Raw genomic sequence first — 57,671 nt, 5'->3', positions numbered from 1 at the left:
CAGGCGATCGAGGAGATCGAGAACGCCCTCAAGGGCATGCTCAAGCCGATCTACGAAGAGGTCGAGCTCGGGCGGGCGGAGATCCGCGCGATCTTCCGGTCCTCGAAGGTCGGCAACATCGCCGGTTGCCTCGTCCAGTCGGGCATCATGCGCCGCAACGCCAAGGCGCGGCTCCTGCGCGACAACGTGGTGGTGGCCGACAACCTCACCATCTCGTCGCTCAAGCGGGAGAAGGACGACGCGACCGAGGTCCGCGAGGGCTACGAATGCGGTCTCACGCTGACGTACGGCGACATCAAGGTCGACGACGTCATCGAGACCTACGAACTGCAGGAGAAGGCCCGCACGTAGCGGACCCACCAGGCAGAGAAGTTCCACCACACCCCGCGCCCGGGCACCCGAGAGATCAGGTGCCCGGGCGTCGGGCCCTCCCGGGCAGGGAGATGAGAGGAGTGCCACCATGGCCGATCCGGCTCGCGCGCAGCGACTCGCCAAGCGCATCTCGTCGATCGTCGCGTCGGCGATCGGCGGGGAGATCAAGGACCCGCGACTGGCGTACGTGACCATCACCGACACGACGGTCACCGCGGACCTGCACGAGGCGACCATCTACTACACCGTGATGGGTGAGTCGATCGACGCCGAACCCGACTACGAGGCCGCCGCGGCAGGTCTCGCCCGTGCCACCGGCATCCTGCGCTCGAAGGTGGGGGCGGGGACCGGGGTGCGGTTCACCCCGACCCTGCGTTTCGTCCTGGACACCGTTCCCGACACGGCCCGCGAGATGGAAGAACTCGTCGCTCGTGCGCGGGCGCAGGACGAGTTGGTCGCCCGGCGTGCCGCCGCGGCCGTCCCGGCCGGCGACGCCGACCCGTATCGCAGCGATGCGGACGAGTCGGACGACGACGGCGGAGATGCCGAAGCGGGGCCACCGCGGGGATACGATGGGCCCGGTTCGTCGGCCCGGTGACCGACATGGACCCCGAGGCGGTCATCCGCCGGGTCGACGGGACACGACGTGAGCGGAGGTGGCGGTGACAGACGGCGCCGCAGCACGGGACCGCATCGTCGACGTCCTGTGTGACGCCCGCGCGGTCACCCTCATCACGCATGTCCGCCCGGACGCCGACACCGTCGGCTCCGCGCTCGCGTTGGCGGTGGCGCTGGACCGGTCCGGTGTCGAGGTCGAGGTCGCCGTACCCGGTGCCCTGCCTCTGCCCGACGTCCTGGGTCGTCTCCCCGGGGCGAAGCTGATCGTCCCCGCTGCGCAGGTCGTCGGCCACCGCGTCGCGGTCGCCCTCGACTGCGCGAGCGCCGGTCGCCTCGACGACCTGCACGACGTCTTCGCGGCGGCCGACACCCGGATCGTCGTCGACCACCACGCGTCGAACCCGGGCTTCGGCGACATCGACCTGGTCGACGCCGAGGCCGACTGCACCGCAGAGCTCGTGCTCGCCGTCCTCGACGGTCTCGGCGCCGAGATCGACGCCGACGTGGCGACCTGCCTCTACGCGGGCCTCGTCACCGACACCGGTTCGTTCCGGTGGGCGCGGCCGGGGTCGCACGCCATCGCCGCCCGACTGCTCGCCGCCGGGGTCGACGGCCCCGCCTGGACCCGCGCGCTGCTCGACACCCATGGGTTCGGGTGGCTCGCGATGGTCGCCGACGCACTGCGGTCGGCGGTCCTCGTACCCGACGCCTTCGGCGGCAACGGTCTGGTCTACGCCCGCGTCGACCACACGTGGCGCGACGCGATCGGCTGGGACGAGGCCGAGAGCGTCATCGACCTGGTCCGCACCGTCGGCGACGCCGACGTGGCCGTCGTGTTCAAGGAGTCGGAGCCCGGACGGTGGACGGTGTCCATGCGGTCGCGGTCGGCGACCGACCTGGTCCCGATCGCCCGTGCACACGGGGGCGGAGGACACCCGCACGCCGCGGGATTCGGGTTCACCGGGTCCGTCGAGGACGTCGTGGCCGACTTCCTCACCGCGTGAGCGAGACCGACACCTCGTACCCCTCGATCGGCCGACTGGCCCTGTCCGCGCTGGTCGTCCTGATCGCCGAGCCGCTGTATCTGATGGAAGACCTCGCCGTCGTCGGCCGGCTCGGCACCGAACCGCTCGCCGCGCTCGGTGTCGGCACGGTGATCCTCGGGGTGGTCAGCACGCAGCTCACCTTCCTGTCGTATGGCACCACCGCCCGATCGGCCCGGTGGTTCGGCCGTGGTGACCGCTCGGCCGCCGTGGGGGAGGGTGTGTCGGCGTCGTGGCTGGCGGTCGGGGTCGGCCTCGTCATCGCGGTGGTCGTCGCGTCGCTCGCCGGGCCGATCGTCGGGCTCATCGCGCCCGACGGCGACGTCTCCGGCGAGGCGGCGGGCTGGCTGCGGATCGCTGTCTGCGGTGTCCCGTTGATCCTGCTGAGCATGGCGGGCAACGGCTGGATGCGTGGTGTCCGTGACACCCGTCGACCGGTGGTCTACGTCGCCACCGGTCTCGGGCTCAGCGCCGTCCTGTGTCCGGTGCTCGTCCACGGTCTGCTCGGCGCACCGCATCTCGGGCTGCACGGCAGCGCGGTGGCGAACGTCGTCGGACAGTCGCTGGCGGGTCTGCTGTTCGCGCTGCGCCTGATCCGCGAGAGCCGTGATCAGGCGGCGGGGATCTCTCCGTGGCCGGTCGGGTCCGTCGTCCGCGCGCAGCTGACCCTGGCCCGCGACCTCGTCGTCCGCAGTCTGTCCTTCCAGGTGTGCTTTCTGTCCGCCGCGGCGGTGGCCGCCCGGTTCGGCGTCGCCGCGCTGGCGGCTCACCAGGTGGTCCTGCAGCTGTGGAACTTCCTGTCGCTGCTGCTCGACGCGCTCGCCATCGCAGCGCAGGCGCTGGTCGGGGCGGCGCTGGGTGCGGGGACCGCGGTGGGCGCACGACTCGTCGCGCGACGGGTGACGATCGTGTCGGTCGGGGTCGCCGCCGTCGCCCTCGCAATCCTCGCGCTCGCGCGGACACCCATCGCGGGCATCTTCACCGACGATCCCGAGGTGCTCGCCGCGTCCGCGACCCCGTGGTGGTTCCTCGTCGGGATGCTGCCGATCGCCGGCGTCGTCTTCGCCCTCGACGGTGTGCTGCTCGGCTCCGGTGACGCCGCCTACCTCCGCACCACGACGGTCGGCAGCGCGCTGGTGGGATTCCTGCCGCTCATCTGGGCGTCTCTCGTCTTCGACTGGGGTCTCGCCGGGATCTGGACCGGATTGGCCGCGTTCATGGTGCTCCGGCTGGTCGCGGTCACCGCGCGGCTCACGTCGGGCCGGTGGACGCGGATCGAGTTGCGCTGAGCGCGGGTCGATAGCATCGACCGAATGGCCACCCTCTGGGCGATCAGTGATCTGCACGTCAGCCACCGCAGCAACGACGAGATCCTCGACCGCATCCGACCGGAGTCGCCGGACGACTGGCTCATCGTCGCCGGTGACGTCGCCGAGCGGACCGACGACATCGCCGACACCCTGCGGCGCCTGCGGACACGTTTCGGCACCGTGGTGTGGGTGCCGGGCAACCACGAGCTCTACACCACGGCGAAGGACCCGCTGCAGATCCACGGGGTGGCCCGCTACGACTACCTCGTCCAGGTGTGTCGCGACATGGGGGTGGTGACCCCCGAGGACATCTACCCGCTGTTCGATCCCGGGGACGGCACGCCGCCGGTCCGGGTCGTGCCGATGTTCCTGCTGTACGACTACACGTTCCGGCCCCCGGGCACACACACCGCGCTCGCCGCCCTCGCGGTCGCGCGGGAGAACAACGTCGTCGCCACCGACGAGTTCCTGTTGTCGCCGGAGCCGTACGGGACACGCGACGCGTGGGGTCGCGCCCGCATGGCATCCACCCGCGAACGGCTCGATGCGCTCGACCCGAGCGAACGCACCATCCTGATCAACCACTGGCCGCTGCGTCGTGAACCGACCGACGCACTGATGTACCCCGAGTTCGCGCTGTGGTGCGGCAGCGAGGTCACCGCGGACTGGCACACCCGCTACAACGCCGCATGCTGCGTCTACGGCCACCTCCACATCCCGCGGACCACGTGGTACGACGACATCCGCTTCGAGGAGGTCTCGGTCGGTTATCCGCGGGAGTGGAAGAGGCGGGGACTGCCGAAGCCGCTGCTGCGTCGGATCACTCCCGACGACGGCACCGGACCCGACGACCTGCCCGAGCACGGGGCCCGGTTCGACCTCCCGCCGGACTACGCCGAGCGGGCCAAGGAGTTCACCGAGCGCGTCGCCCGCCAGCGCGAGTTGCGGGCCCAGGCGCGCGCCGCACGTGAGGAGGGGACCCGATGATCGAGGAGGTGACCGGCCCGGGTGTGGTGTGCGCCGAGGCGTTCGCCGACCCGGCGGACGCGGCCCTGATGCCGGGGGAGGAGTCGCTCGTCGCGCGCGCCGTGGACAAGCGGCGATCGGAGTTCACGACGGTGCGCACGCTCGCGCGGCAGGCCTTGACCCACCTCGGCGAGGAGCCGGTGCCGATCCTGCGCGGCGAGAAGGGGGAACCGTTGTGGCCCCGCGGCATCGTCGGCAGCCTCACCCACTGCGACGGTTACCGGGCCGCGGTGGTCGCCCACAAGCTGCGCATCCGGACCGTGGGGATCGATGCCGAGCCGCACGGCCCTCTGCCCGAGGGTGTCCTGGACCATGTGAGCCTGCCCGAGGAGCGTGAGGTCCTCGCCGGCCGTGACGACACCCTGCACTGGGACCGACTCCTGTTCTGCGCCAAGGAGGCGACGTACAAGGCGTGGTTCCCGCTGACCGGTCGGTGGTTGGGGTTCGAGGACGCCCGCATCGAGTTCGAGCGCACCGACGACCGATCGGGATCGTTCACGTCCCGACTGCTCGTCGACGGATCGGTCACCGACGGGGGGCCACCGCTCGCGGGCTTCGAGGGCTCGTGGCGGGTCGACAACGGACTCATCGTCACCTCGATCACGCTGTGAACGCCGGGAACACGCGCGCCGACGCGGGCGCGGTCACCGCGGCCGGACTCGTCCTCGTCGACAAGCCCGCCGGCATCACCAGCCACGACGTCGTCGCGCGCTGCCGAAAAGCGTTCTCCACCCGCAAGGTCGGCCACGCGGGCACCCTCGACCCGATGGCCACCGGCGTACTCGTCGTCGGCGTGGAACGGGCGACCAAGCTGCTCGGCCTGCTGTCGCTCACGACGAAGTCCTACACAGCGACGATCCGTCTCGGGGCGGGCAGCGACACCGACGACGCCGACGGCACGCTCGGTGACCGCGTCGACGTCACCCACCTCGACCTCGACGTCGTGCGTTCCGCGAGCGAGCAGTTCGTCGGTGACATCGACCAGGTCCCGGCGAGCGTCAGCGCCATCAAGGTCGACGGGAGGCGGGCACACGCGTTGATGCGCGACGGGGTCGAGGTGAGTCTGCCCGCACGACAGGTCACGGTCTCGCGCTTCGACGTCGTCGACGCCCTCGAGCGCGACGGCTGGTTCGACGTCGACGTCGAGGTCGATTGTTCGTCGGGGACCTACATCCGTTCCCTCGCACGCGATCTCGGGGCAGTCCTGGAGGTCGGCGGGCATCTCACCGCGTTGCGGCGGACCGCTGTCGGTCCGTTCACCATCGACGACGCCGCACCGTTGGAGGCACTCGAGGCCGATCCGCGGATGTCGCTGCCCATCGACGCGGCGATCGCGACGGCCTTCCCGCACCGGATCATCGACGACGCGCAGGCGGAGTCGATCAGCCAGGGGCGGTGGCTCGAGCCGGTCGGGATGTCCGGGGTCTACGCCGCGGTCACGCCCGACGGGCGGGTGATCGCCCTGCTGCAGGAGAAGGGCCGTCGTGCCGCCTCGGTGATGGTGGTCCGACCGGCCACACTGCGTTAGTCCGGCTCGGTCTCCAGCCAGATCGCGCGCGTCGCGATGTCACCGAGGTCGATCGGATCGCCCCCGTCGACCCGCACGGCCACCGTGCCGGCGAACGGCCGCTGCTCGACGATCACGATGCTGCAGTCGAGCGCGATCCCGACGGAGTCGAAGTACCGGAGCATCGCAGGATCGGTGTCCGCGATGCGGGCGACCCGCCCACCTGCGTCGGGTCCGAGGTCCGCGAGCCTGTGGGCCGCGGTGTGCGGCAGTTCGCCGTCGGCGCCGGGGATCGGGTCGCCGTGCGGATCTCGGACGGGGTGGCCGAGTTTCACGTCGAGCCGGTCGATCATGCGGTCGGACATGGCGTGTTCGAGGATCTCGGCCTCGTCGTGCACCTCGTCCCAGGCATAACCGAGTTCGTGTACGAGGAAGGTCTCGATGAGTCGGTGCCGGCGGACCATCAGCACCGCCGCCGCGCGGCCGCGTTCGGTGAGTGTCACCGCCCCGTAGCGTTCGTGCGACACCAGGTCCTGGTCGGCGAGCTTCCGCACGGCCTCCGACACCGTCGACGGCGAGACGGCGAGCTTCTCGGCCAGCAGCTTGGTGGTCACCTTCGCCTCGGACCACTCCTGCGCGGTCCAGATGACCTTGAGGTAGTCCTGGGCCACGGTCGAGAGCTCTGCCACGGGGACGTCCGCATGGGTCCCGGGGCTGCCGCCTGTCTCTGCGCGGCCGTCGGTCGAGGGCACGCGACGAGCCTATTGCACTCGCCTTCGTTCCCGATGGCACACGCACCCGGCGCGGGTGTTCGACACACGGCGTCGGGTCGTAGGCTTGGGGCGTGCTGCGATGGCGAGGGTTGGATGACATCCCTGCGGGGTGGGGCCGCTGCGTCGTCACCATCGGGGTGTTCGACGGCGTACACCGTGGCCACGCCCAGCTCATCGCGACCGCGACGGCCGCGGCCCGCAGACGCGGTGTTCCGGCGGTGCTCATGACGTTCGACCCGCACCCCGCCGAGGTGGTCCGTCCCGGTACACACCCCCCGCAGCTGTCGACACTGACCCGACGCGCAGAACTGGCCGAGGAACTCGGCATCGACGTGTTCTGCGTGATGCCGTTCACGCCGGTGCTCGCGGCGCAGTCGCCGAAGGACTTCGCCCACGAGGTCCTGGTGGAGGGGCTGCACGCCGCGGACGTCGTGGTCGGGTCGAACTTCACGTTCGGCCACAAGGCGACCGGCACCGTCGAGGTGCTGGCCGACCTCGGTCGCACGTTCGGGTTCGAGGTCCAGGCCGTCTCGCTGCTCGGTGACGGCGCCGGCGAATCGTCGCGCCCGGCGGTCACGTTCTCCTCGACCTACATCCGGTCCTGCGTCGCCGCCGGCGACGTCGAGGCCGCGGCGGAGGCGCTCGGACGGCCCCACCGCGTCGAGGGTGTCGTCGTCCGCGGTGACGGCCGTGGACGCGAGATGGGTTATCCGACAGCCAATGTCGCCCCGCCGATGTACTCGGCCATCCCGGCCGACGGCGTGTACGCGGCGTGGTTCACGGTGCTCGGGGCCGGACCCGTGGTCGGCCAGGTGGTGCCCGGCGAGAGCTATCAGGCCGCCGTGTCGGTCGGGTCCAACCCGACGTTCTCCGGCCGCACCCGCACCGTGGAGGCGTTCGTCCTCGACACCCATGCCGACCTGTACGGCCAACACGTCGCCGTCGACTTCGTCCGTCGCATCCGCGGAATGGAGAAGTTCGACTCGATGGAGTCGCTCATCGTCCAGATGGACCGGGACGTCGAGGTGGCGCGCGAGGCCCTCGCTCCCTGACGGTTCGTGCCGCCTTCTCGCCACTGAGCAGGGGATTCGGACGTATCGGGCAACCTGGGTAAGGTTTGGCTACCCAATCCGGCGAATCCGCGCCGGTTCGTGCGTCGAGGAGTCGGATGCGACAGCGAGTCGGTCGTGCAGTGAGCGCGGCCCTGGTCCTGATGTGCGTTGCGGCGACCGCCGCATGCGGCGAGTCGGAGGCGATCGACGAGCAACCGGCCGCTCGCGGCGAGTCGTCGACCACGTTCCCGCTGACCATGGACAACTGCGGGCAGCAGATCACGATCGACTCCGTGCCGACGCGTGTGGTGTCCCTCGACCAGGGATCCACGGAGATCCTCCTGTCCCTCGGCCTCGCGGACCGGATGGTCGGGACCGCCTCGTGGACCGATCCGGTGAAGCCCGACCTCGCGGACGAGAACGCACGCGTCCCGCGTCTGGCCGACAACGCCCCGAGTTACGAAGCGGTGATGGCGACCGAACCGACCCTGGTGACGGCGTCCTTCGGTCGCCATCTGCGGGAGAAGGGGGGCGTCGCATCGCGCGAGCGGTTCGCGACCAGCGGCGTGCCCACATACCTCTCACCGACGGACTGCGACGCCGATCGCAGTGTGAACGCCGGCGCGAAGCGCTCCACCCCCCAGTCCCTGGACTCGCTGTATCGCGAGATCACCGAACTCGCCGCCGTGTTCGACGTCCCCGCCCGCGGCGCCGCACTCGTCGACAGCCTCCGCACCCGGGTGGAGCGGGCACGCGCGTCGGTGGCGGCGTCGTCCACCTCGATCGGGTTCTGGTTCGCCGACACACGCACCCCCTACTTCGCGGCAGGGCTGGGTTCGGGGAACATCCTGGCGTCGCAGGTGAAGGCGCGCAACGTGTTCGCCGACGTCCGCGACGACTGGCCCGCCACCAGCTGGGAGAGCGTCGTCGACCGGGATCCGGAGGTGATCGTGCTCGGCGACCTCACCCGCAACCGCTTCCCGGGTGATCGGCTGGAGGACAAGAAGACGTTCCTCGCGAGTGATCCGGTCACGCGGACGATGCCCGCGGTGCGGGAACAGCGGTACATCGCACTGCACGGCGCGGAGATGAACGCGTCCATCCAACTCGTCGACGGCATCGAGAAGCTCGCCGCGGGCATGCGGCGTCTGTCCCGCGGGTGAGCGCCGTCGTCGACTCCCGGGTCGCGACGGTCGTGCGCCGTCGACCCGCGGTGGCCGGTGCGGCCCTGATCGTCCTGGGCCTCGTCGCCTGCGTGGTGTCGGTCATGGTCGCGATCACCCTGGGAACCGCGGACATCTCGCTGGTGAACGTGCGCGACATCGTCCTCAACCACCTCGGTGTCACCGACGTCCCGGTCCGGGCGTCCGAGGACGCGATCGTGTGGCAGGACCGCCTGCCGCGGTCACTCGTCGCGGCATCCTCCGGCGCGGGGCTGGCCATCTGCGGTGTCGTGTTGCAGTCGCTGCTCCGCAACCCGCTCGCGGATCCGTTCCTGCTCGGGATCTCGTCGGGCGCGTCCACCGGCGCCGTGGTCCTCGGGATCCTCGGGCTCGGGGCCGGTGCGGCGGGACTGTCGGGCGGCGCCTTCGTCGGCGCGCTCGTCGCGTTCGCCCTCGTCCTGCTCTTGGCGCGCCTGTCCGGAGGAACCACCGATCGGCTCGTGCTCGCCGGGATCGCGGTGACGCAACTGTTCTCGGCCCTCACCTCGCTGATCATCTTCGCCTTCGCCGACGCCGACGAGACCCGCGGTGTCATGTTCTGGCTGCTCGGTTCCCTCGAGGGGGTCCGATGGGCCGACGTCCGGCTGGCCGCCGGCGTGGCGATCCTCGGCGGCGCGGTGTGCTGGGCGCTCGCCCATGTGCTCGACGCGTTCACCTTCGGCGACGACGTCGCGTCGTCGCTGGGCATCCCGGTCGGGGCGGTGCGGTCGCTGCTCCTGGTGCTGACCGCACTGGTGACGGCGGCGCTCGTCAGCGTCACCGGCGCGATCGGCTTCGTCGGGCTGGTGTTGCCGCACGCCGCGCGCTTCCTCGTCGGGCCCGGGCACGGGCGGCTCGTGCCGGTGAGCGCGGTGGTGGGGGCGCTGTTCATGGTCTGGGTCGACGCGATCTCGCGAGTCGCGTTCTCACCCACCCCGCTGCCGGTCGGCGTGGCGACGGCGCTGATCGGCGTCCCGGCGTTCGTGGCGTTGATGTTCCGGAGCGGGGCGCGGTCATGACGCTGCGCGCCCAGGACGTGTCCTGGCGACGTGGCGGTGCCGTCGTGGTGGACGGCATCACGCTCGAGCCGGCGGAGGGGGAGACCATCGGTCTGCTCGGGCCGAACGGGTCGGGGAAGTCGTCGCTGTTGCGGTTGCTCGCCGGCTTCGACCGACCCACCGCGGGTGTCGTACGCCTCGGCGACACCGATCTGCGATCGGTGCGCCGCCGTGACCTGGCGCGGTCGCTGGCGGTCGTCACCCAGGAGTCGACGACCGAGGTGGCGATCCGTGTACGCGATGTCGTCGCGCTCGGCCGCATCGCGCATCGCGGTGCGTTCGGTCCCGACCATCGCGCAGATCGGATCGCCGTCGACAAGGCCCTCACGCAGACCGGTCTGCAGGACAAGGCCGACCGTCTGTGGCACGAGCTGTCGGGTGGGGAGCGACAACGGGTGCAGATCGCGCGTGCACTCGCGCAGGAGCCCTCGCATCTGCTGCTCGACGAGCCCACGAACCACCTCGACATCCGCCATCAACTCGACCTGCTCGGCCTCGTCGCACGCCTTCCCGTCACCGCGGTCGTCGCGCTGCACGACCTGAACCTCGCGGCGATGTTCTGCGACCGCCTCGTCGTCCTGAGCGCCGGACGCGTGGTCGCAGCGGGCGATCCGGGGACCGTGCTCACACCCGACCTGATCGCCGACGTCTACGAGGTCGACGCCGAGGTCGTCCGTGACCACGACGGCGGGCTCACCATCCGGTACGGGCGTCCCCGGGTCGCCTCGGCGGGATGACGCTCGCGACGTCGTGGGCGCCGCTGGACGGTTTCGTCCGTGCGTCGCCGGCCGTTCGGTTGCTGGTCGCCACGCAGCTGGTGTTCAACACCGGCTTCTTCATGGTCCTGCCCTTCCTCGCGGTCCATCTCACCGAGGGCGTCGGCCAGGGTGCGGCGGTGGTCGGCGCGGTGCTCGGGGTCCGCACGCTGACCCAGCAGGGTCTGTTCGTCGTCGGCGGCGCGATCGCGGACCGACTCGGCGGCCGGCCGGTCGTGGTGGCCGGCTGCCTGTGCCGGGTGGCGGGTCTCCTCACCCTCGGGTGGGCGACCTCCGTCCCGGTGATCGCCATCGGCGTCTGCCTCACCGGAGTGGCCGGCGCGCTCTTCTCACCTGCCGTCGACGCCGCTCTGGCGCGCGCCGCCACCACCGGCGACCGGCCGGCGCACGCCGCCCGACTCGAGGCGTTCGCGATGCTCAACCTGTACGGACAGGTGGGCGCCGTCCTGGGGCCGTTGATCGGCGCCGCACTGCTCACCGTCGACTTCCGCGTCGTGAGTGTCTGCTCCGCGAGCGTGTTCGCCGTCATGGCGCTCGTCCATCTGCGGTCGTTCCCGCGGGAGGTCACGTCGCCTCGCGCCGACGGGGCGGGGGACCGACCGCGACTTCCGCGCGACCCCGTCTTCCTCGCCTTCGCCGTCGTCGTCGGCGTGCAGGTGGTCGTCTACAACCAGCTGTATTTCCTGCTGCCCGACGCCGTCGACCGCGCGTGGGGGTCGCAGACGCCCATGGGGATCCTCTTCGCACTGGCCGCACTCACCGTGGTGGCGAGCCAGATGCCGCTCGCGGCGCGCGTCGCCGACCACCCGCCGGGACGGGTTCTGGCGCTGGGCCTCGGCGTCGTGGCGTCGGGGCCGCTCATCGCGGCGTCGGGGCCGATGTTCGGTCTCCGTGGTCTGCCCGCGCTCGCGGTGTTCACGGTCTTCGTCTTCTCCGTGATCGTGGGACAGATGATCGTCGGACCCGCGATCCGGGCCGTCATCCCGGTGTTCGCCCGCGGCGAGCGCCTCGGTACCCACTACGGCCTCTGCGCGTCGGTGGGAGGGGTGATGGTGCTCCCGGCCTCGGCGGCGATCGGGGCCCTGGTGGATCACCTGCCCGGACAGGGGCCGGCTGCGGGACTGCCATGGGTGCTGCTCGCGGTGTGGGCCGGGACTGCGGCGCTGGTGTGTCGGCGCTGGTCGGTTCTCGCAGGCACACGCGGGTGACCGCCGGTCGCGATTTGGGAGGCGGGTCGGCTCGCGGGTAGCGTGACCCGTCGGTGTTGCTGCAGTCCGCGGTGGCGCACCACCCGAGTTCGCCCCGGTGGGCGAGGCGGGAGCACACGTTCGCGGTACCCGATCCGGAGGAACGACCCCATGGCTCTGACGACCGAGCAGAAGAAGACCATCCTGGCCGAGTACGGCCTGCACGAGACCGACACCGGCTCGCCCGAGGCACAGATCGCGATGCTCACCAAGCGCATCAGCGACCTCACCGAGCACCTCAAGCAGCACAAGCACGACCACCACAGCCGTCGCGGCCTCCTGCTGCTGGTCGGTCGCCGTCGTCGTCTGCTGAAGTACGTCGCCCAGGTCGACGTGCAGCGCTACCGCTCGCTCATCGAGCGCCTCGGCCTGCGCCGCTGACGTCACGCGCCCCGCACCACGCGGGGTGATCGTGCACGAACTCTCGGGTCCCCGGTGGTAGTCTCACCGGGGACCCGATCTCGTGAGGGGTCGTCCACGCGGTACACGTACGGGCGATCGGTCTTCGGTAGTGGCTGCCGGAACATCTCTGCTCCGGCTGCTTCGATCGACGGCCGTCGCCACGTGACCCGCCCCGACAGCCGTCCGGTGCACACGCACCCCGGTCATCGGACCCGTCCACTCGACGGAGTCCGCCAGCAGCGTCGGGGTTCCGCTCGCCGTCTCCTCGCACCCATCGGACCCACGTCGTCTGCCGTCACGGCAACGGCGTCACCGTCGCGCGCCGCGCTCCCGGAGCTGCCGCGCGCACCTCGATCGAGAGGATCTCCACCACCCATGACAGACGTCACCACCGCCCCGGCCGACGACCTCGAGTACGACGACGAGATCACCGAGGCGACCGCCGTCATCGACAACGGCGAGTTCGGCACCCGTACCGTCCGCTTCGAGACCGGGCGCCTCGCCCAGCAGGCCGCCGGCGCCGTCGTCGCCTACCTCGACGACGAGAACATGCTGTTGTCGGCCACCAGCGCGGGCAAGCATCCCAAGGACAACTTCGACTTCTTCCCCCTGACGATCGACGTCGAGGAGCGGATGTACGCCGCCGGCCGCATCCCGGGATCGTTCTTCCGTCGCGAGGGGCGCCCGTCCACCGACGCCATCCTGACCTGCCGTCTCATCGACCGGCCGCTGCGTCCGTCCTTCGTCGACGGCCTGCGCAACGAGATCCAGGTCGTCATCACCGTCCTGAGCCTCGACCCCAACGACCTCTACGACGTCGTCGCCATCAACGCCGCCTCGGCGTCCACCCAGCTCGCGGGCCTGCCGTTCTCCGGCCCCGTCGGTGGCGTGCGCGTCGCGCTCATCCCGACCGAGTCCAACCGCGCCGGCCAGTGGGTCGCGTTCCCGACCGTCGAGCAGCTCGAGGGCGCCGTGTTCGACATGGTGGTCGCGGGCCGCATCGTCGGTGAGGACGTCGCGATCATGATGGTCGAGGCCGAGGCCACCGACAACGTCATCGAGCTCGTCGAGGGCGGCGCCCAGGCACCGACCGAGGCGATCGTCGCCGAGGGCCTCGAGGCCGCGAAGCCGTTCATCCGCTCCCTGTGCGAGGCGCAGCGCCAGCTCGCCGCGCAGGCCGCGAAGGCGACCGGTGAGTTCCCGCTGTTCCCCGCCTACCAGTCCGACGTCTACGACGCCGTCGAGTCGGCGGGCAAGGATCGTCTGTCGGAGATCCTGACCATCGCGGGCAAGACCGAGCGCGACGACAAGACCGACGAGCTCAAGGGCGACATCCTCGCCTCGCTCGGCGAGCAGTTCGCCGGACGCGAGAAGGAGATCGGCGCTGCCTACCGCTCGCTGACCAAGAAGCTCGTGCGCCAGCGCATCCTGACCGACCACTTCCGAATCGACGGTCGCGGCATCACCGACATCCGGTCGCTCTCGGCCGAGGTCGCGCTGATCCCGCGTGCCCACGGCAGCGCCCTGTTCGAGCGTGGCGAGACCCAGATCATGGGTGTCACCACCCTCGACATGGTCAAGATGGCCCAGCAGATCGACTCGCTGGGACCCGAGACCTCCAAGCGCTACATGCACCACTACAACTTCCCGCCGTACTCGACCGGTGAGACCGGTCGCGTCGGGTCGCCGAAGCGTCGCGAGATCGGCCACGGAGCGCTCGCCGAGCGCGCGCTCATGCCGGTGCTCCCGAGCGTCGACGAGTTCCCCTACGCGATCCGCCAGGTGTCCGAGGCGTTGAGCTCCAACGGCTCGACGTCGATGGGATCGGTCTGCGCGTCGACCATGTCGCTGCTCAACGCCGGTGTGCCGCTGAAGGCCCCGGTCGCCGGCATCGCCATGGGCCTCGTCTCCGACGAGGTCGATGGGGAGACCCGCTACGTCGCGCTCACCGACATCCTCGGTGCCGAGGACGCATTCGGCGACATGGACTTCAAGGTCGCAGGCACCAAGGACTTCGTGACCGCGCTGCAGCTCGACACCAAGCTCGACGGCATCCCGTCGGCCGTGCTGGCCGGTGCGCTGAGTCAGGCCAAGGATGCACGGACCACCATCCTCGAGGTGATGGCCGAGGCGATCGACGAGCCCGACGAGATGAGCCCGTACGCCCCGCGCGTCACCACCGTGAAGGTCCCGGTCGACAAGATCGGTGAGCTGATCGGCCCCAAGGGCAAGAACATCAACGCCATCACCGAGGAGACCGGCGCCAACATCTCCATCGAGGACGACGGCACGGTGTTCGTCGGCGCCACCGACGGTCTCAAGGCGCAGGCGGCGATCGACCGCATCAACGCGATCGCCAACCCGCAGCTGCCCAAGGTCGGCGAGCGGTTCCTGGGCACGGTCGTGAAGACGACGGCGTTCGGCGCGTTCGTGTCGCTGCTCCCGGGTCGCGACGGTCTGGTGCACATCTCGAAGCTCGGCCAGGGCAAGCGTGTCAACAAGGTCGAGGACGTGGTGAACGTCGGCAGCAAGATCCGCGTCGAGATCGCCGACATCGACGATCGCGGCAAGATCAGCCTGGTCCCCGTCGCCGACGCCTCCGCCGAGGGTGCCGACGCACCCGCGGACGCCGGCTGACGCTGACCGGAACCCGTACCCCGCAGCCCACCGGGGCCGCTGTCTCGCGCAGCGTGCTCCCCGGTGGGCTGCGGGTCGTCACGGAGCATGTGCCCGGCGTCCGATCGGTGTCGATCGGGGTGTGGGTGGGCGTCGGATCCCGCGACGAGACACCGGGTCTCGCCGGCGCGGCGCACTTCCTCGAACACCTGCTGTTCAAGAAGACCCCGACACGGACCGCCGCTTCGATCGCCCGCGAACTCGATGCGGTCGGGGGAGAGCTCAACGCCTTCACCAGCAAGGAACACACCTGCTTCTACGCGCACGTCCTCGACGACCACGCGCCGCTGGCGGTCGACGTCCTGGCCGACGTCGTCGTGCGTGGTGAGTGCGCTGCCGACGACGTCGAGGTCGAACGCGAGGTGGTCCTCGAGGAGATGGCCATGCGCGACGACGACCACGAGGACCTGCTGGCCGACGCGTTCATGACCGCCGTCTACGGTGACGCACCCATCGGGCGTCCGGTCATCGGCACACCCGAGATCATCGGATCGCTGTCGGCACAACAGATCCGCGGGTTCCACCGGCGGCGCTACACGACCGACCGCATGGTCGTCGCGATCGCCGGGAACATCACCCATCGTGAGGCCGTGGCACTCGTACGACGGTCTTTCGGTGCGCATCTGCGCCCCGGCACACCTGCTGCCCCGCCGCGGCATCGGAATCGCCCACCCCGCGTGTCGGGTGCACCTCAGATCGTCGACCGCGACAGCGAACAGGCCCACCTGATGATCGGCGTGCCGACCCGAGGTGTCGACGACCCGGATCTGCCGGCGCTGTCCGTGCTCAACGCCGCAGTCGGCGGTGGCCTGAGTTCTCGGCTGTTCCAACAGATCCGCGAAGAGCGCGGTCTGGCGTACTCGGTGTACTCGTCGCTGGACACGTTCAGCGACGTCGGCACGTTCTCGGTCTACGCGGGGTGCAATCCCGAAAGGGTCGGTGAGGTCGCCGAGGTCGTCACCGCGATCCTCGACGACGTCGCGGAGAACGGCATCGATCGCGACGAGATCGTCCGGGCCCAGGGGTCACTGCGGGGATCGATGTTGTTGGGGCTCGAGGACACCGGTTCTCGCATGCACCGACTGGGCCTGGCCGAGATCGACCACGGCCGCTACCGGACGGTGGCGTCGTCGTTGCGTCGGATCGAATCCGTCCGCCCGGCCCACGTCTCGCGGGTCGCCCGCGAGGTGCTCGCGGCCCGGCCCTCCGTCGCGGTCGTCGGGCCCTACCGCCGACGCCGCGACCTCCCGACACCGATCCGCACTCTCCTCGGCTGAGTCACGCGTCTCGGAGTCGGCGGGCGAGGTCGCGCCGGGCGAACGTGACGTATTCGCGAGCCGAGAACGCTTCTGTCCGAGCCGCTCCCACGGTGTCGCTGCGGTGCGACCGCGAGACAGCGGCGAATGCCGCACCCACAGCCGGGAAGTGTGTGCCGTTGTCGGCGCCGACGTCGCGTGCCTCGAGCCAGACCCTCTCGCCGGCCACGAGATAGGGGAACCGTCGCACCCAGTGGCGACGTGTCGCGGCGTCGAGCAGTGACTCCACATGATGGAGCATCGAACTGCGGTTGTGGCCGACACCGAGCAACACGATGGTCGCGTCCAGGTCCACGACTCGTGAGAACGGTGACTCGGAGCCGAGCGCGAAGGACAACGGCTGGCCGCCGCAGATGAACTCGGAGTGTCGACCGATCGCCGCCACGGAGTCCTGCGGGTGGGAACTCCGGCGTCGGTCCGGCGCGGAGAGTACCGCGGTCGGTATGGCGCCGGCGTCGGTCGGTGTTGTCACCGGATCGAACAACGGCACGGCGTCACGAGCGGCCCACAGCGTTGGATCTGTCGACCCCGGAGCGGCCTCGCGATGTGTGTCGCGCACGGAGCCGGAGAACGCCGGTGTGACAAGCGTTCCCTCGTCGCCCAGAACCCGGCGGAACGCAGCGATCACGGCGGCGGCCCCGCCGTCGACCCGTCCGATGCTGGACAGCGACGAGTGCAGCAGTACGACGTCTCCGGTTGCAAGGCCGAGCCGTGTCAGATCGTCGGCGAGCGCTTCTGTCGAGACCAGTCCCATGGCTGCAGGTTAGCCACGCTAACCGACAACCCGCCGACACTCAGCCCAGTGTGCGGGCGGCGTGTTCGCGCTCGGCCTCGGCCCACGCAGGACCGATCCGACCCTTCGTGTGGTCGACGACGTTGCCACGGATGCAGAACCACCCCAGCGTCAGTGCGGCCGCGATGAGGGGGATCCCGACGACCACCACCCAGAAGTCGACCCGCCCACCCGATTTGTCGAGCCAGCCGGAGATCCCCAGCGCCACGATGACCGCCACGAGGAACACGAGCCCGAACACCGAGGTGTACGGGTAGCCGGGCGCCTGGAACTTGCCCTTGGGGATGATCCCCTTGTTCACGAGCGACCGCAGTTTGAGCTGACAGGCGAAGATCGTGCCCCAGGTGAACGTGATGCCGATGGACGAGGCCTCCAGCGCGATGTCGAAGGCGCGACCTGGGACGAGGACGTTGAGCACGACGCCCAGGACGTAGACGACGGTCGTCAACGCGATCCCGGCCCACGGCACCCCGCCGGTGCTCATCCTCGTGGTGAAACCGGGGGCCTGCTTGCTCATCCCGAGGCTGCGCAGCACACGCCCGGTGGAGTACAGGCCCGAGTTCAGGCTCGACATCGCCGCCACGATGAGGACCACCTGGATGACGTCGCCCATCCATCCGAAGCCGAGCTTCTGGAAGACGGTCACGAACGGACTGGTGTCCGCCGTGTAGGACGTCGTGGGGAGCATCGCGCACATCAGGAGGATCGACCCGATGTAGAACACCGCGATACGGAAGATGACCGCGTTGACCGCGCGCGGCACCTCGGTCTCGGCGTCCTCCATCTCCCCGGCGGCCACACCCACCATCTCGATCGCGGCGTAGGCGAACACCACCCCGGACATCACGAGGATCGGGCCGTACCAGTTGTAGGCACCGCTGGTCGGCCAGAAACCGCCCGGGTTGTCCCACAGATTCGAGAAGCCGGCCTGATGATCACCGACGTGCACGGCGCCCAGCACCACGACGAGTCCGACGACGAGGAACAGCACGATCGCCCCGACCTTGAGGATCGACGCCCAGAACTCGAACTCGCCGAACGCCTTCGCGCTCAACAGGTTGACCCCGAGGACCACACCGAGGGCGATCAGCGCCGACAACCAGTTCGGCATGGACTCGAACTTGTCGTGGACGTACACCCCGACGGCGGACAGCTCGGCCACGCCGGTCAGGGCCCAGTTCAACCAGTACATCCAGCCGGTGACGTACGCGGCCTTCTCGCCGAAGAACTCGCGCATGTACGAGACGAAAGCGCCACTCGTCGAGCGGTGCAGCACGAGCTCGCCGAGTGCGCGCATGAGGAAGTAGGCGACGAGCCCCGCGAACGCGTAGCTCACCAGCAGCGCCGGCCCGTTGCTGTTGAGGCGCGACGCGGAACCCAGGAACAGGCCGGTGCCGATGGCTCCGCCGATCGCGATCATCTGCACCTGCCGCCGGCCGAGTGACTGCTTGTAGCCGACCGTCTCCGCATCGAGATGCGCTGTCGGTGAGGACGTGTCCGAGGTCATGAGCGGAAACTATGCGCAGCGGAGGTTTCCCGAGTGTTTCCGGAGTGGGCGTGCGATGTTGCCCTGTCGGACAATTCGCCGAAGTCGGACAGGAGGATGCGACGCGGTGGCTGCGGCCGTGTGCCACGATCGGGCGATGACCGATGTCGCGGACTTCCTCCGGCGGCACCCTCCGTTCGACGCGGTCCCCGTCGATCAGCTCGAACGCCTGGCCGCAGCTGTCACGCGGCGTCGGTATGCGGCGGGGGAGGTGATCGTCGACGGCTTCACCGAGCGGATCGAGGTGTTGACGGTCGTCGTCTCCGGCGAGGTGGGACTGTGGAACCGTGAGGTCGACGCGCCGCACGGACTGCCCGACGAGGACCCCGACGAGATCCTGGGCGTCGGAGGGGTGTTCGGATATCTCTCGCTGCTCACCCAGGGGACCTCGGGCCCACGTGCGGTGGCGCTGCGTGACAGCACGGTCGCGACCCTGCCCAGTGAGTCGGTGCAGGCCGTCTTCTCGACGATGGCCGGGGCGCGCTTCCTGGCCGGTCAGTTGCAGACGCCGCGACGGATCGTCAGCACACCGGTCCGTGCGGGCACCGTCGACGAACTGATCCGCACCGCGCCGGTCGTGGGGACCCCCGAGATGACCGTCGCCGAGGCGGCACGCGTGATGACCGACCGACGTCGCGACCACATCGTCGTGCCCGGGACCGACGGCACGTTGGGAATCCTCACCGATGCGACCATCCGGTCCCGGCTGGTGGCGCGGGGCCTGTCGGCGGAGACCCCCGTCGCTGCGGTGATGACGCCGCGGGCGCGCAGCGTCGTGACGGGTACACCGGCGACCGAGGGCCTCCTGCAGATCCTCGAACACGACCTCACCTGCCTGCCCGTCGTCGATCCCTCCGGTCGGTTGCTGGGCGTCGTCGGCCCGGGTGACTTCGTCGCGGCGCCCGGTGGCGCGACGGTCGGGCTGCGCGCGGAGATCTCGCGGGCGACGTCGGTCGCCGAGTTGGCCGACCATGCCCGCCGGACACCGTGGGTCCTGGCCGATCTCGTCCGGCGCGGTCAACCCTCACACGAGGTGACGGCGGTGTTGTCGCTGGTGCACGACGCGATGGTCCGTCGGGCACTGGAGATCGCGCTGGGCGAATGCCCCGCCCTCGACGGCGATCGGCTGACATGGCTGTCGCTGGGCTCGAACGCACGTCGTGAGGCCGTGCTCAGCTCCGACGTGGACAGCGCTGTGGCGTTCGACGACACCGTCACCGAGGCCGAGGAGAACGCCGCCTACCGACGGGTCTTCGCGCGCGTCGACGACATCCTGCGTGAATGCGGTCTCACGATCGACACCAACGGTGCTGTCGCGTCCGCACCGCTGTTCGCTCGGACCCACGCGCAGTGGCGGTCCGCGGCGGGTGAATGGCTGCGGGCGCCCCTGGAGAACAAGGGCATGATCATGACCTCGCTGATGCTCGACGGCCGCCCGATCTGGGGTGACCGTGGCCTGTCGGAGGTGACTCAGGTGTTCTCCGACCTGCGGTCGCATCCGTCGACGCTGCGGCTGCTGTTGGCGGAGTCGTTGTCGCACAAGGCGAGGATCCGCTCCACGCGCGACGTGCTCGCCCGCCGGGCGGGGACGTTCGACATCAAGACCCACGCACTCACACCGTTGGTGAACATCGCGCGGTGGGCGGCCTTGTCGGTGGAGTCCACCGAGCTGGACACCCGATCACGGCTCCGGGCGGCGGCAGGGAGCCAGATGCTCACCGACGACAACTCCCGCACACTCGTCGAGGTGTTCGACGTGCTGCAGAAGGTGCGGATCTCCTACCAGGTCGCTCAGATGGACCGTGCCGAACACGTCGGCGACATCATCACCATGCGACGTCTGTCGCCGCTGGATCGGGGTCTCGTCGGCCAGGCCGTCCGCGAGATCGCGGGCATCCAGCGGCGCATGGCCAACATGGCCCACTACGCACCGCTGGTGCCCGAGGACTGACCTGTCAGACCGGCGACGCGGCCACCGGCAGGTCCAGCGCCTCGCCGACCGAGGCCGAGAACAGCTGTCCCTCATGTGTCGACAGGCCTGCCGCGAGCCCGGGGTTCGTGGCCACGGCTGCTTCCCAACCCTTCTCGGCGAGTGCGATGACGTGGGGGAGCGTCGCGCCGGTGAGCGCCGAGGTGGATGTGCGGGCCACCGATCCGGGCATGTTCGCCACGCAGTAGAAGACCGAGTCGTGGACGGTGAAGATGGGGTCGTCGTGGGTGGTGGGGCGGGAGTCCTCGAAGCACCCGCCCTGATCGATGGCGATGTCGACGAGTACCGAGCCCGGCTTCATCTGTGCGACGAGGGAATTCGGCACCACCACCGGCGCCTTGGCGCCGGGGACGAGGACCGCTCCGATGACGAGGTCGGCTCGGACGACGGCCTCTTGCAGGGCGAGAGCGGTGCTGTAGCGGGTGTGGACGCGACCGCCGAAACGGGCGTCGATCGCGCGGAGCTTGGTGATGTCGAGATCGAAGACGGTCACCTGCGCGCCCATGCCCATCGCGATCGTCGCGGCGTTCACACCGCTGACGCCGCCACCGATGACGACGACGTCGGCGGGCTCGGTGCCGGGGACACCACCCATGAGGACTCCGCGACCGCCTGCGGACCGCATCAGGTGGTAGGCGCCCACCTGCGGGGCGAGCCGGCCGGCGACCTCGCTCATCGGCGCGAGGAGGGGCAGGCTGCCGTCGGGGGCGGTGACCGTCTCGTAGGCGATCGAGGTGATGCCCGACGACAGCAGCGCGTCGGTGCAGGGACGGCTCGCCGCGAGGTGCAGGTAGGTGAACAGCGTCTGCCCGGACCGCATCCGGTGGTACTCCTCGGCGATGGGCTCCTTGACCTTGAGGACGAGGTCGGACTGCTCCCAGACGGCGTCGGCGCCGGCGATGATCTGCGCGCCGGCCTCCTTGAAGTCCACGTCGTGGATCGAGGATCCCTCGCCCGCTCCGGCCTCGACGACGACCTCGTGGCCGCGCCGGGTGAGTTCCGTGACGCCTGCGGGGGTGATCGCCACCCGGTACTCGTTGTTCTTCACCTCACGGGGGATGCCCACGCGCATGGTCCGCCTCCTTCAGCCGGTCGTCGGGTCGCCGCGAGTCAGCGATCCAGTGCACCAAGCGTGAAGGGTCTTCGGCCAGGCGGCAACGCTACTGAAGGTTATTCTTGTGCATCGTGTAATGCGGTACGAAGTTCGGTATCGTCGATCTCCATGAGCACCTCGCCGAACGATCTTCGACCGGCCGGAGCGGTCGACCTCGACGACGTCGACCGCGCCCTGGTGCGGTTGCTCCGCAGCGACGGTCGCATGGCCAACCGGGAGTTGGCCGAACGGGTGGGGATCGCCCCGTCGACCTGTCACGGACGCGTTCGGCGACTCGTCGACCTGGGCGTGATCCGCGGGTTCTTCGCCGACATCGACCCGGCTGCCGTGGGCCGGACGCTGCGCGCGATGGTCGCGGTGAGCCTGCAGTCCGATGCCCGGGGTCAGATCCGCCATTTCGTCGGCCAGATCCGCGGGCGGGACGAGATCATCGACGTCTTCTTCCTCGCGGGCACCGACGACTACCTCCTGCATGTCGCGGTGCCCGACACCCTGGCGCTGCGTGAGTTCGTCGAGACGTTGAACGCGCGGCCCGAGGTCGCGGGCACCACGACGTCACTGGTCTTCGAGCACGTCCGGGCCGACGCACCCGTCTTCTGACACCGGAACCGCCGGGATCGGGTGGGTGGCGGCGTCAGACCCGGGCGACGGCGCGCTGACGGTCCATCGTCTTGCGCAGGCGGGTGAACTGTCGGGGCATGTCCACCGCGATCACCGCGGCCGGTGCCTCCGGGTCGCCGGCGACCGCCACGAACGCGTCCTCGGCGAGTGAACCCTCGACGACCACGGGATCGGCGTCTGCGGGCACCGCCCCGCAGATCTGGATGCGATGCCCGTGTTGATCGCTCCACACGTAGGGCGTCCTGGGCGCCGGCGGCTCGACCCCGGCGACGGAATGTGCGACCACGCGCGCGGATTCGATGGCGGCCGACCAGTGTTGACGGCGCACAGACGCCCCGGACACCGGGTCCACGATCCGGGCGCAGTCGCCTGCCGCCCAGATGCCGGACACAGACGTAGCGCCCGTCTGATCGGTGAGGAAGCCGTCGTCGACCGCCACCGACGACCCGGCCGCCCACGCGGTCTCGGGTACGGCACCCACGCCGACCACGACGACGTCGGCGGGCAGGAGGCGGCCGTCACCCAGGCGGACACCGCAGACGGCACCGTCGTCGCCGACGAAGCCGTCCACCCGGGTGTCGAGGTGCACGCCGATCCCGGCGCGGCGGTGCAGATCCAGTGCCCAGTCGGACAGTTGTCGGCCGAAGATGGCCACGCCCGGTTCGGCCGAGGTCTCGACCATCGACACGGTGCGTCCCTGGGCGCAGACGGTGGACGCGATCTCGGCGCCGATGAACCCCGCGCCGATGACGACCACGTGCTGAGCCGACGCGAGGTCGGTCGCGAGTCGGCGCGCGTCGTCGAGGGTGCGTACCGCGTGCACCCCGGCCAGGTCGTCGCCCGGCAGACGACGCGCCCGTGCGCCGGTCGCGAGGACGACGGCACGCGAGGGAACGTCGCCGGCGCCGGTGTGGATGGTCGCACCGTCCTCCGTCGACGAGACTCCTGTCGCGGAGACGCCGAGGCGCCATCCGAACTCATCGGCCTCACCGGGGGCGAGGAGGCTCACCCACCCGGGATCCGGTGCCGGGGGTGCGCCTGCGCCTGCCGCGAGCATCTCCTTCGACAGCGGTGGGCGGTCGTAGGGGAGCCAGGGCTCGGCGCCGACGAGGGTGATCGGGTCGGTGACACCGAGTGTCCGGAGGGTGCGCGCGACGGTGAGTCCCGCCAGCGATGCGCCGACGATGCCGATCACGCGGCGTCGGTCGCCCTCTGCGCGTCCGCGAGCCACACGCTCACCAGGCCGTCGACGACCTGAACCGGATGCGTCGCGATCGGCCGGGTGGCCGGCGGGCCCATCGCCGCTCCGGTCCGCAGGTCGAAACACGCTTCGTGCAGAGGGCACTCGACAGCGCAGTCCTCGACCCACCCCGCGGAGAGCGACGTGTCCTGGTGTGAGCAGGTGTCGTCGACGGCGAACACGCCGTCGACGGTGCGTACCACCATGATCGGTGCACGGCCGACGATGTCGACGCGCACCGGGGTGTCGAGGCTCAGGTCGTCGAGGGCGGCGACTGCGAGGTGGCCTCCGCCGATCCCCTCGGGCGCGGCGTCAGCAGTTGTCGGGTGTGCGTCGGCGGTTGTCGGGTGTGCGGCGTACTCGCTCAGCGGCATGAGCGTTTCTCCCATCGTGTTGCGTTTCACGCAACGCTGCGCGTATTGCGCAACACTGTGACAGCGGGCGGGTGGCGCGTCAAGTGCGGGCCCGGCGAGTCCCGCGATCTACAGTGACGAGGACATGACGAAACGCGACGTACCGCCCGCATCCGTCCAGTCGGTCGACCGGGCCCTGGAGGTCCTGGAGATCCTCGGCCGCGACGGCGAGGGCGGCGTGTCGGACATCGCCGATGCGCTCGGGGTCCACAAGTCCACGGTGTCGCGGCTGGTCTCGGTGCTGGAATCCCGGGGGTTCGTCGAGCAGGTCAGTGATCGCGGCAAGTACCGACTGGGCTTCACCGTGGTCCGGCTCGCCGGCGCCACCATGTCCCGCCGCGACCTCGGGCGCGAGAGCCGTGACGTCTGCGAACCCCTGGCCGACGAGGTGGGCGAGACCGTCAACCTCGCCGTCCTCGACGACGACCGCGCGGTCAACGTGACCGAGGCGAACGGTGGGGCGGGTATCGCACTGCGCACATTCGTCGGACAGAGCAGTCCGGCGCACGCCACGTCGAGCGGGAAGGTCCTGCTCTCGGGGTTGTCCGAGACCCGCCTCACGCAGGTGCTGCCCGCCGACCTCGAGCGGTTCACCGCGGCGACGATCGTGACCGTCGCGCAGCTCCGGGTCGAGCTCGAGACGATCCGCGAGCAGGGATGGGGCGCGGCGCGTGACGAACTGGAGGAGGGTCTGACCGCGGTGGCGGCTCCGGTCCGAGACCACACCGGCGAGGTCATCGCCGCCCTGAGCATCTCCGGTCCCACCTTCCGGATGGGTGCGGAGCGGATACCGGAACTGTCGCGCGAGGCGGTCGCCGCCGCCGGGGCGGTCAGCGCTCGTCTGGGTCACACCGTCTGATCCGCGCGTCCGATTGACGCGCAGCCCCGTGGACCGCATCCTGTTGCGTGTTGAGCAACCAGTTGCGACATGAGCAACTGGCTCCCGGCGCGATTCGATCAGGTGGTGACCCATGGGTGTCGACGGACAACACGGTCCGCGGGTGGTGGTGATCGGTGCGGGGATCGTCGGCACCTCGCTCGCCGACGAACTCTGCCTGCGTGGAGTGCACGACGTCACCGTCGTCGACCGCGGACCGCTGCCGGCGGCGGGGGGTTCCAGCAGTCACGCACCCGGCCTGGTCTTCTCGACGAACGCATCCCGCGCCCTGTCGGACCTCGCCGCCGCGACGGTCGGCAAGTTCCGCGACCTGTCGACGCCGGATGCGCTGTGCTTCAACCCCGTCGGTGGGCTCGAGATCGCGACCACCCCGGAGCGCCTCGCCGAACTCCATCGCAAGGCAGGGTGGGCGGCGTCCTGGGGGAGGACGGCGCAGGTCGTCGACCCCGACGAGTGCATCCGCCTGCACCCCCTGCTGGATCACGCCGCCGTGCTGGGTGGACTCCACACCCCCGACGACGGACTCGCCGACGCGCTCACCTGCATCGCCGTGCAGCGCGCTCGGGCCGAGGCCGCGGGGGCGCGCTTCCTCGCCGACACCCGCGTCCTGGACGTCCTCACGAAGGGTGATCGTGTGGTGGGGGTACGCACCGATCGTGGCGTGCTGGACGCCGACGTGGTGGTCTCGTGCGGCGGATTCTGGGGTGTCGAACTCGGTGAGATGGTGGGGCTGAGCGTTCCGCTCGTGCCGATGGGACACGAATACGTCACCACCACAGCGGTTCCCGCGGGCCGCCCGTTCGCGGACCCGCGTGCCGCTCACGCGGCCGCGACGCTGCCGATCCTGCGCCACCAGGACGCCGACCTGTACTACCGCCAGCACGGTGAGAGCATCGGCATCGGGTACTACGGCCACGATCCCGTCGTCGTCGACATGGCGTCCCTCTACACCGACACCGCCGACCAGCCGATGCCGTCGATGCTCCCGTTCTCGACAGACGGGTTCCGTACGGCGTGGGACGAGTCGCGGCGCGTGCTCCCCGGTCTCCGCGACGCCGAGATCGCCGACGGGTTCACCGGTGTCTTCTCGTTCACCCCCGACGGCGGACCGATGCTCGGACCACACCCCGGTCTCGACGGGTTCTGGGTGGCCGAGGCGATCTGGGTGACGCAGTCGGCGGGCGCCGCCGCCGCGATCGCCGACTGGATGACGTCGGGTTCGCCCGGCGTCGACGTGTCGGGGTGCGACGTCACACGGTTCGCGCCGGCAGAACTCGATCGCGACGCCGTCGTGGCGCGCTCGTCGCGGGCGTTCGTCGAGGTCTACGACATCATCCATCCGCGGGCGTTGCCGGCCGACGCGCGGGAACTACGCACGTCGGCACTCCACGACGACCACCTCGCCCGAGGTGCGTCGTTCGGCGTCTCGCACGGGTTCGAACGGCCACTGTGGTTCTCTGTCGATTCTCCGCTGACGCAACGGTTCCCGGTCGAGGTCCCCGACCTGCCGGAGTGGTACACCCGCGGATGGTCACCGATCGTCCTCGCGGAAGCCGTCGCCACGCGTGAGGTCGCAGGGCTCTACGACATGAGTTCGCTGACGCGTGTGGAGATCACCGGACCCGACGCCGTCGCGATGCTCGCGCCGCTCGTGACGCGCGACCCCGACAGGCCCGTCGGGTCGGTGGTGTACGCGCTGATGCTCGACGAGACCGGCGGGATACTCAGCGACGTCACGGTCGCTCGGGTCGGGCCCGAGCGCGTGGTCGTCGGCCTGAACGGGCCCCTCGACGTCGCACGCCTGACCACGGCCGCACGTCGGGCGCGAGCGACCGGCGCCCACGTGGACGTTCGCGAGATCACCGACGACACATGCTGTGTCGCCGTGTGGGGGCCACGAGCGCTCGACATCGTCGCGCCGCTCACCGACCTCGGCGTCTCGCCGTCGGGTCTGCGGTACTACCGCTGCGCGGAGACGACCGTCGCCGACGTGCCCGCACTGCTGACCCGGGTGTCGTACGTCGGTGAGTTCGGCTGGGAGATCACCACGAGCGCGGCAGACGGTCGGCGTCTGGCCGCGGCGCTCGGCGAGAACGCCGAAGCCGTCGGAGCGGTGTGGGGCGGTCGTGCGGCGATGGACTGCCTGCGCATCGAGAAGGGGTACCGGTCCTGGGGTGCCGACATGACACGCACCGACTCGCCGCACGAAGCCGGCGTCGCCTTCGCCGTGGCGAAGGACCACGAGTTCGTCGGGCGAGCGGCCGTCGCGGAACGCCCTGTCCTGCGGCGGTTGCACACGCTCGTCGCCGACGATCCGGACACCGTCCTGCTCGGTTCGGAACCTCTGCGACACAACGGTTCCGACAGTGGCTACATCACATCCGCCGCGTGGTCACCCACGGTGGGTGCCACCGTCGCCCATGCGTGGGGGCCCGCCGATCTGCGCCCCGGGGATGCCGTGACGGCCGAGTGGTTCGGTCGACAGCGATCGCTGCGCGTCGTGCCGCCCGTCGTCGTCGACCCCGAGAACCTCCGACTGAAAGGTGACTACCGATGAGCGAGAAGGTCATCGTCATCGGGCTCGGTGGGATGGGGTCGGCTGCGGCCCACCACCTCGCCGAGCGGGGTGCGTCCGTCGTCGGACTGGAACGCTTCCGACCCGCCCACGATCGCGGGTCGTCGCACGGCGGGTCGCGCATCATCCGCCAGGCCTACTTCGAGGACCCGGCCTACGTGCCGCTCCTGCTGCGCTCCTACGAGTTGTGGGAACGACTCGGTGTCGACAGCGGTCGCGAGGTGCACCGCATCACCGGCGGTGTCTTCGCCGGCCCGGCGGAGTCGACCACGGTCGCGGGATCGCTCCGGGCGGCCCGCGACTACGGACTCGGCCACGAGGTGCTCACCGCCGACGAGATCGCCACGCGATTCCCCGGTTTCGCACCGGCTCCCGACCACATCGGCGTGTACGAGCACCTCGCGGGATTCGCCCGACCGGAGGTGACGGTGCGCGCTCACATCGATCTGGCGCAGGCGGCGGGCGCTGATCTGCGCTTCGGGGTGGAGGTGCTCGACTGGGCCGACACCGGCGACGCGGTGCGGGTGACGACCGATCAGGGCGTCCTGCACGCGGACCGACTCGTCGTCTGCCCGGGGGCGTGGGCACCGGAACTCCTCGCCGATCTCGACGCGGGGATCCGGATCGAGCGACAGGTCATGTACTGGTTCGATCTCGCCCCGGGTGCCCCGGCGATGGTCGACGCACCCATCTACATCCACGAGACCGACCGCGGTGAACAGATATACGGGTTCCCGGCGATCGACGGGCCCGACGGCGGCATCAAGACGGCCTTCTTCCGGAAGGGGATCGACTGCTCCCCGGACACCGTCGACCGCGTCGTACACCCCGACGAGGCGCAGGCCATGCTCGACCGTCTCCGACTGCTCATCCCCGGCGCCGGATCCGACGACGACGCGTCGACGAGCATGCTGCACGCCGCGACCTGCATGTACTCGACCACACCCGACCACGATTTCGTCATCGCGCATCATCCGCGTCATCCCCGCGTCGCGGTCGCGTGCGGGTTCTCCGGCCACGGGTTCAAGTTCGTACCGGTGGTCGGGGAGATCCTCGCCGACCTCGTCCTCGACGGCGGGACCAGCCACCCGATCGGCATCTTCGACCCGCACCGGCCCGCCTTGGCCGGCGACACGGCAGGAGTGGGCATCCCGTGAGCGCAGAAGCAGTGACCCCGGGAGCAGCGCCCCCGGAAGACGTCGCGCACGAGGGGGGCGAGACCCTCGTGCCCACCCTGCCCGGGTCTGCCTACACCGATCCGGCCGTGTTCACCCGCGAGACCGAGCGCATCTTCGGGCGGCGGTGGATGTGCGCCGTCCGGGTGGCCGACGTCCCGGCGACCGGTCGCTTCGCGACCGTCGAGATCGGCGGCGAGAGCATCCTGGTCGTCCGTGGGCGGGACCAGGTGCTGCGCGCGTTCCTCAACGCCTGCCGGCACCGTGGTGCCCTGGTGTGCACGGAGGAATCCGGTGCCGTTCGACGAACCCTGCAGTGCCCGTATCACGCATGGACCTATGGGCTGGACGGCGCGCTCGTGGCAGCGCCGAATCTCAGCAGCCTCGGCGACATCGACCGCACGAGGTACGGACTGGTCCCGGTGCAGTCGCGCGAATGGCTGGGATACCTGTGGGTGTGTCTCGCCGACGATCCGCCGTCGTTCGCCGACACGGTGATCGGCGCCGTCACCGATCGGCTCGGGGACCCGGCGATGATCGACCGGTGGGACGTGGGCGGTCTCGCCCTGGCCCACCGCGAGACCTATGAGGTGGGGTCCAACTGGAAGCTCATCGTCGAGAACTTCATGGAGTGCTATCACTGCGCCACCATCCACCCGGAGCTGACCGAGGTGTTGCCCGAGTTCGCCGACGGTCTCGCAGCGCAGTACTACGTCGGACACGGTGCCGAGTTCGCCTCCACGGTGGACGGTTTCACCGTCGACGGATCGGCCGGGGCGGCGGCACTGCCCGATCTCACCCCCGACCACGACCGGCGTTACTACGCGATCACCGTCAACCCCACGGTCTTCGTGAACCTCGTCCCCGATCACGTGATCGTCCATCGGATGTTCCCGCGCGCCGTGGACCGCACGACCGTCGTGTGCGACTGGCTGTACGCACCGGACGTCGTGGCCGCCGGACACGACACCTCCGCCGGGGTCGAGCTCTTCCACCGCGTCAACCTGCAGGACTTCGAGGCGTGCGAGCGTACGCAACCGGGGATGTCCTCGCGCGCGTACCGGCACGGGGGCGTCCTGGTCCCGGCCGAACACCACATCGCGCAATTCCACGATTGGGTGAGCGGGATGTGCGCCTAGGGGCAAAGATCGGTTCGTGGACGATCTGTACATCGACGGGGTCTGGCGCGCGGCCGCATCGGGGCGTACGCGGGCGGTGATCGACCCGGCCGACGGCAGCACCATCACCGAGGTGGCCGAGGCCGACCCGTCGGACGTCCGGGACGCGATCGTCGCCGCTCGTCGTGCCTTCGACACCTCGCCGTGGCCGGCGACACCGGTCGCCGAACGGTCCGCGCTGCTGCGTCGCGTCGCCGATCTGCTGCAGCGAGACCGCGAGAGCCTCGCCGAGACCGAGACCCGCGACACCGGCAAGACGCTCGCGGAGAGCCGGATCGACATCGACGACGTCACCGCCGTCTTCCGTTACTACGCCGACCTCGTCACCACCGTCGCCGACCGCGTCGTCGACGTGGGGGACCCGGCCGTGATCAGCCGCGTCGTGCGCGAGCCGATCGGCGTCTGTGTGCTGATCGCCCCATGGAACTATCCGTTGCTGCAGATCTCCTGGAAGGTGGCGCCTGCTCTCGCCGCGGGAGCGACGATGGTGGTCAAGCCCAGCGAGGTCACACCACTGACCACCATCGCGTTCACCCGGCTTCTCGTCGAGGCCGGGACACCCGCCGGCGTCGTCAACCTCGTGCTCGGTGCGGGCAGCGACCTCTCCGACGCGCTGAACGACGATCCCGACGTCGATCTCATCTCGTTCACCGGCGGACTCGCGACCGGGCAGGTGATCGCCGCGACCGCGGCGAGACACGTGACGCGCGTCCTCGTCGAACTCGGCGGGAAGAACCCCCACGTCGTCTTCGCCGACGCCTGCGGCACCGACGATCAGTTCGCGGCGACGGTGGACCAGGTGGTCACCGGTGTCTTCCTGCACTCCGGTCAGGTCTGTTCGGCGGGAACGCGCCTCATCGTGGAGGAGTCCGTCGCCGACCGACTGGTCGCCGCGGTCGCGACGCGTGCCGAGCGCATCGCGGTCGGGCCCGGGCGCGACCCCGAGAGCCGCACGGGTCCGCTCGTCTCCCAGCAGCAGCTCGACAAGATCGTGGACCATGTCGCGTCCGGGACGGCCGAGGGTGCGCGACTGGTGACCGGGGGACGTCGTCTCGACGACCCGGCCCGTGACGATCCACGACTGGCGGCGGGATACTTCTACGCGCCCACCGTGTTCGACCACTGCGATCGGTCCATGCGGATCGTCCAGGACGAGACGTTCGGGCCCATCCTCACCGTGGAGCGGTTCACCACCGAGGCGCAGGCCCTGGAACTGGCGAACGACACGCGGTACGGCCTCGCGGGCGGTGTCCGTACGGCCGATCCCGCACGCGCGGAGCGGTTCGCCCGGGGGATGCGCCACGGGACGGTGTGGATCAACGACTTCGGCTATTACACGCCGGCCGCCGAGTGGGGTGGATACGGGCGATCCGGGAACGGTCGCGAGCTCGGTCCGTCGGGATTGGCGGAATACCAGGAGACGAAACACATCTGGAACAACACGGCGGCGCCGACGGCAGGTTGGTTCGAACCATGACACAGACCGCGCCCGACACCGGCATGGAGCACTTCGGGTACAAGGAGAGTCTCGACCGGAGCATCGGCAAGTTCGCCAGCTTCGCTGCGGGTGTCAGCTACATCTCGATCCTGACCGGCACGTTCCAGCTGTTCTATTTCGGTTTCTCCACGGCGGGCGCCGCCTACCTGTGGTCGTGGCCGATCGTCTTCGTCGGTCAGCTGGCCGTCGCGCTGTGCTTCATGGAACTCGCGGCGAAGTACCCGATCGCCGGATCGGTGTACAACTGGGCGAAGATCCTCGGCACCAGGGCCATCGGGTGGTTCTCGGGCTGGATGATGCTCACCGCCTCCATCGTCACCATCTCCGCCGTCGTGCTGGCCGTCGACGCCACCCTGCCGCGGATCTGGAGCGGGTTCCGCATCGTCGGGAGCAGCGATCTCACCCAGGTGTCGCCGGAGAACGCGGTCTTTCTCGGCTCGATCCTGGTGCTCGCCACCACGGTGATCAACGCGTTCGGTGTGCGACTGATGTCGATCATCAACAGCACCGGGGTGTTCATCGAGCTCATCGCGGCCGTCCTCATCGCGGTGATCCTGGCGTTCAACATCAAGCGCACGCCGGCCGTGTTCTTCTCCGACAACGGTTACGGCGCAGGGGCCTCCGGCGGGTTCCTCGGTGCGTTCCTCGTCGCCTCACTGGCGTCGGGGTATGTGATGTACGGCTTCGACACCGCGTCGTCGCTGGGGGAGGAGACCACCGAGCCGCGCAAGACCGCGCCCACGGCGATCCTGCGGGCCATCCTCGCGTCGTTCGTCATCGGTGGCGCGATCCTGGTGTTCGCCGTGCTCGCCGCACCCGATCTGAACGACCCGGAGATCGGTGTGAAGTCCGGTGGCCTGCAGTACATCGTCGAGAAGGTGATGGTCTCGCCGCTCGGCACCATCTTCCTGATCTGCATCGTGATCGCGGTGTTCGTGTGCACGCTCGCTGTGCACACCGCCGCGATCCGCCTGACGTTCGCGATGGCCCGCGACAACGCGTTGCCCTTCGGTGAGCGGCTCGCCAAGGTCCACCCGCGCCTGAAGACCCCGGTCGTGCCGGCGGTGACCATCGGCGTCCTCGCCGTGCTCATCCTCGTGGTGAACATCAACTCGCCGCAGATCTTCACGGTCCTCACCTCGATCGCGATCATCATGATCTACATCGCCTATCTCATGGTGACCGCGCCGTTGCTGGTGAAGCGGTTCCGGGGTGAGTGGCCGCCGGAGGACCTGGCGGCAGGGCGCTACTTCTGCATGGGACGCTGGGGGCTCCCGGTCAACATCGTCGCCGTCGTGTGGGGGATCGCGATGGCCCTGAACCTGGCCTGGCCACGTGAGTCGGTCTACGGGCCGGGGTGGTACAACGCGTGGGGGGCGTTCATCTACATCGGGATCATCGCGGCGGCGGGATTCCTCTGGTACGCGACGGTCGGAGGTCGCGGCATCGGCACCCTGCGATCACACGCCGCGAGCAGCGTCGACGAGACACCCGCCGTCGGCACGACCGAGGAGGACACGTGGCCGACCCGTTGACCGACACCGCCGTCACCGCCGGGGAGTTCGACTACGTGATCCTCGGCGGTGGGACCGCCGGCTGCGTTCTCGCCGCACGTCTTTCGGAGGACCCGTCGGTGTCGGTGTGCCTCCTCGAGGCGGGGCCCAGTGATGTCGACGACCCGTCGGTGCTCGTCCTCACCGACTGGATGCACCTGCTCGACTCCGGATACGACTGGGACTACCCGATCGAGCCGCAGGGGCGTGGCAACAGCTTCATGCGGCATGCGCGGGCGAAGGTTCTCGGTGGATGTTCGTCGCACAACTCGTGTATCGCGTTCTGGCCACCGGCCGAGTATCTCGACGAGTGGGAACAGATGGGGCTCACCGGATGGGGCTCGGCTCAGGTCCATCCGCTGACGCGACGGCTGGAGAACAACGACGCCCCCGGCGACCACGGACACGACGGCCCCGTACGGTTGCGCGACGTCCCACCGCTGGATCCCTGCGGGACTGCGCTTCTCGAGGCGGCCGCGGCGGTCGGGCTGCCGACCGTCGGGTTCAACCGCGGTGAGACGGTGCGCAACGGGGCCGGGTGGTTCCAGATCAACGCCGGCGAGGACGGCACGCGCATGTCGACCTCGCATGCCTATCTGCACCCGATCATGGGACGTCGGCCGAATCTCGAGGTCCGCACCGGGTGTTGGGTCCAGGAGATCCTGTTCGACGGCACCACCGCGACCGGCGCGCGGTATCAGCGTCCCGACCTCACCGGCTTCGACGTCGTGGGCGCCCGCCGTGAGGTGATCGTGACCGCCGGTGCGATCGACACCCCGAAGCTGTTGATGCTGTCCGGGATCGGGCCCGCGGAGCAGCTGCGGGAGTTCGGCATCGATGTGCGCGTCGACTCACCGGGTGTGGGGGAGAATCTCGACGACCACGTCGAGGGCCTCGTGTTCTGGGAGGCCGCCAGGCCGATGGTCACCAGCTCCAGCCAGTGGTGGGAGATCGGCGTGTTCGCCACCACCGACCCTCACCTGTCGCTGCCGGACGTGATGATGCACTACGGCAGCGTCCCGTTCGACATGAACACGCTGCGGTGGGGATACCCCACCACCGACAACGGCTTCTGCCTCACCCCGAACGTCACCCAGGGCCGATCACGAGGCACGGTGAGGCTGCGCAGCCGGGACTTCCGGGACAGGGCCCGGGTCGATCCGAGGTACTTCACCGACCCCGATCACCACGACGAACGCGTGATGACCGCGGGGATCCGACTGGCCAGGACGATCGCCGAGCAGGATGCGTTGCGCGGGTGGGTCGCCCGCGAGCTCGCGCCCGGCCCGGACGCCGTGTCCGACGACGATCTCGTCGACTACATGCACAAGACGCACAACACCGTCTACCACCCGGCCGCGACCGCACGGATGGGCGCCGACGGTGACCCGATGGCGGTGCTCGACCCGCAACTGCGCGTGCGCGGGACGCAGCGCCTACGTGTCGTCGACGCCTCGGCGATGCCGAAGCTCCCCACGGTGAACCCGAACATCACGGTCATGACGATGGCCGAGAAGTGCGCGGACCTGATCCGGGGCGGCTGAACGCACGGGCGTGGCCTGGCGTCGGGGCCGTGGGGGATCATGGACCCATGAGTGAGCGAATCCGCGTCGGTGTGTTCGGCAGCGACGGCAAGGTGGGGCAGGCCGTCGTCGAGGCGGTCGGTGCGGCCGACGACCTCGAGTTCACGGTCGGCATCGACAAGGGTGACGACCGGTCGGCGCTCGTCGAGTCGGGCACGCAGGTCGTCGTCGACTTCACCCACCCGTCGGTCGTCATGGACAACCTCGAGTTCCTGATCGACAACGGCATCCATGCCGTCGTCGGCACCACCGGCTTCGACGACGATCGCCTCGCACAGGTGCGCCAGTGGCTCGACGACTCGCCGGGTACCGGAGTGCTGATCGCCCCCAACTTCGCCATCGGGGCGGTTCTGTCCATGCGGTTCGCCGCGGCCGCCGCCCGCTTCTACGACTCCGTGGAGGTGATCGAACTCCACCACCCGCACAAGGCCGATGCGCCGTCGGGGACCGCCTACCGCACGGCCCGGATGATCGCCGCCGCCCGTGCCGAGGCCGGCAGCCCGGCCATGCCCGACGCGACATCGGAGGAACTCGACGGCGCCCGTGGAGCCGACGTCGAGGGCGTACGGGTCCACTCGGTGCGGGTTGCCGGACTGGTCGCCCACCAGGAGGTGCTCCTGGGCACGCAGGGTGAGACGCTCACGATCCGACACGACTCGATCGACCGCTCGTCGTTCGCGCCCGGCGTGCTCCTCGGTGTGCGACAGATCGGAACCCGGCCCGGGCTCACCGTCGGCCTCGACGACCTGCTCGACCTCTGATCCCGATGGCCCGCAGGGATTTCTACACCCGCGACTCGCGTCCGATCGTCCTGACGATCCTGGTGATCCTCGTCCTGCTCGCGGTGTACATCGTGCTGCTCGGCGTGCGCGGCGTCCAGCTGATCGAGGACGGTGGCGTCGTCGGCGTGGGCCTCGGGATCGGTGTGCTCCTGTTGCCGCTGCTGGGCATCTGGATGGCCGTCACGACGGTGCGCGCAGGGATCACGCACCAGCAACTCGCTCGGCGTGCCCGCGAGGAGGGCCGCGAGCTCGACGTCTCCGCGCTGCCGCGGCGTCCGTCGGGTCGGATCGAACGTGACGCCGCCGACGACCTGTTCGCGCAGGTGCGGGTCGAATGGGAGGCCGACCCGGAGAACTGGCGGAACACCTATCGGATCGCACGCGCCTACGACTACGCGGGTGACCGCACCAGAGCACGCCAGATGATGAAACGTGCTGTCGCGCAGGAGAAGACAGAGCGGGAGGGATCGGTGTGAGCCGTCTGCTCATCGTGCACCACACGCCGTCCCCGCACTGCCAGGCGATGTTCGAGGCCGTCGTCTCCGGTGCGACCGACGACGAGATCACCGGGGTCGAGGTCATCCGGCGCCCGGCGCTGACCGTCTCGCCCGTCGAGTGGCTCGAGGCCGACGCCTGTGTGCTCGGTACACCGGCGAACCTCGGTTACATCTCCGGGGCTCTCAAACACGCCTTCGACGTCAGCTACTACCAGCTCCTCGATGCGACCCGCGGTCGGCCGTTCGGGCTCTACCTCCACGGCAACGAGGGGACCGAGGGCGCCGAACGCGCGGTCGACTCGATCACCACGGGACTCGGCTGGACGCGGGTGGCGCAGACGGTCGTCGCCTCCGGCGCGCCGGACAAGGCCGATCTCGAGGCGTGCTGGGAACTCGGTGCGACCGTGGCGGCCCAGATCATGGATTCATAGCTCCGCTACAGCGAAGTGCACATTTGTTCAGATCGGCCCTTGACGTCTGAACGGTACACGGTAGAGTCGAATGTATGTTCGATTCCGTGGTGGAGGCGGCTGATCGCCTTGCTGATGCCGTCCGCGAGTGTGGTGACACTCCCGCCGATGATGACGTGCTGGTGGCAGGGCTGCGGGCGGCGGTCGCGGCACGTAACGCTGCCGATGGCCTGCTGGTGCGGGTGACCGGGGAGATCGAGTGCCGCGGTACCGCGAAGCGATTCGGGATGTCGGTGCGCGAACTGCTGCGCCGCCACGGATGTGTTCCGGTGGTGGCGTCGCGGGCGATCCGGCTCGGGCGGGCGATCGTGCATCTGCCGGTGGTGGCTCGGCATGTGCGGGACGGGTCGCTGTCGGCGGAGTCCGCCGACGCGATCGCCCGCGGGGTACGCCACGTGGCGGTGCGAGCACGGTCGCCGTTGGGGTCCGGGCTGGCGGTGGAGACCGAGGCGGTGTTGATCGGGCACGCCCTTGCGGGACGGTCGCCGGTGGAGATCGCGGACCGTGCGCGGGCCATCGCACTCGAGCACGAACCCGAGACAGAGGAGTCGGAGGAGCCGGTGACGCCGGTCGCTGAGGACGCCGCATTGAATGAGGTGTCGTGGGTGCAGCGTGAGGATGGCCGGTTGGCGGGGTCGTTCGATCTGGACGTCGTGACCGGGGAGCGGTTGATCTCGTGTGTCGACACCGCATCCCGCCCGAAGCCACTCCCGGACGGGACGCCGGATCTGCGGTCGGCGGCGCAGCGGCGAGCCGATGCGTTCGTTCAAGTGGTCGAAGCCGCCTCCCGGGCCCTCGGTGATGGCGGCCTGGTGGCGCCGGCGCGCACGGAGATCCTGCTGACCGTCCCGGCGACGACCGACGAATGCTGTGGGGTGACACCCGCGGGCCCGGCGCATCTGCAGTGGATGGGCTCGGTGACCGATCAGGCGGTGTCGCTGCTGGCGTGCGACGCCTCGGTCACCCGCATCGCGGTCGATGTCGACGCCGCACCGGTCGACATCTCACCCGCGGCGCGACTGTTCACCGGCCGCACCCGCAAGGCGATCGTCGCCCGCGACGAGTGCTGCATCAAGTGCGGTGATCCGGCGTCGTGGACCGACGTCCACCACATCGTCTACCACTCCCAGGGTGGGCCGACCACCTGTGACAACGGGTGTCTGCTGTGCCGGACCTGCCACGTCGCGGTGCATCAGCAGGGGTGGGAGATCGTGATGGGCCCCGACCGTCACCCCTGGATCCGACCACCTGCGTCGGTGGACCCGCGCCGCGAACTCCACCCCGCCTACAACCGACGCACACTGCGGCTCGACAGGATCGCCGCCTGACCAGCCGGCACTTCCCAGCACCTGCGGGTGAGCAGGACCGCATCGGTACCTTGACAACTTCACAGTGTGAGGCGGCGCGCCCTCGAGGGCTCCCGCCAGGGCTGATGGCCCTCTCGTAGGATGAACGCGATGATCGCGACCCCGTACGAGGACCTCCTGCGCGACGTGCTGTCGTCCGGCACGCCCAAGTCCGACCGGACCGGCACCGGGACCCGCAGCGTGTTCGGACGGCAGATGCGCTGGGACCTCGCCGAGGGTTTCCCGTTGATCACCACCAAGCGGGTTCACCTGAAGTCGATCGTCTACGAATTGCTGTGGTTCCTGCGCGGCGACTCCAACGTGCGCTGGCTCCAGGAACGCGGTGTCACCATCTGGGACGAGTGGGCTGACGCGAACGGCGAACTCGGGCCGGTCTACGGCGTCCAGTGGCGGAGCTGGCCGACCCCGTCGGGCGACCACGTCGACCAGATCACCGCGGCGCTCGAGCTCCTGCGCAGCGATCCCGACTCCCGTCGCAACATCGTGTCGGCGTGGAACGTGGGGGAGATCCCGCAGATGGCCCTACCGCCGTGCCACGCGTTCTTCCAGTTCTACGTGGCCGACGGGAAGCTCTCCTGCCAGCTCTACCAGCGGTCCGCCGACCTCTTCCTCGGCGTCCCGTTCAACATCGCGTCCTACGCGCTGCTCACCCACATGATGGCGGCGCAGGCCGGACTCGAGGTGGGTGACTTCGTGTGGACCGGCGGGGACTGCCACATCTACGACAACCACGTCGATCAGGTCACCGAGCAGCTCTCCCGCGACCCGTACCCGTACCCGACACTGCGACTCGCTCCCCGGGATTCGTTGTTCGCCTACACCTTCGACGACATCCAGGTCGTCGACTACCAGCACCACCCGGCCATCAAGGCACCCGTCGCGGTATGACCATCGCGCTGATCTGGGCGGCCGACCGCGCCGGGGCGATCGGGAGCGACAACACCATCCCGTGGCGGGTCCCCGAGGACCAGAGACGGTTCCGCGAACTCACCACCGGCCACCCGGTCATCATGGGTCGACGCACCTGGGACTCGCTACCGCCGAGGTTTCGACCGCTGCCGCACCGCCACAACATCGTCGTGACCCGGGACGAGGCATGGTCGGCCGAGGGCGCGACCACCGCGGGTGACCTCGACCGCGCACTGGGGACGGCCCGCGGCGAGGACGAGACAGTGGTGGTCCTCGGGGGTGCCCAGATCTACGCGCTGGCGATGCCGCACGCGGACACACTCTGGATCACCGACATCGACGTGACCATCGACGCCCCCGACGCGTTCGCCCCGCCGGTGGACGAGGCCGACTGGGACACCGTCGCCGACCACGGGTGGCAGACGTCGACCACGGGGATCCGCTACCGCTACCGCGACCTGGCCCGCCGCGGATGACGGCGTCCCCGCAGCCGCAGCGCACCCTGACCCTCGCCGCGGCCCGTCGAACAGCGCTCGCAGCACAGGGTTTCGCCGACGCCGCACCGACCGGGCCCGCGACACGTCGTCATCTCCGTCGCGTCGTCGACCGCCTGGGACTGCTGCAGATGGACTCGGTGAACGTCGCGGTGCGCGCGCACTACATGCCGGTGTTCAGCAGGCTCGGGCCGTATGACACCGGACTCCTCGACGAGGCGGCCTGGCGGTCGACGGCCCGCCGTCCGCGGATGCTCACCGAGTACTGGGCACACGAGGCCGCCCTCATCGACGTCGACGACTGGCCGCTGTTCGGGTGGCGGATGGCGGACTACCGATTCGGCCGCTACTCGCGCGCGGAGACGGAGAGCCCCTCGCAGACGCGGCTGCGCGCAGAGGTCCGGGCCGCGGTTGCCGACCTCGGCCCCGCCACCGGCGGGATGCTCGAAGAAGCCCTCGGCCGCCGACGCGAAGGACCCCGACGCGGATCCTGGTGGGACCGCAGCGAGGTGAAGCACACCTGCGAGGTGATGCTCGCCGCCGGCGAACTCACCGCCGTCCGTGACGAGACGTTCGCCCGCCACTACGACCTCGCCGAGCGGATCGTGGGGGAGGAGCGGGTCGCCCGGCAGGTGCCTCGCGACGAGGCCGTCGATGCCCTCGTCCGACGGGCGGCCGCAGCCCTCGGCGTGGCCACCGAGGTCGATCTGCGGGACTACTTCCGGCTACCCGTGTCCGACGCCCGAGAATCCGTGGCACGACTCGTCGAAACCGGCGACCTGATCCCGGTGACAGTCCGCGGATGGGATGCGATCGCCTACCTCGACCCCGCTGCGCGCACCCCACGACGGGTGACGGCGTCGGCGCTCCTCGCGCCCTTCGACCCGCTGGTCTTCTTCCGGCCCCGCCTGGCTCGACTGTTCGGGATGGACTACCGCATCGAGATCTATGTCCCGGAACCGAGACGAGTCCACGGATACTACGTCTTCCCCTACCTCTGGAACGAGACCGTGGGCGCCCGTGTCGATCTCAAACACGACCGCGCCGATCGTGTGCTCCGCGTGCAGGCATCCCACGCGGAGGACGACGTCGACCGCGGTGCGCTCTCACAAGCGCTGGCGGTCGATTTGCGGACCATGGCCGGATGGCTCGGCGCCGACGACGTCGTGGTCGCCGACCGCGGCGACCTCGCGCGCCAACTCGACCACGCCCTTCGCTGAGCGGGCGTCCGTCCGTGCATTCAGGCCAGCAGGGCGCCCCGTAGCTGCGCGAGGACCGCGTCGTCGAGGCCGAGGCCACGGTGGACATAGCCGTCCATGCCGCCGTATCGCGAGTCGACCAATCGCCACGACGTCCGGAGCAGGCCGAGGTTCACACCGTTGATGCCGTCGCGCGGCGAGGCGTGGCGATAGGTGTTGCTGGCGAGGTAATCCGACTCGATGGTCCCGCGCCCGACACCCAGGATCTCGAGCAGCACAGCCGACACCCACCCGGTCCGGTCCTTCCCGGCGGTGCAGTGGATGAGCACCCGGTGTCCGGCCGCCGTGACCGCGGCGACGTCCCGGAGCGTCGCGGCGATCTGTGCTCGCGCCCCCGGGTCCGTCACCAAGGCGCGGTACGACGCGGGCAGGTCGATCAGCGTGGTGACCGGTGTGCGTCCCAACACGTCCCGATCGCGGACTGCCGCGCCGGGAACCGGTCGGTCCGGCTGCAGAGCGCGCTCGACACCGGTCCGCAGGTCGACGATCACCTCGACGTCCCGCCGCTGCAGCACGCCGACATCGGCCGCCGTGAGCTGCGACAGGTTGTCACTGCGGATCACCTGGTCGTCGACGACGCGTCCGCCGGTGCCGACGTACCCCGCAAGGGTCCGCGCGTTCGGTGCCCCCGTCAGGTGCAACGAACGGTCCACCGTCGGCGCGGGTGCCGCATCGGCCGCTGCGGCACCGAGGACGCCGAGGACCAGCGCCACCGCGACGAGCACGGCAGTCGTGGTCGTCCGGATCGGTCGAGCGATCATCGCCATCCCTTTCGTCGTCGCCACCTCGCGATCGAGTGTGCACCGTCGGCGGCAGTGTGTGTCCACGTGAGGGCGGATGTCCGTCGCAGAGGGGTCTCGGGGGACAATCGACGTCGTCGCGAGAGGCGCGAGCGAGGAGTGTGACGGTGTCGGAGATGGTCGGTCTGTCCGTGCGACTGGTGGCCCACAGCGAGTTCCACCCGCCCGCCGACGTCGACTGGGAGACCGATGCCGCCGCCGGTGAGGCGCTCGTGGAGTTCGCCGGCCGCGCCTGCTACCAGAGCTGGGACAAGCCGAACCCGCGGACCGCGACCAACGCCGGCTATCTGCGCCACATCCTCGAGGTCGGGCACCTGTCGCTGCTCGAACACGCGACGGTGACCTTCTACATCACCGGCATCTCCCGGTCGTGCACCCACGAGCTGATCCGCCACCGCCACTTCTCCTACTCGCAGCTCTCGCAGCGCTTCGTCCCCGAACACGACTCGAACGTGGTGGCCCCGCCCGCGATCGCCGGCGACCCCGAGCTCGAGGCGCTGTTCACCGCCGCCACCGACGCCTCCCGCGCCGCCTACACCGAGCTGCTGGGAGCGCTCGAGGCGAAGTTCGCCGACGTCCCGAACGCCATCCTGCGACGTAAACAGGCACGTCAGGCGGCGCGATCGGTGCTGCCGAACGCGACCGAGACCAAGATCGTCGTGACCGGCAACTACCGGGCGTGGCGGCACTTCGTCGGCATGCGCGCGACCGAACACGCCGACGTCGAGATCCGACACCTCGCGGTGGAATGCCTCCGCCAGCTCGTCACCCTCGCACCCACGGTCTTCGGTGACTTCGAGATCGGGACGCTCGCCGACGGCACCGAGGTCGCCACCTCGCCCTACGTCGTCGACGCGTGAGCGATGGACCCGGCGCACGGACCCGCAGCTCGACGCGCCGGTCGGCGGGTGGGCTGTTCGTGGACGAGCGCCCGCGGGCGGTAGCCTTTCCCACCATGAACAGCGCCCCTGCCCTGCACGGGCCGCACCCGTTCGGAACGGTGGGTGTGGCGATGGTGACGCCGTTCCATCCCGACGGTTCCCTGGACATCCCGCGGTCCGTCGAGCTGGCCGAACACCTCGTCTCGCGGGGCGTGGACGGTCTCGTCATCTCGGGCACGACAGGGGAGTCGCCGACCACCACCGTCGACGAGAAGCTGGACCTGCTGTCGGCCGTCGTCGAGGCGGTCGGGGACCGCGCCCGCATCACCCAGGGCGCGGGCAGCTACGACACGGCCGAGAGCATCCGCTTCTCCGTGGAGGCCCACAAGCGTGGCGCCCACGGTCTGCTGGTCGTGACGCCGTACTACTCGCGGCCACCGCAGACCGGCCTGCTGGCGCACTTCACCGCCATCGCCGACGCGACGCCACTGCCGGTGCTGCTCTACGACATCCCGCCGCGATCGGTGATCCCGATCGAGCACCGCACCCTGCTCGAGCTGGCCCGCCATCCGAACATCGTCGGAGTCAAGGACGCCAAGGGCGATCTCAACTCCGCGGCATCGCTCATCGCCGACGCCGGACTGGAGTACCTGTCCGGCGAGGACGCACTCAACCTGCCGTGGCTGGCCGTCGGCGCCAGCGGATTCGTCTCGGTCATCGGGCACCTCGTCCCCGACCGCCTGCGCGATCTCCTCGACGCGGTCACGAAGGGAGACATGGTCACCGCACGAGAGCTGAACATCTCGATGATCCCGCTCGTCAACGCCATGGGACGCCTCGGTGGCGTGACGATGGTGAAGGCGGCACTGCGGATCCTCGGCATCGACGTCGGCGACCCCCGTCTCCCGCAGGTACCTGCCACCGGGCCCCAGATCGAGCAGCTCATCGCCGATCTGCGTGCCGCGCAGGTGCTCTCGTGACCCATCCGCCCAACCGTCGTCGCAAGCGCGCCAGCCGTCCCACCGGTCCGCCCGCACCCGAGCCGACGCAGCCCACCGCCCCGCCGGAACCGGCGCAGGCCGCCACGCCGCCGGAGACCGCAGCCGCCGACCCAGCACCGGAGAAGGCGCAGAAGGCCGAGAAGTCCGCGGGCGCACCGTCCGCGCGCACACCGAAGAACTCCGGCCCCCGTCGCCGCCAGCCACGCCCGGCCTCGGTCGAACCGTCCCGCGACCGCGCCCCGCGTCCCGCGTCGCAGCCTGTCGGTGACGCCATGGACCGACTCGGCACACCACGCAAGCTGCCTCGTCGCGGTCTGCGTGTCGTCGCCCTCGGCGGCATCGGTGAGATCGGCCGCAACATGACCGTCTTCGAGTACGACGGCAAGCTGCTGATCGTCGACTGCGGTGTCCTCTTCCCCGAGGACCAGCAGCCCGGCGTCGACCTGATCCTCCCGGACTTCCGGTACATCGAGGACCGCATGGACGACGTCGAGGCGATCATCCTCACGCACGGTCACGAGGACCACATCGGTGCCGTGCCGTTCCTGCTGCGGCTGCGCGGCGACATCCCGGTCGTGGGTTCACGATTCACCCTCGCGCTCCTCGCCGCGAAATGCCGCGAGCACCGTCAGCGGCCGACGCTCGTGCAGATCGCCGAGGGCGACAGCACGAACCACGGTCCGTTCGAGTGCGAGTACTTCGCGGTCAACCACTCGATCCCCGACGCGATCGCCGTGGCCATCCGGACCCCGGCGGGCGTCGTGCTGCACACCGGCGACATCAAGCTCGACCAGCTGCCGCTCGACGGTCGCCTCACCGACCTGGCCGGTTTCAGCCGTCTCGGCGACGAGGGTGTCGACCTGTTCCTCGTCGACTCCACCAACGCCGAGGTGCCCGGGTTCGTCACCCCGGAACGCAACATCGGCGGCGTCCTGGACACCGTCATCGGCAAGGCCCGTCAGCGGGTCATCGTCGCGTCCTTCGCGAGCCACGTGCACCGCATCCAGCAGGTCGTCGACGTCGCCGCGGCCCACGACCGGCGGATCTGTTTCGTCGGGCGGTCGATGGTCCGCAACATGCAGATCGCACAGGACCTCGGTTACCTCTCCGTACCCGACGGCGTCGTCGTCGACATGGACACGGCGGCAACGCTTCCCGATCACCGCGTCGTCCTCGTCTCCACGGGCTCGCAGGGTGAACCGCTGTCCGCGCTGTCGCGCATGGCCCGCGGCGAGCACCGCCAGATCAACATCCACGCCGACGACCTGGTCGTCCTGGCGTCGTCGCTGATCCCGGGCAACGAGAACTCGGTGTTCACCGTCGTGAACGGTCTCGCCAAGCGGGGTGCGACGGTCGTGACGCAGGCCAGCGCGAAGGTCCACGTGTCCGGTCACGCCTCGGCCGGCGAGCTGTTGTACCTGTACAACGCGGTGCGTCCCCGCAACGCGATGCCGGTGCACGGCGAGTGGCGACACCTGCGCGCCAACGCGGCGCTCGCCGAGGCCACAGGGGTGGACCCCGAACGCGTCGTCCTCGCCGAGGACGGTGTCGTCGTCGACCTCGTCGACGGGGTGGCGACCATCGTCGGCCGCGTCCCGGTCGGCCACGTCTACGTCGACGGACTCTCCGTCGGCGACGTGGGGGAGTCGACGCTCTCCGAACGTCTGGTGCTCGGCGAAGGCGGATTCATCGCGATCACCGTCGTCATCGACTCCACCGACGGCCACCTCGTCAGCACCCCCGAGGTGTCGGGTCGCGGCTTCTCCGACGATCCGACCGCGCTCAAGGATGCGGCGGCGCTGGTGCACTCCGCGCTCGCCGACCTCGCCGCCGAGCGCGTCACCGACACCCACCGCATCGCCCAGTCGATCCGACGGACCGTCGGGCGGTGGGTCGGCGACACCTACCGCCGGCGGCCGATGATCGTCCCGACCGTGCTGAGCGTGTCCGACCAGCGCTGATCGCCGACGGCGACGCGACGGACCGATAGTCTCGGTCCATGAGTGCCGTCGCCGACGAACGTGCAGCCCTCGCCGAGACCTTCCGTGAGACCGGTCCCGACGCGCCCACTCTGTGCTCGGGGTGGACCACCCGGGACCTCCTCGCGCACCTGGTGGTCCGGGAGAGTCGACCGGATGCGTCGCCGGGGATCCTGATCCCGTTCCTGGCCGGGTACACCGAACGCGTCCAGAACTCCTACGCCCGCGGTGACTACGACGCCCTGGTGACGCGGTTCGCCGGTGGACCGCCCGTGTGGTCGCCGTTCCGGCTGGTCGAGGGCCTGGCGAACACCGCGGAGTTCTTCGTCCACCATGAGGACGTCCGCCGTGCCGTCGCCGGCTGGGAACCCCGCACCCTGCCGACCGAGCTGCGATCGGCCCTGGTGACGACACTGCGGCGGATCGGGAAGCCGACGTTGCGGTCCGTCCCGGCCCGGGTCACCCTCGCCGACCCCGTCGAGGGTGAGTTGGTGACCACCGGGTCGGGACCCGCGGTCACCATCACCGGTGACGTGGGTGAGCTGCTCGTCTTCGCCTTCGGTCGTGACGCGGCCCGACTGGACTTCGACGGGCCCACCGACGCCGTCGACACCGTGCGCGGGGCCTCGCGCGGCATCTGACACCGAGCCACATCACGAATCAGACACACCGCCCGTGTGGCCGGTGAGGTGGACGGGGCTTCTGTGACGGATGCGGTTTATCCTGAGCGGCATGAGCCCCAAGTCGACGGCCCGCGGGTCCGCTGCGTCCACCTCGCAGTCGAAGGCCGCCTCGGGACGCCGCGCCACCGCGTCCCGCCGTGGCGGCACCACCGCCACCGCCTCCACCAGGAGCCGATCGACCACCTCCCGCGGCGCGTCGTCACGATCCTCGGCCCGGTCGGGTGCGGGCGCCCGGTCCGGGTCACGGTCCCCGGCCACACGGTCGACCTCCGCCACCCGGGCGACCTCCACCCGCCGCGGCACGGCGACGATGGTCGACGACCGCGTCGACAACGCCGCAGCCGGGCGATCGGCCGCGCGTGCGGTCGGGCGGGGAGTCGGTCGTGGACTCGGCGCCGGCTGGATGGCCATGGCCCGTGGTGTGGGGTCGATCGCACGGGTCGGGGCGCATCCCGACGCCGGCCCGGACGAGCGTGAGCTCGACCTCGCCGACGATCTCGACCCGGTCGACGACCCGTCGGAGCCGGCGGACTCCGCCACCGTCGTCACCGGCCGTCCCGCTCCCACCGGCCACCGCCGCGACGGCGTCGCCCTCGGCCTGATCGCCGCGGCGATCCTCGTCGGCGCCTCGGTGTGGCTGCACGCCGCGGGGCCGGTCGGAGCGTTCGTCGACACCCTGGTCCGCGCGATCGTCGGATCGGGTGCGGTCGTCGTCCCCGTCCTCGCCGTGGTCGCCGCGGTGGCCCTCATGCGTCGTGGGCCCAACCCGGCCGACCGCGGGCGACGGATCGGCGTGGTGCTGCTGATCGGCCTCCCGGTCCTGGGTCTGTGGCATCTCGTCGCGGGGGCGCCGATCGACTTCGACGGCCGGCTGCGCGCCGGCGGGTTCCTCGGGTTCGCCGCGGCGGGACCGCTGACGGCCGGGCTGACCGCCTGGGTCTCCGTCCCGATCCTGCTGCTGTGCATGGTGTTCGGCGTCCTGCTGGCACTGCGTATGACGGTCCGTGAGGCGATCACCCGTGCCGGGGAGTACCTCGGCATCGGTCACCGGCACCCGGCGGACGACTACGCCGACGACTGGTACGACGACGACCCGCAGGCGCTCGACGACGGACTGCCCGTCGACGAGCCCGCCGGCTACGGCGACGACCCGTACGACAACTACCCGCCCGACCCGCCTGCCGACCGCTATCGACCGGTGACCGCGAGCGAGGCCCTGACCGAACCCGTCATCGACGACTCCGCCGACGCCGCGTCGCCGGAGCAGGTCACCGAGGTCCTCCCGCGACGGCGTCGGACACCGGCGAAGAAGACCCCTGCGGCCACGCCCTCGGCCCCGCCGGCGGCAGCGGCCGTCGCCGACACCGACGAGCTGGTGGAACGCGCCGTCGACGGTGACTACCGCCTCCCGCCGGCCTCACTGCTCGTCGACGGTGACCCGCCGCGGACACGCAGCGCGTCCAACGACGACATGATCGACCGCATCAGCGCGGTGCTCGACCAGTTCAAGATCGACGCCGCCGTCACCGGCTTCACCCGCGGCCCGACGGTCACCCGCTACGAGGTCGAGCTCGGGCCCGGTGTGAAGGTCGAGAAGATCACCGCGCTGGCCCGCAACATCGCCTACGCCGCCGCCACCGACAACGTCCGGCTGCTCGCGCCCATCCCCGGCAAGTCGGCCGTGGGCATCGAGGTGCCCAACACCGACCGCGAGATGGTGCGCCTCGCCGACGTGCTCAAGGCGCCCACCACGCGCAAGGACAAGCACCCGCTGGTCATCGGCCTCGGCAAGGACATCGAGGGCGACTTCGTCTCGGCCAACCTCGCGAAGATGCCGCACCTGCTCGTCGCCGGGTCCACCGGCTCGGGCAAGTCGAGCTTCGTCAACTCCATGCTCGTGTCGTTGCTGACCCGCGCGACCCCCGACGACGTGCGGATGATCCTCATCGACCCGAAGATGGTCGAGCTCACGCCGTACGAGGGCATCCCGCACCTGATCACGCCGATCATCACCCAGCCGAAGAAGGCCGCCGCAGCGCTGGCGTGGCTGGTCGAGGAGATGGAGCAGCGCTACCAGGACATGAAGGCGTCGCGCGTCCGGCACATCGACGACTTCAACGCCAAGGTGCGGTCGGGCGAGATCACCACGCCGCTCGGGTCGCAGCGCGTGTACCGCCCCTATCCCTACATCCTCGCGATCGTCGACGAGCTCGCCGACCTGATGATGACGGCCCCGAAGGACGTCGAGGACGCGATCGTCCGGATCACGCAGAAGGCGCGCGCCGCCGGCATCCACCTGGTCCTGGCCACCCAGCGTCCGTCGGTCGACGTGGTGACCGGTCTCATCAAGACCAACGTCCCGTCGCGACTGGCGTTCGCGACTTCGTCGCTGACGGACTCGCGGGTCATCCTCGACCAGCCCGGCGCCGAGAAGCTCATCGGTATGGGTGACGGACTGTTCATCCCGATGGGGGCGAACCGGCCGATCCGCATGCAGGGTGCGTTCATCACCGACGAGGAGATCGCGGCGGTCGTCGACTTCGCCAAGGAGCAGGCGCAGCCGCAGTACGACGAGGGTGTCACCACACAGAAGGCGTCCGACGCCAAGGACATCGACGCCGACATCGGCGGGGACCTCGACGACCTGCTGCAGGCCATCGAACTCGTCGTGTCCAGCCAGTTCGGGTCGACGTCGATGCTGCAGCGCAAACTGCGCGTCGGCTTCGCCAAGGCGGGCCGCCTGATGGACCTGATGGAGACCCGCGGTGTCGTCGGACCCAGTGAGGGATCGAAGGCCCGCGAGGTGCTCGTCAAGCCCGAGGACCTGGCCGGTGTGATGGCCTCGATCCGTGGTGGCGTCGCGGGCGACGAGGACGAATGACGGCATCGTCCGAATCCGCTCACCTCTGACCTGCGACGATGCACGCGTGACCAACCAAAGGTAAAGTGGTCTTTGCTTTCGAGGGGAGTATCCCTGTCGCGGCAGTCTCGTCAATACGTTCACGGGTGTACCCGGTGCCGATCACCGGAGAACGCGCGTGTTCCGGGATGTCGGCCCGATCGATGATCGGGTGGGAGAGACCTCTGGCGCCCTTGCATGGAGAGCTGGAGGAATCCTGTCGTGAACGTGTCCCTGACCGTCTGGCTGGTCACCATCGTGGTGATCGCCGGACTGTTCGTCTTCGACTTCTTCGCCCACGTCCGCACACCACACGCACCGTCGCTCAAGGAGTCCGGTGCCTGGTCCGCGGTCTACATCACCATCGCGCTGATCTTCGGCGGTTTCGTGTGGTGGCAGTGGGGCGGCACCTACGGCGGTGAGTACTACGCCGGCTTCATCACCGAGAAGGCCCTCTCGGTGGACAACCTCTTCGTCTTCGTCATCATCATGGCGAAGTTCGCGGTGCCCCGGGAGTACCAGCAGAAGGTCCTCCTGCTCGGCATCGTCATGGCGCTGGTGATGCGCGGCGCGTTCATCGCCGTCGGTGCGGCTGCCATCAACGCCTACAGCTGGGTCTTCTACCTCTTCGGCGCCTTCCTCATCTACACCGCGGTCAAGCTGATCCGGGAGGCGACGTCGTCGGAGGACGAGGACGTCGAGGCCGACAGCGCCATCATGAAGTTCGTCAAGAAGTACCTGCGCACCACCGACGAGTACAACCGCGACAAGCTGTTCACCAAGATCAACGGCAAGCGTCTCGCCACCCCGATGCTCATGGTGCTCATCGTCATCGGCTTCACCGACGTGCTCTTCGCGCTCGACTCCATCCCCGCCATCTACGGTCTCACCACCGAGCCGTACATCGTGTTCACCGCCAACGCCTTCGCCCTGATGGGCCTGCGGCAGCTGTTCTTCCTGCTCGACGGACTGCTCGACAAGCTCGTGTTCCTGTCGTGGGGACTGTCGATCATCCTCGGCTTCATCGGCGTGAAGCTGGTGCTGCACGCCCTGCACGAGAACACCCTGCCGTTCCTCAACGGCGGCGAGGCGATCACGGTCCCCGAGTTCTCGACGGGCCTGTCGCTGACCATCATCGTCGGCGTCCTGGTGGTCACCACCGTGGCGAGCCTCCTCAAGTCCCGATCGGACTCGCGGCGCGACGGCGACGGACCCACCCCGCCCTCGGATCCGCACGTCCCGACCTCGACCGCGCCGTCGGGTCGCGACGCCTGACAGGTCCACGGACGGCGACGACGCCCGTGGTGCTCGCGCCCCTCAGTCGAGGGTCGCGAGCATCCGGGTGTTGCCGAGGGTGTTCGGTTTGACGTAGCTGAGATCGAGGAACTCCGCGACACCCGCGTCGTAGGAGCGGCACATCTCCTCGTAGACCTCCGCGGTCACCGGGGTGCCGTCGATCTCGACGAAGCCGTGACGGCCGAAGAACTCGGTCTCGAAGGTCAGGACGAACACGCGCGTCAACTGCAGGTCCCGCGCGGAGGCCAGCAGACGGTCGACGATGCGATGGCCGATGCCGTGGCCGACGCAGGCGGTGTCGACGGCCACCGTGCGGACCTCGCCGAGATCGGCCCAGAGGACGTGCAGTGCGCCGCACCCCACGACGACCCCGCCGACCTCGGCGACCCAGAACTCCTGCACCGCCTCGTAGAGGGTCACCAGGTTCTTCTCGAGCAGGATCCGACCGGCGTACATGTCGATGATCTCTTTGACACGACCCACATCCGACGTGCGCGCGCGGCGGATGACCACGTCGCCGGGTCGCGACATCGACGGGTCCGACACGACCGGGTGCGGGTCGTCTGCCATGCGCGACACAGTAATCGGTGACCTGCGCGGTACCGGGGCTCGACCGGCCGATAGGGTCGTCCCCGTGGGTGACGCGCGACACGGGACGATCGACGGTGATCGTGGACTGTGCCCGACACTCTCCGCGCCCGGCTCGGGTGAGGCCCCGGCACCCCGACCGGCCCCCGTCCCGGGACACCGGCGATGACCGACCGCCTGCGCAACTCGATGCGGGCCCGCCACGACGACCCCATCTCCGATCCGGTCAGTGACGTCCCCGTCGTCAACCTCGCCAACGCGCTCACCGTCTTCCGCATCGTGCTGGTGCCGGTGTTCCTGGTGACGCTGTTCGTCGACGGCGGACACGACCCGGTGTGGCGGGTCGTCGCCTGGGTGGTGTTCGCGGTGGCGGCGGTCACCGACCAGATCGACGGCCGGATCGCACGCAGCCGCGGCCTGGTCACCGACTTCGGCAAGATGGCCGACCCGATCGCCGACAAGGCACTGATCGGTGCGGCACTCGTCGGGCTGTCGCTGCTCGCCGATCTCGCCTGGTGGGTCACCGTGCTGATCATCGTGCGCGAGCTCGGCGTCACGGCCCTGCGGTTCTGGGTCCTGCGACACGCGATCATCCCGGCCAGTCGCGGTGGCAAGCTCAAGACGCTCCTGCAGGCCGTGGCCATCGGCCTCTACATCCTCCCGCTGCCCGAGCCGGTGCACTGGGCGGCGGTCGTGGTGATGGCTGCCGCGATCGTCATGACCGTCGTGACCGGCATGGACTACGTGTGGCGCGCGGTCCGCGTCCGCGCCGACGGGCGCCGCCGACAGGCGTGAGCGCACACGTCCGGCGGCGTCGGATCGCCCCGACTAGAGTCGTCCGAACCTCCCGGGAACGCATCGCGGGCATCGAGCGTTCCACCGGGTGAGGTCGGAGGAGGACCGCACATGGCAGCGTTGTTACGCGAGGCACTCGGCGACAGTCTTCGCCGTGTCCGCATCGACCAGGGCCGCACCCTGCGTCAGGTCTCGACCGACGCCCGCGTGAGCCTGGGCTATCTGTCGGAGATCGAGCGCGGCCAGAAGGAGGCGTCCAGCGAACTGCTGGCGTCGATCTGCGGTGCCCTGCGCGTCGAGATCGGTGACGTCGTGAGCGACGCCGGGGCCGCGATGCGCCGTGCCGCCGTCGGCTCGGACTCGCGTATCGATCCCGTCACCAAGGTCGTCATCCCGGCGCCCGCCGAGTCGGGGGCACTCACCGCCGCGTGATCACCGCGGTGCGTCCCACGCACCGTTCGTGTGGTCACCGTCGCCACGCCCGCTAGATTGGAGGGCACGATGCGGCGCGGGCCCGCGAGGTCCGCCGACCGCGGCTCATCGAGGACAGGGGCATCCATGCCGAACCCATTCGTCAAGGCCTGGCGATACATGATGGCCTACGGGAACGCCACCATCGACGAGAAGGCCGACCCGAAGATCCAGATCCAGCAGGCCATCGAGGACGCGCAGCGTCAGCACCAGGCGCTCTCGCAGCAGGCTGCCAACGTCATCGGCAACCAGCGCCAGTTGGAGATGAAGCTCAACCGTCAGCTCGAGGACGTCGAGAAGCTCAACGCCAACACCCGCCAGGCGTTGACCCTCGCCGATCAGGCGACCGCCTCCGGCGACCCGGCGAAGGCCGCCGAGTACACCAACGCCGCCGAGGCCTTCGCGGCGCAGCTCGTCACCGCCGAGCAGGGTGTGGAGGACCTCAAGACCCTGCACGACCAGTCGCTGCAGGCGGCCGCGCAGGCCAAGCAGGCCGTCGAGCAGAACTCGGCGCGGCTGCAGCAGAAGCTCGCCGAGCGCACGAAGCTCCTCTCGCAGCTCGAGCAGGCGAAGATGCAGGAGCAGGTGTCGACCTCGTTGCAGCAGATGAGCGAGCTCTCCGCGCCGGGCAACACCCCCAGCCTCGAGCAGGTCCGCGACAAGATCGAACGCCGCTACGCGACCGCCCTCGGGTCCGCCGAGTTGTCCCGCAACACCGTCGGCGGCCGCATGGCGGAGGTGCAGCAGGCGTCCGTGCAGATGGCCGGCCACTCCCGCCTGGAGCAGATCCGGGCGAACATGAAGGGCGAGCTGCCGTCCGGCTCCGGTGGGTCGTCCACGCCCGGCATCGAGAACGGCCGTACGGACCTGACGAAGGGCCCCGAGAACGCCTGATCGCGACGCCGGGGGACGTCTCGGGGGAGTCCCCGATCTTTCCCCCGGATCCCGCACACACCGGTGACATCGCGTCGGCCGGGCGGGAGTCTGGGTGCACGGACCGGCGAGCGTCGCCGGGCGTGACCTGGAGGAGCACCGTCATGTGGTGGAAGATCGCACTGGCCGTGGTGGCCGTCTGGCTGCTGTTCGGACTCGTCGTGGCGTTGGTGAAAGGTGCCGCCGCGCTGGCTGTTCTCGCTCTCGTCGTGATCGGGGCCCTCACCGTGTACCGCTGGGCGACCCGCTCGTCGGGCGGTGCCGCGAAGGCCGACGACCCGCTCGTCTGAGAGTTCCCGGCCCGGCAGGAGGGCCGTCCCCGGCAGGAGGATGCACGATGCGCGTCGCTGTGGTCGCGGGACCCGATGCGGGACACGCGATCCCGGCGACAGCCCTCGCTCGGCGCCTCGCCGCCGCCGGCGACGACGTCGTGGTGTTCACTGGGACGGAGTGGTCGGCGCGGTGGCGGACGCGGACCGAGGCCGACCGCAGGGTGTCGCTCCTGCCGCTGCCCGGACTGCACCGCACGGACGGCGACGACCTCGACGCCGGCGCCCGGCTCAGCGTCCGGGCCGCCACGATGACGACCGACCTGCTCGGCCCCCTCGCCGAGGTGGACGCGGATCTCGTGGTCGGCGACGTCATCACCGTGTGCGGCGGATGGGCCGCCGAGACACTCGGCATCCCGTGGGTGGAGCTCTCCCCGCACCCGTTGTACGAGCCCTCGCGGGGTCTGCCGCCGATCGGCAGCGGCCTGGCCCCCGGGACAGGGCTCCGCGGACGCGTACGGGACACGATCATGCGCACCCTCACCGCCCGCTCCCGGGCGGTGGGTGAGCGGCAGCGCGGCGAGGCACGGGCCACCATCGGGTTGCCACCCGAGGCGCCCGGACCCGCCGCCCGGCTCGTCGCCACCCTCCCGGTGCTCGAGGTCCCGCGTCCCGACTGGCCGCCGCGCACCCACGTCGTCGGCCCGTTGCTGTGGGAGCCGACCGACGAGGTGTTCGCGCCACCGCCGGGTGACGGTCGGATCGTCGTCGTCGCGCCCTCCACCGCGGCCACCGGCGTCCCGGACCTGGTGGTCACCGCACTCGCGGCGCTCGACCCCGACGTGACGGGAACGGATGTGCGGGTGGTGATCTCGGCACTGGAGGTGGAAGTCGGCGCGCTACCGGACTGGGCGGTCGCCGGGACCGCTCGACAGGACGAGTTGCTGACGCACGCGGACATGGTCGTGTGCGGCGGAGGGCACGGGATGCTGGCGAAGAGCCTCTCGGCCGGTGTGCCCGTCGTCGCGGTCCCCGGTGGCGGGGATCAGTGGGAGCTGGCCAACCGGGTCCGCCGGGCCGGCGTCGGGGCCTGCGTGCGGCCCCTCGGTGTCGAGACCCTCCGTGCGGCCTGTCTCGACGTGCTCGCCGACCCGGCGATCGCCGATGCCGCCCGTCGGGCCGCGGACGGGCTCGATCGCGTCGAGGATCCGGTCGCCGTGTGCCATGCGGTGATCGCCGCCCGCCGGAGGTGATTAGGCTCGGGAGACGATGCGTCTCACCGAGTTCACCGAGCTGATGTACACCGAGTTCGGCACCATCGCCGCGGAGTCCATGCTGCGCGACCACGTGTTCGTCGAGTTCGACGGCCGCACCGGTGCCCGCGCGCTGGACGACGGCGTCGACCCCAAGGCTGTCTGGCTGGCCTACTGCCGCGAGTTCGACGTCCCCCGCGACCGCTGGTGACGGCGACACGCCCCGCGTGTCGCACCCACAGCTCGAACGCGTGTTCGGATATCGTGGTCTCTGTTCGGTCCCGACACCGACCGCGGTCATCCACAGATGGTCGTGGTCCACAGCCCGGACCGCCGCCGACGGCGAGATTGTCGGTGGTCGGTCCTAGCGTGACCCACAACAGCAGGACGACCGGCTCGTAGACGGGCCGCACGAGACCCGAGGAGCATCATGGCAACCGCACCGCAGGACCGCGAGAAGGCCCTCGATCTGGCGCTGGCCCAGATCGACAAGAACTTCGGCAAGGGATCGGTGATGCGCCTCGGGGACGAGGTGCGCCCGCCGATCGAGGTCATCCCGACCGGGTCCATCGCGCTCGACGTCGCGCTGGGCATCGGCGGTCTGCCCCGTGGCCGTGTCGTGGAGATCTACGGGCCGGAGTCGTCGGGCAAGACGACGGTCGCCCTGCACGCGGTGGCCAACGCCCAGGCCAACGGCGGTATCGCCGCCTTCGTCGACGCCGAGCACGCCCTCGACCCCGACTACGCCGCGAAGCTCGGTGTCGACACCGACGCCCTGCTGGTGTCCCAGCCGGACACCGGTGAGCAGGCGCTCGAGATCGCCGACATGCTGATCCGCTCGGGTGCGCTCGACATCCTCGTCATCGACTCGGTCGCCGCTCTGGTGCCGCGTGCGGAGATCGAGGGCGAGATGGGTGACAGCCACGTCGGTCTGCAGGCCCGCCTGATGAGTCAGGCGCTGCGCAAGATGACCGGTGCGATGAACAACTCGAAGACCACGGTCATCTTCATCAACCAGCTGCGCGAGAAGATCGGCGTGATGTTCGGCTCGCCCGAGACCACCACCGGCGGCAAGGCGTTGAAGTTCTACGCCTCGGTGCGCCTGGACATCCGTCGTATCGAGACACTCAAGGACGGCACGGACGCGGTCGGCAGCCGCACCCGCGTCAAGGTGGTCAAGAACAAGGTGTCCCCGCCGTTCAAGCAGGCCGAGTTCGACATCCTCTACGGCCACGGCATCAGCCGCGAGGGCTCGCTCATCGATCTCGGTGTGGCCGAGGGATTCATCCGCAAGTCCGGCTCGTGGTTCACCTACGAGGGTGACCAGCTCGGGCAGGGCAAGGAGAACGCCCGCAAGTTCCTGATCGAGAACGTCGACATCCGCGAGGAGATCGAGAAGAAGATCAAGGAGAAGCTGGGTATCGGAGCCGTCCTCGACGCCGACGAGATCGCCCCGGCGCCCGTCGACTTCTGACCTCCTGCCGCCGGAGCGACATGGTGGATCCACACGCCATCGACCACCTGCGGTCGGCGACCGAGGAGATCGTCGCCAGACCCCGTGTCGACCCGTCCGGGTCGGCGCGGGGTCCCGGCGAGAAGGACCGTGACGGTCCGTCTGCGTGGGACAGTGCGCTGCGTCCGCTCGGAGTGCGGGCGCGGTCGTGCTCGGAGATGCGGACCCGGTTGCTGGACAAGGATTTCCCGCCTGCCGAGGTCGAGCGAACCCTCACCCGTCTGACCGCCACGGGTCTCCTCGACGACGCCGATTTCGCACGGCAGTGGGTCGAATCGCGACACCGCAACAACGGACGAGGACGCATCGCCTTGCGCGACGAGTTGCGCACCAAGGGCGTGGACCCTGCCGTCGCGGAGAACGCGTTGTCGCTCGTCGACGACGACGACGAACGTGCACGCGCGAAAGAACTCCTCGCCCGCAAGGTGGGCTCGTTGTCCGCCGCCGACGTGGCGGACCGCGCTGACCGCGATCGGCACACCCGTCGCCTGGTGGCGATGCTGGCCCGGCGCGGCTACCCGGCGACCATCGCGTTCGATCTGGTGCGCGCGGCCCTCGCCGACCTGGGGTGACGTCGGCGCTCAGCCGGCGAGGCGACCGGCGCGGGAGCCCTTCCATGCCTCGCGGCGGGCGATCCTGCTACTGGGACTACGCACACTCGTTCGGGCGCAGGCCGTTTCGCACCGTGATCTGTCTGTCGCCGGACGACGCGGTGCTGCACGGTCGCCCACGCGACCAGATCCTCCGAGACGGTGACGTGCTCACCCTGGACGCGGGCGGCCATGGGCTCGGACGCACCATGCACGAGGGTCCGCACGTCTCGAACCGGGGCCGCGCAGGGAAGGGCCTGCGCCTGCGTCCCGGGATGACCCTGGCCCTTGAACCGTGGTGGTCGCGGGGTGGACCCGACCTCGTCGTCGATGCCGACGGGCGGACGCTGCGCGCTGCCGACGGATCGATGACCGCGCACAGCGAACACACCATCGCGGTCACCGACGACGGGACCCCGCGTGCTGACCGAACGCGCCGCCTGACTCCTTCTCAGGCGCCCGCCGTGCCCACCTGCGACCGGGTCTCGTCCGCGGGAACCGCTGTCTCCTTGCGCCGTCCGGTCCGGATGCGGCGCTCGACCGTCGTGGCCAACTGCGACAGCCCCGAGTTGATGATGATCATGACCACCGCGACGACCACGAGAGCCGGCAGGTAGTTGCCGTAGAACGACGCCGACTGGATACCGGACCGCACCACCTCGATGTAGCCGATCGCATACCCGAGCGCACTGTCCTTCAGGGCGATGACCATCTGCGAGATGAGCGCGGGCAGCATCGCTGTCACCGCCTGCGGCAACAGGATCAGCCGCATCACCTGACCCGGTCGCAGGCCCAACGCCTGTGCCGCCTCCGACTGGCCCGAGGGCAGCGACTGGATGCCCGACCGGATGATCTCGGCGATGACCGACCCGTTGTAGAGGGTCAGACCCGTGACCACGGCCGCGAACGACAGCTGCAGCGACGGGAACACCGCGTACTTCGCGTACAGGTAGTAGGTGAAGATCATCAGGATCAGCACCGGGATGGCGCGGAAGGTCTCGACCAGGATGCCGGACACGACGCGGACCCACCGATGTTCGGAGAGTCGCCCCACACCGAGAACACCGCCGAGGACGAGTGCGAGCACGATGGACAGCGCCGCTGCCTTCAACGTTCCCCAGAGCCCCGGCAGCAGGTACGTCGTCCATGTCGTCGCGGTGATGAACGGCTTCCACTTCTGCGCGGTCAGCTGATCGTTCCCCGCGAGGGTGAGGATGACGAACACCGCGAGCGCGACGAGGACGAGTCCGAAGACCACCGCGATGATCGCGTTGCGCCGCCGCGCCTTCGGGCCGGGGGAGTCGTAGAGAACTGTCGCGCCGCTCATCGTCGCACCGCCAGTCGTCGTGCCATCCAGCCGAACACGTAGCCCTCCGCGAGCGTGATG

Annotated in this window: 55 protein-coding genes and 1 pseudogene (2 of these 56 cut by a window edge); 46 read left to right on the top strand and 10 right to left on the bottom strand. The window is 69.9% G+C overall.

Going from position 1 to position 57,671, the window contains the following annotated elements:
• The 7 genes from infB to truB all read left to right on the top strand — a co-directional run.
• Window positions 1-351, top strand: the 3' end of a protein-coding gene (infB, locus tag ACXVUM_RS18535; protein ID WP_458523379.1) for a translation initiation factor IF-2. It extends 2,505 nt beyond the left edge of the window; the window shows 351 of its 2,856 coding nt (coding positions 2,506-2,856); the start codon falls outside the window, past its left edge; its stop codon occupies window positions 349-351.
• A 109-nt stretch (window positions 352-460) separates the two neighbouring features.
• Window positions 461-970, top strand: a complete 510-nt coding sequence (gene rbfA, locus ACXVUM_RS18530; protein ID WP_458523378.1) for a 30S ribosome-binding factor RbfA — start codon at window positions 461-463, stop codon at window positions 968-970.
• Between the two features lie 58 nt (window positions 971-1,028).
• Window positions 1,029-1,994: a DHH family phosphoesterase gene (locus tag ACXVUM_RS18525; RefSeq protein ID WP_458523377.1), complete on the top strand. Its 966-nt coding sequence runs from the start codon at window positions 1,029-1,031 to the stop codon at window positions 1,992-1,994.
• Window positions 1,991-3,322: an MATE family efflux transporter gene (locus tag ACXVUM_RS18520; protein WP_458523376.1), complete on the top strand. Its 1,332-nt coding sequence runs from the start codon at window positions 1,991-1,993 to the stop codon at window positions 3,320-3,322. The genes ACXVUM_RS18525 and ACXVUM_RS18520 overlap by 4 nt, the downstream gene beginning before the upstream one ends.
• Window positions 3,323-3,346: 24 nt before the next feature.
• Window positions 3,347-4,330 (top strand): metallophosphoesterase family protein, encoded by a 984-nt coding sequence (locus ACXVUM_RS18515; protein ID WP_458523375.1) that lies wholly within the window; start codon window positions 3,347-3,349, stop codon window positions 4,328-4,330.
• Window positions 4,327-4,980, top strand: coding sequence for a 4'-phosphopantetheinyl transferase family protein (locus ACXVUM_RS18510; RefSeq protein ID WP_458523374.1), 654 nt, complete (start codon window positions 4,327-4,329; stop codon window positions 4,978-4,980). Before ACXVUM_RS18515 ends, ACXVUM_RS18510 begins: the two co-directional genes overlap by 4 nt.
• Complete coding sequence (truB, locus tag ACXVUM_RS18505) at window positions 4,977-5,897, top strand: tRNA pseudouridine(55) synthase TruB (protein WP_458523373.1); 921 nt, start codon at window positions 4,977-4,979, stop codon at window positions 5,895-5,897. Before ACXVUM_RS18510 ends, truB begins: the two co-directional genes overlap by 4 nt.
• Here the strand turns inward: truB and ACXVUM_RS18500 are convergent.
• The gene (locus ACXVUM_RS18500; RefSeq protein WP_458523372.1) at window positions 5,894-6,628 is read right to left on the bottom strand and encodes a metal-dependent transcriptional regulator; all 735 of its coding nucleotides are present in this window, start codon (window positions 6,626-6,628) and stop codon (window positions 5,894-5,896) included. The genes truB and ACXVUM_RS18500 overlap by 4 nt on opposite strands.
• A 92-nt stretch (window positions 6,629-6,720) precedes the next feature.
• Between ACXVUM_RS18500 and ACXVUM_RS18495 the strand changes: the two genes are divergently transcribed.
• From ACXVUM_RS18495 to ACXVUM_RS18460, 8 genes are all read left to right on the top strand, one after another.
• Complete coding sequence (locus ACXVUM_RS18495; RefSeq protein ID WP_458523371.1) at window positions 6,721-7,701, top strand: bifunctional riboflavin kinase/FAD synthetase; 981 nt, start codon at window positions 6,721-6,723, stop codon at window positions 7,699-7,701.
• Between the two features lie 116 nt (window positions 7,702-7,817).
• Entirely contained in the window at window positions 7,818-8,864 is a 1,047-nt protein-coding gene (locus ACXVUM_RS18490; RefSeq protein WP_458523370.1) for an ABC transporter substrate-binding protein, read from the top strand.
• A 50-nt stretch (window positions 8,865-8,914) separates the two neighbouring features.
• Complete coding sequence (locus ACXVUM_RS18485) at window positions 8,915-9,922, top strand: FecCD family ABC transporter permease (protein ID WP_458523564.1); 1,008 nt, start codon at window positions 8,915-8,917, stop codon at window positions 9,920-9,922.
• A complete protein-coding gene (locus ACXVUM_RS18480; protein WP_458523369.1) occupies window positions 9,919-10,698 on the top strand; it encodes an ABC transporter ATP-binding protein in 780 nt (259 codons plus the stop codon). Before ACXVUM_RS18485 ends, ACXVUM_RS18480 begins: the two co-directional genes overlap by 4 nt.
• The gene (locus tag ACXVUM_RS18475) at window positions 10,695-11,945 is read left to right on the top strand and encodes an MFS transporter (RefSeq protein WP_458523368.1); all 1,251 of its coding nucleotides are present in this window, start codon (window positions 10,695-10,697) and stop codon (window positions 11,943-11,945) included. The genes ACXVUM_RS18480 and ACXVUM_RS18475 overlap by 4 nt, the downstream gene beginning before the upstream one ends.
• 150 nt (window positions 11,946-12,095) lie before the next feature.
• Window positions 12,096-12,365 (top strand): 30S ribosomal protein S15, encoded by a 270-nt coding sequence (gene rpsO / locus ACXVUM_RS18470; protein ID WP_458523367.1) that lies wholly within the window; start codon window positions 12,096-12,098, stop codon window positions 12,363-12,365.
• A gap of 396 nt (window positions 12,366-12,761) precedes the next feature.
• Entirely contained in the window at window positions 12,762-15,023 is a 2,262-nt protein-coding gene (locus ACXVUM_RS18465) for a polyribonucleotide nucleotidyltransferase (protein ID WP_458523366.1), read from the top strand.
• Entirely contained in the window at window positions 15,020-16,339 is a 1,320-nt protein-coding gene (locus tag ACXVUM_RS18460) for a M16 family metallopeptidase (RefSeq protein WP_458523563.1), read from the top strand. Before ACXVUM_RS18465 ends, ACXVUM_RS18460 begins: the two co-directional genes overlap by 4 nt.
• Before the next feature lies 1 nt (window position 16,340).
• Here ACXVUM_RS18460 and ACXVUM_RS18455 read toward each other — a convergent pair whose 3' ends face one another.
• Window positions 16,341-17,132 carry an aminoglycoside N(3)-acetyltransferase gene (locus tag ACXVUM_RS18455; RefSeq protein WP_458523365.1) on the bottom strand — a complete coding sequence of 264 codons (792 nt, stop codon included), beginning with the start codon at window positions 17,130-17,132 and terminating at the stop codon, window positions 16,341-16,343.
• Window positions 17,133-17,172: 40 nt separating this feature from the next.
• On the bottom strand, window positions 17,173-18,678 hold the full coding sequence (locus ACXVUM_RS18450; protein WP_458523364.1) for an amino acid permease: 1,506 nt from the start codon (window positions 18,676-18,678) through the stop codon (window positions 17,173-17,175).
• Window positions 18,679-18,814: 136 nt separating this feature from the next.
• On the opposite strand from ACXVUM_RS18450, the gene ACXVUM_RS18445 reads away from it, so the two are divergent.
• Complete coding sequence (locus ACXVUM_RS18445) at window positions 18,815-20,668, top strand: DUF294 nucleotidyltransferase-like domain-containing protein (RefSeq protein WP_458523363.1); 1,854 nt, start codon at window positions 18,815-18,817, stop codon at window positions 20,666-20,668.
• A 4-nt stretch (window positions 20,669-20,672) separates the two neighbouring features.
• On the opposite strand, the gene ald is transcribed toward ACXVUM_RS18445, so the two are convergent.
• The gene (gene ald, locus ACXVUM_RS18440) at window positions 20,673-21,779 is read right to left on the bottom strand and encodes an alanine dehydrogenase (protein ID WP_458523362.1); all 1,107 of its coding nucleotides are present in this window, start codon (window positions 21,777-21,779) and stop codon (window positions 20,673-20,675) included.
• Between the two features lie 150 nt (window positions 21,780-21,929).
• On the opposite strand from ald, the gene ACXVUM_RS18435 reads away from it, so the two are divergent.
• On the top strand, window positions 21,930-22,421 hold the full coding sequence (locus ACXVUM_RS18435) for an Lrp/AsnC family transcriptional regulator (RefSeq protein WP_458523361.1): 492 nt from the start codon (window positions 21,930-21,932) through the stop codon (window positions 22,419-22,421).
• Window positions 22,422-22,455: 34 nt separating this feature from the next.
• Here the strand turns inward: ACXVUM_RS18435 and ACXVUM_RS18430 are convergent, their stop codons facing one another.
• Window positions 22,456-23,637 (bottom strand): NAD(P)/FAD-dependent oxidoreductase, encoded by a 1,182-nt coding sequence (locus tag ACXVUM_RS18430; RefSeq protein ID WP_458523360.1) that lies wholly within the window; start codon window positions 23,635-23,637, stop codon window positions 22,456-22,458.
• A complete protein-coding gene (locus tag ACXVUM_RS18425; RefSeq protein WP_458523359.1) occupies window positions 23,634-24,056 on the bottom strand; it encodes a bifunctional 3-phenylpropionate/cinnamic acid dioxygenase ferredoxin subunit in 423 nt (140 codons plus the stop codon). Before ACXVUM_RS18425 ends, ACXVUM_RS18430 begins: the two co-directional genes overlap by 4 nt.
• A gap of 124 nt (window positions 24,057-24,180) precedes the next feature.
• On the opposite strand from ACXVUM_RS18425, the gene ACXVUM_RS18420 reads away from it, so the two are divergent.
• The 14 genes from ACXVUM_RS18420 to ACXVUM_RS18355 all read left to right on the top strand — a co-directional run bounded on the left by ACXVUM_RS18420 (window position 24,181) and on the right by ACXVUM_RS18355 (window position 40,294).
• Window positions 24,181-24,954: an IclR family transcriptional regulator gene (locus ACXVUM_RS18420; protein WP_458523358.1), complete on the top strand. Its 774-nt coding sequence runs from the start codon at window positions 24,181-24,183 to the stop codon at window positions 24,952-24,954.
• Window positions 24,955-25,066: 112 nt separating this feature from the next.
• Window positions 25,067-27,550, top strand: a complete 2,484-nt coding sequence (locus ACXVUM_RS18415) for a GcvT family protein (RefSeq protein WP_458523357.1) — start codon at window positions 25,067-25,069, stop codon at window positions 27,548-27,550.
• Window positions 27,547-28,725, top strand: a complete 1,179-nt coding sequence (gene solA / locus ACXVUM_RS18410; protein ID WP_458523356.1) for an N-methyl-L-tryptophan oxidase — start codon at window positions 27,547-27,549, stop codon at window positions 28,723-28,725. The genes ACXVUM_RS18415 and solA overlap by 4 nt, the downstream gene beginning before the upstream one ends.
• Entirely contained in the window at window positions 28,722-29,882 is a 1,161-nt protein-coding gene (locus ACXVUM_RS18405; RefSeq protein WP_458523355.1) for an aromatic ring-hydroxylating oxygenase subunit alpha, read from the top strand. The genes solA and ACXVUM_RS18405 overlap by 4 nt, the downstream gene beginning before the upstream one ends.
• Before the next feature lie 16 nt (window positions 29,883-29,898).
• Window positions 29,899-31,398: an aldehyde dehydrogenase family protein gene (locus tag ACXVUM_RS18400; RefSeq protein WP_458523354.1), complete on the top strand. Its 1,500-nt coding sequence runs from the start codon at window positions 29,899-29,901 to the stop codon at window positions 31,396-31,398.
• The gene (locus tag ACXVUM_RS18395; RefSeq protein WP_458523353.1) at window positions 31,395-32,954 is read left to right on the top strand and encodes an APC family permease; all 1,560 of its coding nucleotides are present in this window, start codon (window positions 31,395-31,397) and stop codon (window positions 32,952-32,954) included. Before ACXVUM_RS18400 ends, ACXVUM_RS18395 begins: the two co-directional genes overlap by 4 nt.
• A complete protein-coding gene (locus ACXVUM_RS18390) occupies window positions 32,939-34,516 on the top strand; it encodes a GMC family oxidoreductase (RefSeq protein ID WP_458523352.1) in 1,578 nt (525 codons plus the stop codon). The genes ACXVUM_RS18395 and ACXVUM_RS18390 overlap by 16 nt, the downstream gene beginning before the upstream one ends.
• 47 nt (window positions 34,517-34,563) lie before the next feature.
• Window positions 34,564-35,316 (top strand): 4-hydroxy-tetrahydrodipicolinate reductase, encoded by a 753-nt coding sequence (gene dapB / locus ACXVUM_RS18385; RefSeq protein WP_458523351.1) that lies wholly within the window; start codon window positions 34,564-34,566, stop codon window positions 35,314-35,316.
• Between the two features lie 5 nt (window positions 35,317-35,321).
• A complete protein-coding gene (locus ACXVUM_RS18380; RefSeq protein ID WP_458523350.1) occupies window positions 35,322-35,813 on the top strand; it encodes a hypothetical protein in 492 nt (163 codons plus the stop codon).
• The gene (locus ACXVUM_RS18375; protein WP_458523349.1) at window positions 35,810-36,265 is read left to right on the top strand and encodes a flavodoxin family protein; all 456 of its coding nucleotides are present in this window, start codon (window positions 35,810-35,812) and stop codon (window positions 36,263-36,265) included. The genes ACXVUM_RS18380 and ACXVUM_RS18375 overlap by 4 nt, the downstream gene beginning before the upstream one ends.
• Window positions 36,266-36,339: 74 nt before the next feature.
• Window positions 36,340-37,632 (top strand): DUF222 domain-containing protein, encoded by a 1,293-nt coding sequence (locus ACXVUM_RS18370; RefSeq protein WP_458523348.1) that lies wholly within the window; start codon window positions 36,340-36,342, stop codon window positions 37,630-37,632.
• 120 nt (window positions 37,633-37,752) lie between these two features.
• Window positions 37,753-38,559: a thymidylate synthase gene (locus ACXVUM_RS18365; RefSeq protein ID WP_458523347.1), complete on the top strand. Its 807-nt coding sequence runs from the start codon at window positions 37,753-37,755 to the stop codon at window positions 38,557-38,559.
• Entirely contained in the window at window positions 38,556-39,056 is a 501-nt protein-coding gene (locus ACXVUM_RS18360; protein WP_458523346.1) for a dihydrofolate reductase, read from the top strand. Before ACXVUM_RS18365 ends, ACXVUM_RS18360 begins: the two co-directional genes overlap by 4 nt.
• Window positions 39,053-40,294: a winged helix-turn-helix domain-containing protein gene (locus ACXVUM_RS18355; protein WP_458523345.1), complete on the top strand. Its 1,242-nt coding sequence runs from the start codon at window positions 39,053-39,055 to the stop codon at window positions 40,292-40,294. Before ACXVUM_RS18360 ends, ACXVUM_RS18355 begins: the two co-directional genes overlap by 4 nt.
• Window positions 40,295-40,314: 20 nt before the next feature.
• Here ACXVUM_RS18355 and ACXVUM_RS18350 read toward each other — a convergent pair whose 3' ends face one another.
• A complete protein-coding gene (locus tag ACXVUM_RS18350; RefSeq protein ID WP_458523344.1) occupies window positions 40,315-41,094 on the bottom strand; it encodes a tyrosine-protein phosphatase in 780 nt (259 codons plus the stop codon).
• Window positions 41,095-41,240: 146 nt separating this feature from the next.
• Here ACXVUM_RS18350 and thyX point away from each other — a divergent pair, with 146 nt between their 5' ends.
• From thyX to ACXVUM_RS18320, 6 genes are all read left to right on the top strand, one after another.
• Window positions 41,241-41,993: an FAD-dependent thymidylate synthase gene (thyX, locus tag ACXVUM_RS18345; RefSeq protein ID WP_458523343.1), complete on the top strand. Its 753-nt coding sequence runs from the start codon at window positions 41,241-41,243 to the stop codon at window positions 41,991-41,993.
• A 95-nt stretch (window positions 41,994-42,088) separates the two neighbouring features.
• On the top strand, window positions 42,089-42,994 hold the full coding sequence (gene dapA / locus ACXVUM_RS18340) for a 4-hydroxy-tetrahydrodipicolinate synthase (RefSeq protein ID WP_458523342.1): 906 nt from the start codon (window positions 42,089-42,091) through the stop codon (window positions 42,992-42,994).
• Window positions 42,991-44,976, top strand: a complete 1,986-nt coding sequence (locus ACXVUM_RS18335) for an RNase J family beta-CASP ribonuclease (protein ID WP_458523341.1) — start codon at window positions 42,991-42,993, stop codon at window positions 44,974-44,976. Before dapA ends, ACXVUM_RS18335 begins: the two co-directional genes overlap by 4 nt.
• Window positions 44,977-45,014: 38 nt before the next feature.
• A complete protein-coding gene (locus ACXVUM_RS18330) occupies window positions 45,015-45,635 on the top strand; it encodes a TIGR03085 family metal-binding protein (protein WP_458523340.1) in 621 nt (206 codons plus the stop codon).
• Window positions 45,636-45,726: 91 nt separating this feature from the next.
• Window positions 45,727-48,558, top strand: a complete 2,832-nt coding sequence (locus ACXVUM_RS18325; protein WP_458523339.1) for a DNA translocase FtsK — start codon at window positions 45,727-45,729, stop codon at window positions 48,556-48,558.
• Window positions 48,559-48,798: 240 nt separating this feature from the next.
• A complete protein-coding gene (locus ACXVUM_RS18320) occupies window positions 48,799-49,851 on the top strand; it encodes a TerC family protein (RefSeq protein WP_458523338.1) in 1,053 nt (350 codons plus the stop codon).
• A gap of 42 nt (window positions 49,852-49,893) precedes the next feature.
• Here the strand turns inward: ACXVUM_RS18320 and ACXVUM_RS18315 are convergent, their stop codons facing one another.
• Window positions 49,894-50,403, bottom strand: a complete 510-nt coding sequence (locus ACXVUM_RS18315) for an amino-acid N-acetyltransferase (protein ID WP_458523562.1) — start codon at window positions 50,401-50,403, stop codon at window positions 49,894-49,896.
• 222 nt (window positions 50,404-50,625) lie between these two features.
• Here ACXVUM_RS18315 and pgsA point away from each other — a divergent pair, with 222 nt between their 5' ends.
• The 9 genes and pseudogenes from pgsA to ACXVUM_RS18270 form a co-directional block, all read left to right on the top strand.
• Window positions 50,626-51,255 (top strand): CDP-diacylglycerol--glycerol-3-phosphate 3-phosphatidyltransferase, encoded by a 630-nt coding sequence (pgsA, locus tag ACXVUM_RS18310; protein ID WP_458523337.1) that lies wholly within the window; start codon window positions 50,626-50,628, stop codon window positions 51,253-51,255.
• A gap of 111 nt (window positions 51,256-51,366) precedes the next feature.
• The gene (locus tag ACXVUM_RS18305; RefSeq protein WP_458523336.1) at window positions 51,367-51,687 is read left to right on the top strand and encodes a helix-turn-helix domain-containing protein; all 321 of its coding nucleotides are present in this window, start codon (window positions 51,367-51,369) and stop codon (window positions 51,685-51,687) included.
• 126 nt (window positions 51,688-51,813) lie between these two features.
• On the top strand, window positions 51,814-52,620 hold the full coding sequence (locus ACXVUM_RS18300) for a PspA/IM30 family protein (RefSeq protein ID WP_458523335.1): 807 nt from the start codon (window positions 51,814-51,816) through the stop codon (window positions 52,618-52,620).
• A gap of 122 nt (window positions 52,621-52,742) precedes the next feature.
• Window positions 52,743-52,949: a hypothetical protein gene (locus tag ACXVUM_RS18295; protein WP_458523334.1), complete on the top strand. Its 207-nt coding sequence runs from the start codon at window positions 52,743-52,745 to the stop codon at window positions 52,947-52,949.
• A gap of 47 nt (window positions 52,950-52,996) precedes the next feature.
• Entirely contained in the window at window positions 52,997-54,181 is a 1,185-nt protein-coding gene (locus tag ACXVUM_RS18290; RefSeq protein ID WP_458523333.1) for a glycosyltransferase, read from the top strand.
• A gap of 16 nt (window positions 54,182-54,197) precedes the next feature.
• A complete protein-coding gene (locus ACXVUM_RS18285) occupies window positions 54,198-54,392 on the top strand; it encodes a DUF3046 domain-containing protein (protein WP_458523332.1) in 195 nt (64 codons plus the stop codon).
• Window positions 54,393-54,611: 219 nt separating this feature from the next.
• Complete coding sequence (gene recA, locus ACXVUM_RS18280) at window positions 54,612-55,655, top strand: recombinase RecA (RefSeq protein WP_458523331.1); 1,044 nt, start codon at window positions 54,612-54,614, stop codon at window positions 55,653-55,655.
• A 20-nt stretch (window positions 55,656-55,675) separates the two neighbouring features.
• Window positions 55,676-56,266: a regulatory protein RecX gene (locus tag ACXVUM_RS18275; RefSeq protein WP_458523330.1), complete on the top strand. Its 591-nt coding sequence runs from the start codon at window positions 55,676-55,678 to the stop codon at window positions 56,264-56,266.
• 50 nt (window positions 56,267-56,316) lie between these two features.
• Window positions 56,317-56,703 (top strand): annotated as a pseudogene (locus tag ACXVUM_RS18270) (M24 family metallopeptidase); the annotation flags it as partial.
• Between the two features lie 32 nt (window positions 56,704-56,735).
• Here ACXVUM_RS18270 and ACXVUM_RS18265 read toward each other — a convergent pair.
• Together ACXVUM_RS18265 and ACXVUM_RS18260 are read right to left on the bottom strand one after the other, a co-directional pair.
• Window positions 56,736-57,611 carry an amino acid ABC transporter permease gene (locus ACXVUM_RS18265; protein ID WP_458523329.1) on the bottom strand — a complete coding sequence of 292 codons (876 nt, stop codon included), beginning with the start codon at window positions 57,609-57,611 and terminating at the stop codon, window positions 56,736-56,738.
• On the bottom strand, window positions 57,608-57,671 hold the final stretch of the coding sequence (locus tag ACXVUM_RS18260) for an amino acid ABC transporter permease (RefSeq protein WP_458523328.1). The gene runs 620 nt beyond the window's last position; only the last 64 of its 684 coding nucleotides appear in the window; its start codon lies off the right edge, out of view — the gene reads right to left on this strand; its stop codon occupies window positions 57,608-57,610. The genes ACXVUM_RS18265 and ACXVUM_RS18260 overlap by 4 nt, the downstream gene beginning before the upstream one ends.

It is taken from the genome of Williamsia sp. SKLECPSW1, from assembly GCF_054332755.1.
The sequence above is the reverse complement of the archived record's forward strand: the minus strand, read 5'-3'. Positions and strand labels throughout refer to the sequence as shown.

Coding starts and splice junctions, on each gene's coding strand:
- rbfA (WP_458523378.1), top strand. CDS start 461: ATGGCCGATCCGGCTCGCGCGCAGCGACTCGCCAAGCGCATCTCGTCG.
- ACXVUM_RS18515 (WP_458523375.1), top strand. CDS start 3,347: ATGGCCACCCTCTGGGCGATCAGTGATCTGCACGTCAGCCACCGCAGC.
- ACXVUM_RS18510 (WP_458523374.1), top strand. CDS start 4,327: ATGATCGAGGAGGTGACCGGCCCGGGTGTGGTGTGCGCCGAGGCGTTC.
- ACXVUM_RS18490 (WP_458523370.1), top strand. CDS start 7,818: ATGCGACAGCGAGTCGGTCGTGCAGTGAGCGCGGCCCTGGTCCTGATG.
- ACXVUM_RS18480 (WP_458523369.1), top strand. CDS start 9,919: ATGACGCTGCGCGCCCAGGACGTGTCCTGGCGACGTGGCGGTGCCGTC.
- ACXVUM_RS18475 (WP_458523368.1), top strand. CDS start 10,695: ATGACGCTCGCGACGTCGTGGGCGCCGCTGGACGGTTTCGTCCGTGCG.
- rpsO (WP_458523367.1), top strand. CDS start 12,096: ATGGCTCTGACGACCGAGCAGAAGAAGACCATCCTGGCCGAGTACGGC.
- ACXVUM_RS18465 (WP_458523366.1), top strand. CDS start 12,762: ATGACAGACGTCACCACCGCCCCGGCCGACGACCTCGAGTACGACGAC.
- ACXVUM_RS18455 (WP_458523365.1), bottom strand. CDS start 17,132: ATGGGACTGGTCTCGACAGAAGCGCTCGCCGACGATCTGACACGGCTC.
- ACXVUM_RS18450 (WP_458523364.1), bottom strand. CDS start 18,678: ATGACCTCGGACACGTCCTCACCGACAGCGCATCTCGATGCGGAGACG.
- ACXVUM_RS18445 (WP_458523363.1), top strand. CDS start 18,815: ATGACCGATGTCGCGGACTTCCTCCGGCGGCACCCTCCGTTCGACGCG.
- ald (WP_458523362.1), bottom strand. CDS start 21,779: ATGCGCGTGGGCATCCCCCGTGAGGTGAAGAACAACGAGTACCGGGTG.
- ACXVUM_RS18435 (WP_458523361.1), top strand. CDS start 21,930: ATGAGCACCTCGCCGAACGATCTTCGACCGGCCGGAGCGGTCGACCTC.
- ACXVUM_RS18425 (WP_458523359.1), bottom strand. CDS start 24,056: ATGCCGCTGAGCGAGTACGCCGCACACCCGACAACCGCCGACGCACAC.
- ACXVUM_RS18420 (WP_458523358.1), top strand. CDS start 24,181: ATGACGAAACGCGACGTACCGCCCGCATCCGTCCAGTCGGTCGACCGG.
- ACXVUM_RS18415 (WP_458523357.1), top strand. CDS start 25,067: ATGGGTGTCGACGGACAACACGGTCCGCGGGTGGTGGTGATCGGTGCG.
- solA (WP_458523356.1), top strand. CDS start 27,547: ATGAGCGAGAAGGTCATCGTCATCGGGCTCGGTGGGATGGGGTCGGCT.
- ACXVUM_RS18395 (WP_458523353.1), top strand. CDS start 31,395: ATGACACAGACCGCGCCCGACACCGGCATGGAGCACTTCGGGTACAAG.
- dapB (WP_458523351.1), top strand. CDS start 34,564: ATGAGTGAGCGAATCCGCGTCGGTGTGTTCGGCAGCGACGGCAAGGTG.
- ACXVUM_RS18380 (WP_458523350.1), top strand. CDS start 35,322: ATGGCCCGCAGGGATTTCTACACCCGCGACTCGCGTCCGATCGTCCTG.
- ACXVUM_RS18370 (WP_458523348.1), top strand. CDS start 36,340: ATGTTCGATTCCGTGGTGGAGGCGGCTGATCGCCTTGCTGATGCCGTC.
- ACXVUM_RS18365 (WP_458523347.1), top strand. CDS start 37,753: ATGAACGCGATGATCGCGACCCCGTACGAGGACCTCCTGCGCGACGTG.
- ACXVUM_RS18360 (WP_458523346.1), top strand. CDS start 38,556: ATGACCATCGCGCTGATCTGGGCGGCCGACCGCGCCGGGGCGATCGGG.
- ACXVUM_RS18355 (WP_458523345.1), top strand. CDS start 39,053: ATGACGGCGTCCCCGCAGCCGCAGCGCACCCTGACCCTCGCCGCGGCC.
- ACXVUM_RS18350 (WP_458523344.1), bottom strand. CDS start 41,094: ATGATCGCTCGACCGATCCGGACGACCACGACTGCCGTGCTCGTCGCG.
- dapA (WP_458523342.1), top strand. CDS start 42,089: ATGAACAGCGCCCCTGCCCTGCACGGGCCGCACCCGTTCGGAACGGTG.
- ACXVUM_RS18330 (WP_458523340.1), top strand. CDS start 45,015: ATGAGTGCCGTCGCCGACGAACGTGCAGCCCTCGCCGAGACCTTCCGT.
- ACXVUM_RS18325 (WP_458523339.1), top strand. CDS start 45,727: ATGAGCCCCAAGTCGACGGCCCGCGGGTCCGCTGCGTCCACCTCGCAG.
- ACXVUM_RS18315 (WP_458523562.1), bottom strand. CDS start 50,403: ATGTCGCGACCCGGCGACGTGGTCATCCGCCGCGCGCGCACGTCGGAT.
- pgsA (WP_458523337.1), top strand. CDS start 50,626: ATGACCGACCGCCTGCGCAACTCGATGCGGGCCCGCCACGACGACCCC.
- ACXVUM_RS18305 (WP_458523336.1), top strand. CDS start 51,367: ATGGCAGCGTTGTTACGCGAGGCACTCGGCGACAGTCTTCGCCGTGTC.
- ACXVUM_RS18300 (WP_458523335.1), top strand. CDS start 51,814: ATGCCGAACCCATTCGTCAAGGCCTGGCGATACATGATGGCCTACGGG.
- ACXVUM_RS18290 (WP_458523333.1), top strand. CDS start 52,997: ATGCGCGTCGCTGTGGTCGCGGGACCCGATGCGGGACACGCGATCCCG.
- ACXVUM_RS18285 (WP_458523332.1), top strand. CDS start 54,198: ATGCGTCTCACCGAGTTCACCGAGCTGATGTACACCGAGTTCGGCACC.
- recA (WP_458523331.1), top strand. CDS start 54,612: ATGGCAACCGCACCGCAGGACCGCGAGAAGGCCCTCGATCTGGCGCTG.
- ACXVUM_RS18275 (WP_458523330.1), top strand. CDS start 55,676: ATGGTGGATCCACACGCCATCGACCACCTGCGGTCGGCGACCGAGGAG.
- ACXVUM_RS18265 (WP_458523329.1), bottom strand. CDS start 57,611: ATGAGCGGCGCGACAGTTCTCTACGACTCCCCCGGCCCGAAGGCGCGG.